The sequence below is a fragment of the Streptomyces sp. NPDC048277 genome (genome assembly GCF_040652235.1).
Lineage (GTDB): Bacteria > Actinomycetota > Actinomycetes > Streptomycetales > Streptomycetaceae > Streptomyces.
This window is the reverse complement of the sequence record NZ_JBEZLQ010000044.1, coordinates 1-55,907: the sequence shown is the minus strand read 5'-3', so window position 1 is coordinate 55,907 and position 55,907 is coordinate 1. Positions and strand designations below refer to the sequence as shown.

Below are 55,907 nucleotides of genomic sequence, written 5' to 3'. Positions count from 1 at the left end.
ATGACCTTCCGTCTCTCCCTCGACGTGCTCGATCCCGGCGGGCAGGCCGGTCCCGCACCCTGACGGACGCCTCACCGGTACGACATCCGTCCCGAATCCGGTGCGAGGGCCTGGAGAACGGGCTCAGCGACCGGCGTCCATCGTTGCTCCGCCGTCGACCATGAGTGTGTGCCCCGTCATGTAGGAGGAGGCGTCACTGGCCAGGAACACCGCCACGGAAGCCACCTCGTCACCGCCCCCGAAACGGGCGAGTGGGATCTGGGCCGTCATGGCAGCGGTCTGCTCGTCGTCCGCGTTCGACAGGAACCGCTTCATGGCGGGTGTGTCGTAGGCGGCGGGGCAGATGGTGTTGACCCGGATGCCCTCGGGCCCCCATTCCCGGGCGACCACCCGTGTCGTGGCGCGGATGGCCTCCTTGGTGGCGGCGTACGAGAAGTGCTCCTGGCGGCCGGAGACACCCGCACCCGAACCGAGGTTGACGACCCGGCCCCCGCGCGCCTTCAGGTGCTCGTAGGACTCCTGGAGGAAGTAGTAGGTGCCGAAGAGGCCGCTGTTCAGGTGCCGCAGCAGGTGCTCGTCGTCGGTGTCCATGAAACGGGCCTGAACGACGCGGAGGTTGTGGGCGTTGTTGACGAGAATGTCGATGCCGCCCCACTCGGACACCGTGCGCTCCACCGCCGCCCGGACCTGGTCCCGCCGACTGACGTCACACGTGATCGCGATGCCCGCCTTCCCGTTCTCGCCGAGTTCGGCGGCGACCCTCTGCGCCGTCTCCGGGTTCAGATCCACGACGGCCACCTGCGCGCCCGCCCGTGCCATGGCGAGCGCGATGTCCCGGCCGAGCCCTTGCCCCGCCCCTGTCACGATCGCGACCTTGCCCGCAAGGGACAGGCCCGCGTTGATGTCTGCCATCCCGGCTCGCTCCTTGATGGAATTCTATGTCAAACATGAGACGTTGTATCAACGTTGGGACTTGAGTATCAGGCATGGACTCGGGGACACAAGGGACCCGAGTGCCACCGTGCGAGGCCCGACGGGCAGTCGGTGCCGTCATCGGGGGCATGGGCCGACGCCCGGAACCGCGAGCTGAGCCACGTCTCCTCGGAGACGGTGACCGACGACGAGCCGACAGCACCCGCGACGGCATCCCCACCGCACCGGCTGTCAGCGGAATGTCGGGCAGGGCTCTCGACGTCCTCGGCGCCGTCGCTCAGCGGCGGCTGTCCTGCCGGGGCGTTCCCGTGGTCGAGCGGCGCACCACCAGTTCCGGTTGCAGAACCGTGTGCGTGTGCTCGTGCTGTGCCCCGTGCGCCGTCTCCTCGATCAGCAGCCGACCGGCACGCAGCCCCATCACGGCTGCGGGCCGGCGTACCGAGGTGAGCGGTACGACGGCGGAGGCCGCGAATTCGATGTCGTCGTAACCCACGATCGCGATGTCCTCGGGAACGCGCAGTCCGGCCTCGTACAGCGCCTGCATCACCCCGAGGGCGAGCAGGTCGTTGGCGCAGAAGACGGCCGTGGGCCGCTGCCGCAGACCCAGGATGCGGTCCCCGGCGTCCCTGCCGGCCGAGACGGTCAGGTCGTGACAGGGCAGTTCCCGCAGACTCGCTGCTGGGAGCGCGGCTCGGTCGACGGCGCTGACCACTCCCCGGCGCCGGTCCCGCACCTGCTGAAGACGGTCGGGACCGCTGACGTACGCGATGGAGCGGTGGCCCTGTTGGAGCAGGTGTCGTACGGCTGCCCGGCTTCCGGAGATGTCGTCGATTCCGACGGAACATGCGGAGGGTTGTGGGGCGTTCTGGTCGGCGATGACGAAGGGAATGGCGTTCCGGCGGAACGCCGATACGGTCTTTCCGATCCCTTCGCCGGAGGACAGTACGGCTCCGCGAATCTGGTGTGAGGACATCAGCGCCATGTGGCGTGCGGCCTCTGCGGGGTCCCGGGCGCCGGTGCACACCGTGACGCCGAGGCCGGCTTCGTGAGCGGCCTGCTCGACGCCGGAGGCGAGAGCCGCGCAGAAGGGGTTGGCGAGGTCGAGGACCATGACGGCGAGCACGCGGGACGCCCAGCCGCGCAGTTTGCTGGCTCCTTCGGCCCGTACGTATCCCAAGGTGTCGATGACGGTCAGGACCCGCGTCCGGGTCGTCTCCGAGACGATCTCCGGACGGTTGAGCACGTTGGAGACGGTGCCGAGCGAGACACCGGCTTCACGCGCCACGTCCGTGATGCCTATCCGGTGGTGTGCGCTCCCGCCGTGGCCTCTGGAAGTGCTCGGTATGGTCATGATTCCTTCCTCGGCTCGACGGATTCGGGGTGATGCCGGGCGTTCGGCAGGGACGGGCGTCAGCGGACGGACTTGACGCGCCGCATCACAACGAGGCCCCCGGCGAGGGTGAACGCGGCGGCGACGAGATAGAGGAGCGTGTAGTCCTTGTCTCCGTCGTCAGCGCCGAGGGAGAGGATCAGCGGCGCGATCAGAGGTGCAGTTGCCTGCGGGACCATGGTGGCGAAGTTGTAGATGCCGGTGTAGCGGCCGGCGTCGGTGTCCCGGTCGGGTAGGACGTCGAGGGCCAGTGCCTGGTCGACGGCCGAGAACAGGCCGACGCCGAGGTTGCTGAGCAGCGCTCCGGCGAAGATGACCGGAACACTCGGCGCCAGCGCCATTACCAACGAACCCGCGGCGAAGGCGCAGGCACCGACCAGTGTGAAGATGCGCCGCTTGCGCAGACGGTCAGAGAGAAGGCCGCCGACGGCCGCGCCCGCTATCGCGCACACGATGCTGCCGCCGGAGAGGGCGGCGACCGTGCGGGCGACGTCGTGCACGCTCACGTGCTGCCGGTCCGCCAGGAAGAAGGCCGTGAACGTCGAGGTCAGGCTGAGGCCGAACATGACCAGGAACTTGCCGAGCCAGTTCCACGCGAAGTCGGGATTCTCCCGCGGGCTGAACATGTAGGCGGCGACCAGTGATTTCCGGGAGAGTCGCTCGCCCACCGGCCGCGTCGCGTGGTGGTCCGGCTCACGCAGACAGCCGACGAAGAGAGCCATGCCCAGCACGCCGAGCACTCCGGGTGCGAGGAACAGCAGGAGGTTGTTGTCCGGCAGGCTGCCGGCGATCAGGACACCGAGGACGGGGGCGAGTTGGATGACCACGCCTACCAGGCCCGACACCTTGCCCCGCTGATCCGTCGGCAGCCGGTCCGCCTGGGAGGCCAGCAGCAGCACCACTACGGTGCCCCAGCCGAGCTGGGCCATGGCCCAGCCGAGGCCGAGGACCAAGAGGTCGGGGGCCTCGGCCAGCACGACGAGGGCGGCGCCCCCCACGACCGTCGCCGCGGCCAGATAGGGACGGCGGCGGCCGAGCCGGCTACGGGTACGGTCGCTGAGGCGACCGACCACCGGCGGGACCACGACGGCCACGAGGCCCCCCACGCCCGTCACGTAGCCGAGATATTCCTCGTGATGGGGTGCCAGGCGTGACACCTGGATCGACAGGGACAGCCCGAGTGGGGTGACCAGGGCCATGTACACGCCCAACTGGGCGATGGTCAGCAGCCAGACATAGGCGGTGCCGGCCGGGGCGTGCGGTTCGTCGGACGCGTGCGCCTGGGCGGCCGATGATTCGTAGGGGGCCCCGGCGGGTGCCGGGCCGGGGATGACGGCCACGGTGACCTCTTGATCTGACGAAGGCGGATGCCCGCGCTGTCGGGCATGGGGAGTGGCACACGGGCCGTGTGGGCGTGACCGCGCGTCGCGGTCACGCACCGCCGTTGGCGGCTGCGAGTAGGTCGGCGAGAGCTTGCGGGGACACGTCGGGCATACCGAGGGCCAGCATCCGGCGCAGCGGCATGGAACCCATCAGCAGGAGCCCAGTCTCGTCGTTGTCGAAGTCGCGGGCGCCAGGACGGGAGACGGCGGCGAGGACACGCCGCAGTGCCGCGCGAGCCTGCGGACGGTTGATCCACTCCTCCACCGCCGAGTCGAGCGTCAGAGGGAGTTCCGGGGGTGCCACGGAGAGATCGACGACGGCGGTGAGCCTCAGGTCGCGGGAGGAGGCACCCGCCGAAATGCGGAAGGTCCCAGGCTCGACCGTCCAGGCGCGGCGCCGCTCGTCCCAGAACGCGAAGTCCCGCTCGTCGAGGGACAGTTCGACCCGGCGGCTCTCGCCGGGAGCGAGGCGGACTTTCCGGAACGCCTTGAGTTCCCGCTCGGGCCGGTCAACGGACGCCTCGACATCGGTGACGTAGACCTGGGCGACCTCGCTGCCGGTCCGTTGCCCGGTGTTGGTCAGCGTGAACGCGACGACGGCCGCGTTGCGGCGGGGGTCGGGCACCCGCACGGCCAAGTCCGTGTACGCGAAGGTCGTGTAGGAGAGGCCGTGGCCGAAGGGATGGCCGACGTCGCGGGCCGTCTTGTCGTACCAGCGGTACCCGACGTAGAGGCGCTCGCCGTACAGCACCCGCTCGGGTGTGCCAGGGAAGTTGATGTGCGCGGGGGTGTGGGACAACGCCAGCGGGATCGTCTCGGCCAGGCGGCCGCCCGGTTCGGCCCGGCCGAGCAGCACATCGGCCGCTGCGCCGCCGGACGCCTGTCCGCCGAGCCACAACTCCAGGACGGAACGGGCGAGTTCCTCGATCTCATGGGTGACGACGACGCCTCCGTTGCTGAGCACGACGGCGATGCGCGGGTTGACGGCGGCGACGGCGCGCAGCAGGTCGAGCTGGACGTCGGGCAGGTCGAGGCACGTACGGTCGAAGCCCTCGGACTCCGCCGCCTCCGGTAGGCCGAGGAAGACGACGACGTCGTCGGCGTTCTGGGCGGCGGCCACGGCCTCGTCGATCAGCTCCGGGGACGGGGAGCTGTCGAGGCGGAACCCCGGGGCGAATGTGATGTCACGTCGGCCGTCGACCGCCCGGGTCAGCTCCTCCAGCGCTGTTTCCAGTCGGGTCGGTTGTACGTGTGAGCTGCCGCCGCCCTGGAAGCGCGGGGTGCGGGCGAACTCGCCGAGCACCGCGAGTCCGCCGCCTCGCGAGGCGTCCAGGGGCAGGAACGCCTCCTCGTTGGTGAGCAGGACGGCCGATTCCGCGGCCGCGCGGCGGGTCAGCTGACGGTGGTGCTCGTGGTCCACCGCGGGCACGCCGGTGGTGCGCCGTGCGTAGAGGTCGGCGGCGACTCGCAGGATCCGTTCGGCGGCCCGGTCGAGGTCGGCTTCGTCGAGCGTTCCCTCCTTGACCAGGGCAGCGAGCTCCGCCGCGCCGCGGTCACCGGTGCCCGGCATCCTCAGATCGAGCCCTGCCGGGATCGCGGCCGCAGGGTCGGCGACGGCACCCCAGTCCGAGACGACGAAGCCGTCGAAGCCCCATTCCTCTCGCAGCACCTCGGTGAGCAGCCAGCGGTTCTGGGCGGCGGGCACGCCGTTGAGGGCGTTGTAGGCGGCCATCACGGTGGCTGGTGCGGAGTTCCGAACGGCGTACTCGAACGCCGGCAGGTAGATCTCCCGCAGGGTGCGCTCGTCGACCTCGGCGTTGACCCGCATCCGATTGGTCTCCTGGTTGTTGGCCGCGAAGTGCTTGAGTGAGGCGCCCACTCCGCTCTGTTGCAGTCCGCGTACCCAGGCGGCGGCCAAGTGGCCGGACAACACCGGATCCTCGGAGAAGTACTCGAAGTTGCGTCCGCACAACGGAGTGCGCTTGATGTTGAGGCCGGGGCCGAGCAGCACGTCGACTCCCAGCGCGCGGCTCTCGGCAGCCAGGGCCTCGCCGATCTCCTCCAACAACTCGGTGTCCCAGGACGACCCCATGGCCGCCGCCGTCGGGAAGGCCGTAGCAGGGCGGCAGTTGTAGAGATCGCCGGGGTCGGCGTCCTCCGCCAGCCGGCGCACACCGTGCGGTCCGTCGGTCAGGACGAGAGCGGGGACTTCCAACCGTTCCACGGCGGCCGTCGTCCAGACCGTGTCGCCGGCGACTAGGGCGGCCTTCTCGTCCAGGGTCAGGAGAGCGGCCACGGCTTGAGGGTCGAACATGAGCCACACCACCAAAAGTTAAAAGCATTTAGGTATTGAACGGTGGCAGAGTAACCCGAATCCCGAAGACTGTTAAGGTTTTCGACATGAACGGGAACGCGAGTGGACGTGCGAGTACGAGCGGTACGGCGGCCAGGCGCGGCCCGTACGCGAAGACGGCCGGGCGCGTCGAGCACATCCTCGACGTGGCCCTGCAGCTCTTCGCCGCCAACGGCTACCGGGCCACGACGATGAAAGAGATCGCCGAAGGCGTGGGCATCAGCCAGCCGGGGCTGATGCACCACTTCCCGGGGAAGCAGGACATCCTGATCGCGGTGTTGCGCCGCTGGGATGACCGGTCCCCGGCCCGGAGCTCCGACTACGATGAACTTCCGCTGCTCGAACGCCTGTTGCAGACGGTCGACTACATCCTGCAGAACCGGACATCCGCCGCCCTGCACTGCGTCCTGTCCGCCGAGGCCACCGACCCGCGGCACCCGGCGCACGCCTACTTCAAGGAGCGCTACGGGCGCAGCGTCGCCCGGGCGACCGCGTCGTTCGAGGGCCTGCGGCGCCGGGGCGTACTGCGCCCCGGCGCCGATCCGGCTGCCCTCGCCCGCATGCTCATCGCGCTGCTCGACGGGCTTCAGCTGCAGTGGCTGCTCGGTGCGACGCCCGTGGACTTCCGCGCCGAACTACGACAGTTCGTCGATGCCTGGACGGTGTGAAGACGCGCTCAGGCGGTGTCCTCCTCCAGTGCCCTCAGCCGTACCGCCAGGTAGGGGCGGCCGGGCAGCGTCACCGTGACGGTGCCCTCGTACGAGCCCGGTACCTCGGTGATCGTCATGTTCCAGGTGTCGATGACCTCGACGCTCCAACGCTGCCCCGCGGGCAGGAAGAAGGTGCGCACGCCCGGCTGTCCCAGGCCGAAGTACGTGAGGAGGTAGCGGCCCGCGACACCACCGGTGGGGAAGTCGAAGTCCGACGGGAGCGGATCGATGCCGCCGGCGTCGGCCGGCGTCTGCTCCATCACCGTGCGCAGGAATGCGAGCCGCGGGCTGCTCTCACCCCTCAGTAGACCGCCCTTGGACCACCAAAGCACGTCGTTCTCGCCGTCGAGGAAGCACTCGCCGTGCGTGACGTAACCGCCGCGCACCACACCTTCCCAGCAGCGCCGCACCATCTCCTGGGGCGTGAGATTGCCCCAGCCCCACTCGACGTCGCCCTCGTAACCCATCTCGTCCAGGGTGACCGGCTTGGCCCACTCCTCACGCCACTGCGCGGTGCGCTCCGGGGGCCGCTGGATGCTGGAGTGGGTGACCCACTCCGCCGAATTGTCGTACAGGTCGACGCAGTTGTGGTTGCCGATCAGGTGCGCGTGCGGGTCGGTCTCGCGGATCACGGCCGCCGCGCGGTGCCAGTGGTCGGCGTCCTTGGACCACACCAGGTCGTACTCGTTCGCCAGCGACCACCACACATTGCGGTGCGCGGCGAGACGTGCGACCACGTACCGCAGATAGCGCTCGTCGGCGGCTGGGCCCATGTCGGAGAAGCCCCAGCGGTCGTACGGGTGGAACAGGATGAGGTCGGCCTCGATGCCCAGCTGCCCCAACCGCTCGATCCGGTCCTCCAGGTGACGGAAGAAGCCGGGGTCGAAGCGCGAGAAGTCCCAGCCGTCCTCGGGCGAGCCCGTGTACGGGTAGCGCTCGGGCTCCTCGGTGTTGTGGATGTACGACTTCGGGAAGACGCACATCCGGATCTTGTTGAACGGGCCGTCGGCGAGCGACTGCAGCGTCTGCTTCTCCAGCGCCTCGCTCTGGTGCGTCCACGCGTACGAGGTCGTGCCCAGCGGCAGGTACCGGGTACCGTCGGCGTACCGGAAGTGGAAACGGTCGTGGACGCGGACCGGTCCGTGGTCCGCCGGGGCGGCGGGCGCGCAGTGGAAGGTGCCCGAAATCCCGGAGAGCGAACGGGCGTTGCTGCCGGTACGGAACGACCAGGTGCCCTCCTCGTCCGGCATCAGCCGGACACGGTAGACGCCGTCACCGTCGTAGAAGCCGTGGGCCGTCACCGTCCGCTCCCCGCAACGGAATTCGGCACTCAGGTCCACGTCGGTGAAGGGGTTGCCGTGTGAAGGCCCGTGCAACTCCAGCTCGAAGACGCGCCACTTGGGCACGCTCTCCTCGAACACCGTGTGAGCGCTGCCCGCTGCCACGTTCGTGGCCTCATAGCCCGAGGACGGGGTGGGAACCTGCTCCTCCGGAACCGGCTCGACGGCCGGGGCCACCGGCACGGACGCCAACTCCGCGAACAGTGCCTCGCACGCCGCGGGATCGATGCGGGTGGGCAGCGCGAAACCTGTCACCTGGCGCAGGGTGCCGCGCAGGAACTGGACGCGCGACCAGTCCTCCTCGATGCCGGGCAGATACTTGTGGACCACAGCTGCGGCCTGGTCATTGCGCAGCACATCGCGCAGTACGGAATCGGGGCCGTAGGACTTCAAGGTCAGTCTCCTGCTGAAGGAAGGACGAAGTGCTGGGCAGGCGGAGCCCCGAGCGGGGAGGCCGAGCGGCTCCGCCCGCCCTGCACCGGTGAGACGGCGCTGAGCGCGGCCGTCGGTCAGAGGGTCAGTGCACGACGACGCGTACGCGACCCAGGTTCTGCACCCGTGCGAACGGGGTCTTCGCATCACCCTCGCGCTGCACGGTGGCGCGCAGGACCGCGAAGTAGGTGCCGGGTTCGGAGTACGCGTGGGTACGGTGCAGCTCCACGTCGTCGCGCCCCGCACCGAACGGCACCGGCACGAACGCACCCGTACCTCGCGCGTCCCACTCGACGGACACCAGCTCGCCCGCACCCCGCGGCACCTGGACCGTGGCGCGGAAGACGACCCGCTGCCCCGTACCGACCTCGACGCGGTCCCCGTCACCCACGCTCAGGTGGACCACCGGCTGCACACCATGGCGGACCGACGCGCGCGCGGGAACGCTCACCTGGCCGTCGGAAACGGTGTAGTTGGTGGACCGGGGCGGCTTGTTGCCGTGCTCCACCCAGGCGCTCACGTCACGCAGCGCCTGCTGCACGATCAGCGGAAAGTCGATGAAGTGCGTCTGACGCGCGGGCGTCATGGGGGCGTCTTCCTGGTGGTCCGCGTAGTCGTTGTACCAGAGGCGGAAGGCGTCGTCGTAGGCGTCCCCGAGCTGGGTCCGCACCTGCTGGTCGTACCAGTCGGCGTGCCAGGGGAAGGCGTCGGAGTCCATCAGGTTGGCGACGACGATGGTCTTCGCGTTCAGCAGCCCGGTCCAACCGCCCCCGCCGGCGGCGCCCTTCGAGATGAGCGGGGCGATCTCGACGGAGCGCTGCGGGTAGCGCGGCTTGCCGTCCGCGTTCAGGAACTGGTCCCAAACGTGGAACCCGGCGCGGCTCGGGATCTGATGCCGGTAGTAGGAGCACAGGGCGAGGAACCAGCGATTGTCGATCCGTAGCCGGGCACCCTCGGCGATGCCGGCGAGGACTGTGCCGTAGTTGCCGCTCGCCACGGTGACGGTGCGGGTGTCGGCGTCCAGGGAGCCCTGCAGCGCGCCGATCTTCGTACCGTCGGCGGCGTACAGAGTGAGGTCCGCGCCGGTCACGTCCTTCGACGGGGCCGCGGCGAGGGTGAGGCTCGTCGGGGCCTTGTCGGAGTCGAGGACGACCTTGGTGATCGCGACGGTGTCGTCGACAAGTCCCTCGCGGAACCGCTCGCCCAGCGCCGACTTCTCGGTGCCGAGGTAACCGGGGGCGCTCCAGAAGTCGTCCGCGTACGTCGGGTCGAACATCTTGGCCATGTAGTTGAAGTTGGTGAGGATGACCCGGTTGTCCAGGCCCATGACATGGCCGGAATCGTCCCAGGCGCGCGCGGGGACGCCCATGCGCGTCACCTCTTCGAGGGCGACACGCTCGGCCGCGTCGAGTGCCGCGTACGGGTCGCCGCTGCCGCCGGGCCGCAACGCGTCGGCGATGTGATCTGCCTTCGCCCGCAGCACGTAATAGGCCATCATCCGTACGTGGAAGTTGTTCGGGATCGCCGTCGGCGCACCCACGATGAACGGCACACCGCCGTCCCACACACCTGTCGTGTTCTCCAGCGCGCCCATCGTCTGGTAGGAGCCGCCGCTGCCGCCGTAGATGTAGCCGTGGATACGACGGGTGGTCCCGTAGTAGGCAGCGGCCACCTTCCGGGAGAAGACGGCGGCCGCCGCGTCGGCGGCGAACCCGCCGCCACCCGCACACTGCACCGTGTAGGCGCCACTGTCGGCGCCGAACGCGACCGCGGTGTCGGAGGGGGTCTCGCTGATCGACGGGTAGACCTTGTGGAAGAACCGGCCGCGCCACTGGCGCTTGGGCGGGAAGCAGAAGGTGAACTTCTTGTCGGTGCCCTCGAAGTGACCGGTCACCCTTCGATGGGGGACTGGTGAGGTGAGGTCGTCAGTGGTGTCGATCACGGGGTTGGCGTACGCCGGGTCGATCTCGTACGCCGTGGCGTTGGAGGAGGCCGAGGAGGCGGCCGGTGCGCCCGCGGACGCGACTTGCGTGCCGAGCGCCGAGGCGCCGACCACGGCGGCGGAGCCCACCGCGGTGTTCCGTACGAAGTGACGCCGGGACCACGCCGGAGCCCGGTTCGGGACGCCGAACGAATCAGGTCTGAGCATGATATTTCTCCCTTGTACGGACGGCGCCGGGGTGCTCGTCGGCAGCCGCTCGGCTGCCCTGTGGCGTGTGCGGATGCGGGGTGGTGTGAGTTCGTCGCGCTGTCCTGCGCCCAGGGGTGTGCACAGTCGTGCAGGCGGGCGAGAGGAGCAGGATATGCAACGTTCTACGCCGGGAACGTATGGAGTCGCCCGGTGGAGCGTCAAGAGTCGTGGGGCACCTCGAATGGTTACGATTCTGTAACGTGACTGACTCTTGGGCTTCATCAAGAGACTGCGGTGCATGCGCTGTTCGAGGCACGAATCCGGGCTGGTAGAACGTTCGCCATAACTGTCTTAAGATGCGCCGCATGAACACTGCGGGGGACGAACGCACCATCGCGCGGGCGCAGTCACCGGTCCGCACTCGGCGGGCCACCATGCAGGATGTGGCGCGGGAAGCGGGTGTCTCCGTATCGGCCGTCTCCAAGGTTGTTCGCGATGCCTACGGCGTCAGCCCGGACATGCGTGACCGTGTCAACGCGGCGATCGAGCGCCTGGGCTACCGTCCGCACGCCGGGGCGCGGGCGATGCGCGGCAGCACCTTCACGGTGGGTGTGGTCCTTCCCGACCTGTCCTCGCCGTTCCCCACCGAGGTCGCCCACGGAGTGAGTCAGGAACTGGGCGACACGGCCTTCCAGGAGATCATCGCGTTGGGCGGCGTCGAGCCCAAGGCGCAGCGCAGGGCCATCGAGGCATTGGTGGACCGCCATGTCGACGGGCTCGTCCTGGTCGCGCCCTGGATCGAGGTGGCCTGGGTCGAGGAACTGGCTGTCCGCGTCCCGGTCGTGGCCGTCGCGCTGCATGGCGCTCCGGAGAACTTCGACACGGTGACCAGTGACGACCGGCTGGGCGCCGCGCTGCTCGTCGATCACCTGGCCGCTCTCGGCCACCGCCGGATCGCTCACACCGCCATGCCCGACGGCCCGTTCCGGGAGCCTTTCGTGCTGTCCCACACGGCGCGCCGGCACGGCTACGAGGCGGCTGTGCGTCGTCGTGGCCTGGAGCCGGACGTCGTTGTCACCTCCTACAGCGAGGAAGGCGGATACGCGGCCGCCCGAGAACTGTTCTCCCGCGCCGAACCGCCGACGGCGATCCTGGCCGGTGCCGACGTCGCGGCCCTGGGTGTCCTGCGAGCGGCCGAGGAGTGGGGTCTGTCCGTCCCCGGCGATGTGTCGATCGTGGGTTACGACAACATCATGCCCAGCCGGATCGGGAGGATCTCGCTGACCACCGTCGACCAGTCGGGGCCGCTGACGGGATCGGTGAGCGCCCGACTGCTGCTGGAGCGCATCCAGGGCCGTGAGAGGCCCGTGCACTACGTCATCGCGCCACGACTCGTCCCGCGCTCCACCGCTGCGGCCCCGCCGTCCGTCGAGCCCTGAGAGGGCGGCGTGGTCGCAGCGGACAGCGGAGAGGCCTTTCAGGGAACCGCCTCCCGAGTGCCGCAGCTTTCGTTGACACGGGTACTGGGGCTCTCTAGCGTTCATGTGTAACGTTATACGAACTGTGCTCACACCATGAAGGAAGCCGTGACTCACGCGCCGCACAGCAACCGGCACCACAGTGCACCGCGCTGGACCGCCCAATGGATCGCCAGGCCCGTACCGTCCGGGCAGCGCGTCCTGCGCGCCGTCGACGGTGACCACATCGCCTGGGCCGAACCGGGACACACCCTGTCGCAGTCCTTCACCGCTCCAGGGCCGGTCACCGCCGTCAATGTGGACGCGGTGCGGCCGGACGCGGAGAGCCCGGTGGCCGAGATCGAACTGTGCGACGAGGCCGGCAAGCCGCTCCCTTCCACCACCGTCGGCACCGACCACATCGCCGTGTGGGACCGCTTCACCAACTTCCTCGCCTTCGACCCGCCGCTTCCGCCCGGCACGTACACGCTGCGCCTGCGGGCGGTCTCGGGCCGGATCGGCTGGCGCGGGTTCGCGCAGGTCCCGGCGGGTGCCGCGGACGACGGCGTGTCGCCGACCCCCCTGACGGGCGCCGCCTGCCGTGACGGGTTGCCCGAGGGTGGACTCCGGTGTGTCGGCGTCGAGACCGTTCCCGCACCCGACCCGGCCTTCCGCCGTCGCTTCACCCTCGACACGGAACCCTCCGCAGCACGCCTGTACGCGGTCGGCCTGGGCTACGGCCACTTCACCGTCAACGGACACCCCGTCACCGATGCTGTACTGGAGCCGGCGCCGACGGCGTACGACAAGACGGTGCTCTACCGGGAGTACGACGTCACCGCACTGCTGAGGAAGGGCCGGAACGAGATTCGCGCCGCCCTCGGCCGCGGCTTCTTCGCGGCACGCGGCGGCAGCACCTGGGGCTGGAACCTGGCCCCCGCACACCGCGAGCCGATGATGCTCGCCCAGCTCGAATGGTCGGACAGCGAGGGCGCAAGCGGACGACTGGTCTCGGACGGCAGCTGGGAGACCGCCGCCGGCGAGGTGGTCAGTGACGTCCTCTACACGGGCGTCACCCACGACCCGGCAGCCGCGGCCCGCGCGCCCTGGACGGCGGCCGCAGTGGTCACCGGGCCGGGCGGACGCCTTGTCCCCGCCGAACTGCCGCCGATCCGCCGCTTCGCCCCGCTGGCGCCGGTATCAGCGACCCCGCATCCGACCGACGGCACGGTGTACGACTTCGGGGTGACGATCGCCGGGCGGGCGGCGCTCACCCTGACCTCGGACCTTCCGGGCGCGGAGGTAGTGGTCCGGTACGGGGAGACCCTGGACGCGGACGGCGCCGTGTTCTGCGACAACATCCTCGCGGCGGGTGAGGCCCAGACCGACCGCTACGTGACCACCGGTACCGAGCGACAAGCCCTCTGGGAGCCGGAGTTCACCTACAAGGGCTTCCGGTATGCCAGTGTCCGGGTCGTCGGCGCGGAGGCGCACGTGGAGAGGGTCAGTGCCGTGCCCCTGCACACCGATGTCCAGCGGATCGGCTCCTTCGACTGTGACGAACCCACCCTCGCCTGGATCGACGCCGCCACCGCCCGCACCTTCCTGAACAACCTGCACGGCATCCCCACCGACACCCCCGTGTACGAGAAGAACGGCTGGACCGCCGACACCCATCTGGCCACGGAAGCCCTCCTGCACCACTTCGATCTCCGCACCACCTTCGCCAAGTGGGTGGACGACCATGTCGACGCCCAGGACGCCGATGGCACCGTGCCCACGATCGTCCCCACGCCGGGTTGGGGCCGTGGCCTCGACCCGGCCTGGAGCGCCTCGATCGTTCTCGTTCCGTGGAACCTGTACTGGGAGTACGGCGACCGGCAGCTGCTGAGCCGACAGTTTCCCGCTCTGCGCGCATACGCCGACCATGTCCTCGCGATCGCCGAGGGTGCCGGCTGGCTGTGGCCCCTGCACAGCTGGACCGACTGGCTGGCGCCGGGCCATGCCTTCGCCCCCGAGGGGGCGGCGCCGACCGGCACCATGATGGTCAAGCTCCTCGCCGACCGAATGGCCCTGATCTGCGCCGAACTCGGCGAGGAGGAGGCCCGGTCGAGGTACGAGTCCGCCTCCCGCGCCCTGGGCTCGGCCTACCACGCGGCCTACTTCGACCCCGCGAGCGGCTGTTACACAGCGCCGGTGTCCGGTGTGGGATACCGGCAGACCATGAACATCCTGCCGCTCGCCTTCGACGCCGTACCCGCCGAGCACGTCGCGGCGGTGTTCCGATCTCTCGCCGACGACCTGGAGCAGCGCACCGACGGGCACCTCGACTGCGGGGCCATCGGCGTCAAGTACCTTCCGCAGGTTCTCGGTTCCCACGGACGTCTCGATCTCGCGGTCACCGTCCTCACCCGGCCGACCCGGCCCGGCTGGGACGTGTGGCGACAGGCGGGCAGCGACACCCTGTGGGAGGCGTGGGGCCTCGATGCCCGCTCCCGCAACCACTTCTTCCTGGGATCGGTCTCCGCCTGGATCCAGCAGCGCGTCGGAGGCCTGTCCGCCACCGCCCCGGGCTGGCGGACCTTCGACGTGAGCCCGCCGCACGACGACCGCGTCACCCGCGCCGACACCACCCACCGCACCCCGTACGGCGAGATCCGTGCCGCCTGGCAGCGGGCGGGGGAGCGGAGGACGGTCCACGTCACCGTCCCCGAGGGCACCCTCGCCACCGTACGGCTGCCCGGGCACGGGCCGGTCGAACTCGGGCGCGGCACGCATGAGCTGACGCGATAGCCGGCCGTGGAACGCTTCGGGGCCCGTGCACGCGATGTGCACGGGCCCCGAAGCGTTCCGGCTCCAGCGAGGATCAGCCCGTCGTCACCGCCGTCGACCCCGTCTCGGACAGGAACGCCCGCTCCGCACTGCGCAGCGTCCGCACCGGTCCCGCCAGGGTGAACTCCCCGGTGAGCCGCTTGTCGTCCGAGTCGAGCCCGAGGAACAGCTCCCCCGCGCTCGGCCGCACCGAGAACGCTCCGTCGGTCCCGGTGCACCCCAGCTGGGAGGCGTCCACCGTGAACGTGACCCGCCGTCGCTCGCCCGGCGCCAGCTCGACGCGCTCGAACCCGGTGAGTTGCTGGGCCGGCCGGGTCAGTCCCGCCGTGCGCAGTCCCACGTACAGCTGGACCACCGTCGCGCCGGAGCGGGCACCGGAGTTGGCGGCGACGGCCGAGACGGTGAGCCGTCCGTCCGTGGCCACCTCGGCGTCGTAGGACAGCTCGCTCAGCTCGAAGGTGGTGTAGCTGAGGCCGTGCCCGAACGGGTACAGGGGAGCGGCGGTCATGTCCAGGTAGTGGTGGGGGTTGTGCGGGGCGACCGGCTTGCGGTACCCGGTGCCGGCGGGCTGATGGTGGTACACCGGGATCTGGCCGGTGTGGCGGGGGACGCTGTACGGCAGCTTGCCGCTCGGGTCGACCGCGCCGAACAGCACCTCGGCCACCGCGCTCGTCCCGAACGGACCGCCGAACGGGGCGATCACCAGGGCCTGCGCCGAGCGCACCACGTCGGGCAGGGTGTACGGGCGGCCCTGGAAGAGGACGACGACGAGCGGCTTCCCGGTCGCCGCGACCGCCTCCGCGAGCCGTGTCTGCACGGCGGGCAGGCTGATGTCCGCGGTGTCGGAGTCCTCGCCCTCCGTCCGGTCACCGGTGAACCACAGGCTGGCCCCGCCCAGCGCGAGGACCACCACATCGCAGTCCTCGGCGGCACGCACCGCGGCCGCGACCGCCGCCGACTCGTCGTCCAGCTCGCGGATCAGTCCGCACCCCGGCTCGACCGTCACCGACCGTGCGAACTCGCCGATCTCCTCGCCCAGGGGCTTGGCTCCGTAGCGGGTTCGGGCGAGTTGCTCGGGGTCGGCGGCCTCCAGGACGGTGGTGAACCAGGAGGCCTCCGGGGTCTGGGCCCCGGCCATGGTGCCGGCGGCCCCCTCCATGACGCCGTTGACCGCCTCCCGCCAGGCCGGGAAGGTGTAGGCGGGGAACTGGCGCAGCACCGTGTCCGCGTGCGGGCCGATCAGGGCCACGTTCAGGGACCGGTCCGCGGGCAGCGGCAGCAGGCGGGTGTCGTTGGCCGCGAGGACGACGGCTCTGCGGGCGAGTTCACGGGACACCTCGCGCCCCTCGGTGGCGGTCGCCCGCACGTCGATCGTCTCGTGGGGGTACGGGTTCTCGAACAGGCCGAGCGCGAACTTCGCCCGCAGCACCCGCAGGACCGAGGTGTCGACGACACTCTCGTCCAGCTCCTTGTTCCGCACCAGCTCCGCGAGTCCCTCCCCGTAGCCGTACGGGGCGGGGAACTCGACGTCGAGGCCCGCGGTGAGGGCGAGCCGCGCCGCCTCGGCCGGTGTGGCGGCGGCCTTCTGGACGTCCACCGCAAGCGGCAGGGAGTCGTAGTCGGAGGAGACGAAGCCGTCGAAGCCCAGGACGTCCCGGAGCAGGGTGGTGAGGACGGAGCGGTCGAGACTCACGGGTACGCCGTCCATGGCGGCGTAGGAGTTCATCACCGAGCCGAGTCCGGCCAGGTGGATGGCCGCCTCGAAGGGATAGGCGTAGAGGTCGCGCAGGCGGCGCGGACCGAGATCCACCGACGCCTGGTTACGGCCGCCGAGCGAGGCCGCGTATCCGAGGAAGTGCTTCGCCGTGGCGATGACACCCTCACGCAGGTCGTCGCCCTGCATGCCCTGGGTGTAGGCGACGGAGAGCGCGGCGGCGAGGTAGGGGTCCTCGCCGTACGTCTCGTGGACGCGGCCCCAGCGGGGGTCGAGGGCGATGTCCATCACGGGGGAGAGGACGTGCGCGATACCGGCGCGGCGCAGCTGCCGGCGGGTCAGGTCGCTCATCGCCCGGACGAGGTCGGGGCTGAAGGTGGCGCCGAGGCCGATCGCCGTCGGGTACACCATGTGACCGCCGGCCAGCGGACCGTTGAGGGCCTCGGCGTGGAACAGGGCCGGGATGCCGAGACGGGTGCGGGTCAGGAACTGTCGTTGTACCGCGCCGACAAGGCGTGCCAGCTGTGCGGGGTCGTCGGTGATCAGCTGGGCGATGTGTCCGGGCGGGCAGCTTGCGAGCAGCTCCTGCGCGGATCCGGGGAGCACGGAGCCGTCAGGGTTGACGAAGGCCCAGGGCAGGAAGGAGCTGAGTTGCCCGCACTTCTCCTCCAGGGTCATCTGCCGCAGCAGTAGCTCGGCCCGCTCGGGCGCGGACAGGGAGGCGTCGAGGTGGGGCAGGGGCGTGGTGCCGGGGGCAGTGGGAGAAGGGGGCACGGGCATGGTCCTCGTTCCAGGAGGCAGGCGCTGGGCGGGCGAGGAGCGGAGGTCTGTCCGGGACGCGGGTCGGCTCTTGACGGCCATGGGACCTCGCGTCTAACGTCCGCCTGTCGCATGGTCGTAGAACGTTACACAGCAGGAGTCGTGATGTACAAGTCCTTCCGCCCGGGCCAGACCTGGCTCGACACCAAGGGAGAGCGCATCCAGGCCCACGGCGGTTCGGTCCTGTACGAGGGCGGCGTCTACTACTGGTACGGCGAGAACAAGGAGCACACCAGGCCGGGCAGCGGCGTGTGGACCTCGGGCATCCGCTGCTACTCCTCCACCGACCTCTACAACTGGGAGGACCGCGGCCTGATCGTCCCGCCCGTCCTCGACGACCGGGACCACCCCCTGCACCCCGCCCAGAAGGTCGACCGCCCGCACATCCTGCGCAACCCCCGCACGGGCAAGTACGTCTGCTGGATCAAGATCATGGGAGCGGACGGGGTCCAGCGCTCCACCGTCCTCACCGCCGACTCGATCCTCGGCCCCTACGGCGTGGTCCGCACCGGGCTGCAGCCGCTCGGGATGAGTGCCGGTGACTTCGACCTGGCCGTGGACCCGTGGGACGGCAAGGGCTACTACTACTTCGAGCGCGTCCACTCCGAGCTGATCTGCGCCGACCTGACGGACGACTACACCGGCGTGACCGGCTACTACTCCACCCACTTCCCGCTCCGCCGGCCCCCGTTCGTCCGTGAGGCCCCCGCCCACTTCCAGCGCGACGGGCGGCACTACCTCATCACGTCGGGAACCACCAGCTACTACCCGAACCGCTCCCAGGTCGCCGTGGCCGACACCTGGCACGGTCCGTGGACCGTCCTCGGTGATCCGCACCCGGGCGACCCCACCGGGACCTCCTACCGCACCCAGGTCAGCTCGGTCTTCCGGCATCCGGAGCGCCCCGACCTCTACATCGCGCTCGCCGACCGCTGGCTTCCGCACCTGTCTCCCGAGGAGTCGGACCGGAACCAGATCTTCGACGAGATGTTCTCCGCGCAGGAAAGGGGCCTGCCCGGACCGGACTTCACCGAGCCCGAGGCGGACACCTCGGTGGCCGACTACGTGTGGCTCCCGATCCGTTTCCGGGCGGAGGACGGGTTGCCGGTGATCGACTGGCACGACGAGTGGACACTCGACGGCGACCTCCAGTGACGACCGACGGGCCGGGGGGCCGGCGCCGGAAACCGGCTCCAGGGCACCGGCCTGGTGACCCGGCCCCTTCCGTGTAACGATGCATGAGGCCGGCGGCGGCCCTGCCCGAGAGCTTCCCGCCCGGGCGGAATCCCGGCCCCGTCCGGCAGTTCACCGATCTGATCCGGTCGGCCCCTCCCTTCCGAGCAGGTCGGCCTCGACACCCCATGGAGTACCCCGCATGGCGATGGCCGCCGCCCCTGACCAGCCGCGGTTCGAGCACCGCACCGAGTCCGGCCCGGTGCTGGGCCTCGGGAACTCGTCCCCGCGCCTCAGCTGGACGCTCCCCTCGGCCGCCGCCGATTTCAGACAGACCGCGTACGAGGTGGAGGTGCGCCGGAAGACCGGCGTCACCTCCTACCGGGTGGAGAACGGGGAGCAGGTGCTCGTACCGTGGCCGGCCACCCCCCTCGGCTCGCGGGAAGCCGCCGCGGTGCGGGTCCGGGTCGCCCACGGGGACGACTGGAGTCCGTGGAGCGAACCGGCCGTCGCCGAGTGCGGCCTGCTCGAACCGGGGGACTGGAGCGCACGGTTCATCACCCCGGCCGCCGCGGACGGCCTCGGCGGACAGGGCGACCCCGCCCCGGTGCTCACCGGACGGTTCACCCTGCCCGGCCGGATCCGCACCGCACGCCTGTACATCACCGCGCACGGCCTGTACGTGCCGGTCCTCAACGGGACGCGGGTCGGCGACGAGTTCCTCGCGCCCGGCTGGACCGCGTACCAGCACCGGCTGCGCTACCAGACCCACGACGTCACCGGCCTGGTGACGGAAGGGGAGAACATCCTCGAAGTGCCGCTCGGCAACGGCTGGTTCCGCGGCCGTATCGGATTCTTCGAGCAGCGGGGCTTCTACGGGGACCGGCTCGCCCTGCTCGCCCAGCTGGAGGTCACGACCGACGACGGGAGCATGCATCGGTTCACGACCGGCGCGGACGGCTCTTGGACGGCACGGGAGAGCGAGATCCTCGCCGACGACCTCTACGACGGCCAGATCACCGATCTGCGCCGCGCGGGCCCCGCCTTCCCGCACCGCACCGGTTCGGTCGAGGTGGTCGACGCGGATCTGGGCGGCCTGGTCGCCCCCGACGGGCCGCCGATCCGTGTCACCGAGACCGTTCCCGCTCAGAAGGTGTGGACCTCGCCGACGGGCCGGACCTTGGTCGACTTCGGCCAGAACCTGGTCGGCTGGGTCCGGCTTCGGGTGCGTGGGGCCGCCGGTGCCGAGGTGACGGTCCGTCACGCCGAGGTCCTGGAGAACGGCGAGCCGGCGACCGCTCCGCTGCGCGGCGCGAAGGCGGCCGACACCTACTACCTCGCCGACGACGTGGCCGAGCAGACCCTCGAACCCACCTTCACCTTCCACGGCTTCCGATACGCCGAGGTGCAGGGCGTGGCGGGACTCGACGCGGCTGACCTCGACGCCGTGGTGCTCGGCTCCGACCTGCCCCGCTCCGGTTGGTTCTCCTCCTCGGACCCGCTGCTCGACCGCCTGCACGAGAACGTCGTCTGGGGCATGCGCGGCAACTTCCTCGACGTCCCCACCGACTGCCCGCAGCGCGACGAGCGCCTCGGCTGGACCGGTGACATCCAGGTCTTCGCCCCGACCGCCACCTACCTCCACGACGCGGCCGGCTTCCTCACGTCCTGGCTGGCCGACCTGGCCGCGGAACAGTATCCGGACGGCTCCGTCCCCTTCGTCATCCCCGATGTCCTGCGCACCCCCACCTGCGCCACGGCCGCCTGGGCCGACGCCGCCGTCCTCGTCCCCTGGGCCCTGTACGAGCGCACCGGCGACCGCGGCATCCTGCGCCGCCAACTGCGGAGCATGTGCGCCTGGGTGGACAAGGTGACCGAACTGGCCGGTCCCGACCGGGTGTGGGGCGGTGGATTCCAGTTCGGTGACTGGCTGGACCCGACCGCCCCCGAGGCCAATCCGTACGAGGCGCGGACCGACCCCGACCTCGTGGCCACGGCGTATTTCGCGCGCTCGGCCCAGATCCTCGCCGAGGCCGCCGCGCTGCTGGACGAGCCGGGCGTCGCCGAGAAGTACCGGGCGTTGGCCCAGGAGGTGCGGGCCGCCTTCGCCCGCACCTTCGTGACGGGCGCGGGCATCGTGCACTCCGACACCCAGACCGCCTACGCGCTGGCCATCGCCTGGGACCTGCTGCCCGAGGAACACCAGCGCAGGCTCGCCGGCCGACGGCTCGCGGACCTGGTGCGCACCGGCGGGTTCCGGATCGGCACCGGGTTCGTCGGCACGCCGATCGTATGCGACGCGCTGACCGCGACCGGTCACACCGAGGTGGCGTACCGGCTGCTCCTGCAGACCGGCTGCCCGTCCTGGCTGTACCCGCTGACCATGGGCGCGACCACCATCTGGGAGCGCTGGGACTCGATGCTGCCGGACGGGCGGGTCAACGGCAGCGGCATGACCTCCTTCAACCACTACGCCCTCGGCGCGGTCGCCGACTGGCTGCACCGCACCGTGGCCGGGCTCGCACCGGCGGCGCCCGGCTACCGGACCGTCACCGTCCGACCGCTGCCGACTGCGGCGCTCACGCATGCCGCCACCCGTCACGTCACGCCGTACGGACCGGCCGCCGTGTCCTGGACGCGTCGGGACGGGCGATTCCGGCTCGATGTGGAGGTGCCGGTCGGGGCCAGTGCCGAGATCCATCTGCCGGGCGGGGACGAACCCATCGTGGTCGGGCACGGCGCGTACCACTGGGAGTCGGCCGACCCCGTCGTATCCGCCGGCCGGCCAGAACCGGTCACCGTCCGTGACCTGTTGGACGACGCCCAGCGCTGGCCGGCGATCGTCGAAGCGGCCGCGGCCACCGGGGTCGCGCCGCGGGGCGAGGCCGAGGCGGCGGGCATGGTCAAGCCGTACCTCGATGCCCCGGCCGCGTTCATCGCCAAGGCGCTCGTCCCGCCGGAGAGCTTCCGGCCGGGCGGTGCCCTGGAGGAGCGGATCGCGGACATCCTCGGCGGCTGACAGCCGCCCCTACCTTCGCCCCTTCGCCCCTTCGCCTCTTCACCTCCTCATCGAGCACCATCCCCGCATCACCCGGCCCGTTCCGACGGGCCGGGCCACTGCCAACAACGACGTTGGATCCGGGAGACCACGTGTGCGACGACCGCACCCCTGACAGGGACCCGCCCTCCGTACCCGTCCGTGCGAGCCCCGCCGGGGCCGGAGGCGTTCTGAAGCCGGCCGGCAGGTCACTGCCCCACCTTGCCCTTCCCGGAGCCCCGCGGCGCGGGCTTCGACAGCGGAGGCCACACCGATGCCGAGGCAGGCCGGACTTCTGAGTATCCGGCCGGGGGCGCCACGCCTTCTGGCGCTCCATCGTCCTCACCGAACCGGCAAGGTATCCAATCCAGTCGGTGTTCGTGTCACCACCCGCACCTGGGACGCGGACCCGCTCTCAAGGCTGCCCGGAAGTGGAACATCGACCGGCCCCGCACGGCCGTCCGCAGCGGCCGGTGCACGCACGCACGAAAGCCCCGCCCACGCATCCTCGTGCCCGAACCGTGACTTCTCCGAACGACACAGTCTATTGACGCTCGGGAGGCCCGGAGTTACGGTCCCGTTCGTAAAACGTTACACACGCTGCGAAGGTGACGTCTTCCCTCTCGCGGTTCTCCCTCTCGCGTCACTTCCTTCTAAGGAGTCATGATGAGACGCGCACTTCCCCTGGCGGCCAAGGCCGTCGCCCCGCTGTCCGCGGCGGCCCTCCTGCTCACCGCCTGCACGGGCCAGGGCGCCGATGGCTCGGGTGCCGGCGCGGCGGGCGGCTCCACCAAGGACAAGCTGGTCCTCGGCATGACCGCCGACATCACCGGCTGGGACCCCTCCGCTCAGCCCGCCTACCAGGCATGGGGTTTCGAGGCGGCCTATGACACCTTGGTGAGCTGCAACAAGGACTGGAGCCTTGCTCCGGCCGCCGCCAAGAGCTGGGAGATCAGCGCCGACAAGAAGTCCTTCACCGCCCATCTGCGCTCGGGCATGAAGTTCTCCGACGGCACCCCGGTGACCGCCCAGACCGTGAAGGAGACCTTCGCGCCGCTGGCCAAGACGGCCTCGGACCGCTACGGCGGCATCAAGTTCGACATCCCCGACGCGCACACCGTCACCATCACCTGGCCCGACCCGCAGCCGCTGATGAACAGCCGGGTCTGCAACCCCAAGCTCGCCTCCGCCAAGTACCTCGCCTCCAAGGACAAGAACACCGCCCCGGTCGGCTCGGGCCCGTACACCTACGACGCCAAGGCGTCCACCGCCGGCTCGGTGTACGTCCTCAAGAAGAACCCCGACTTCTACGACGCCAAGAAGTACCCGTACAAGACCCTTGAACTGCGCGTCCTGAGCAGCGCCACCGCTGCTCTCAGCGCACTGAAGACGGGGCAGATCGACGGCACGGTCGTCACCGCCGACACCTACAACGAGGCCAAGCAGTCGGCGAACGTCAACGTCATGGCGATCGAGTCCGGCGTCACCGCGATGATGCTCACCGACCACGAAGGCAAGAAGATCCCCGCCCTCAAGGACGTCCGCGTCCGCAAGGCCATGAACATGGTCTTCGACCGTGACCTCATCGCCAAGAATCTCTACAAGGGCCTCGCGTCACCGACGTACCAGTTCTTCAACAAGAAGGGCGCGGCCTACGTCAAGGATGCGGGCGACGCCTACCCGTACAACGTTGCCCAAGCCAAGAAGCTGATGAAGCAGGCCGGTTACGAGAAGGGCTTCACCCTCACCCTGCCCACCATGGAGGGCCAGGCGTGGACGGTGCTGCTGCCGTACGTCACCCAGCAGCTCGCCGAGCTGAACATCACGGTGAAGAGCAAGACCCTGACCGGCGCCGACGCCATCAGCAAGCTCCTCAGCGGTGACTACCCGGCCCCGCTGTGGACCGTCGGCGCCAGCGCGGACTCCATCCAGGACATCTCGATCGGTGTGATCCCGGCCGGCTACTGGAACGTCTCCCACCAGTCCGACGCCACCGTCGAGAAGAACTGGAAGACCATCCTCACGGGCAGCGACAGCGAGTCCAGGACGGCTCAGCAGGCCATCGGCAAGTACGTCCTCGACAACGCATGGTACGTCCCGCTGGTCAACCCGCAGGTCTTCTACGCGTACAGCGACAGCGTCAAGATCTCCAAGTCCACCGACCCGAACGACGCGCACCCGCTCCTGCGCGACTTCCAGTAGACGTCGGCTTTCCGTACCCGACGAGCTGCGCCCATCCGAAGCGGCCGAACAGAACCCGAAGAAGACGAGGAACGGACCCTGTCATGCCCGCACTGCTCCTGAGACACCTGACGCGCGCCGCCGGGATCTTCCTGCTGGTGACCTTCTCCACCTTCTGCCTGATGTACGGCAATGGCGAAGGCGTCGCGAGAACCACGCTCGGCATGAGCGCGTCCGCCTCGGACGTGCGCCACCGGATGGTTGAACTCGGCCTGGACCGACCGCTGTTGGTCCAGTTCGGTGACTGGCTCCACGGGGTCTTCACCGGAGACCTCGGACACTCCTACCTCTCCGGCCAGTCCGTGGCCGGGGCGCTGGAGGTCCGAGTCCCGGTGACTCTCGCGCTGACCCTGCTCACCCTCGTCCTCACCGCCGTCCTCAGCGTCGTCCTCGGCGTCACGGCGGCGGTGCGCGGTGGCTGGGTGGACCGGGTGGTGCAGTTCCTCTCCGTGCTCGGCACCGCGGTCCCCTCCTTCATCGTCGCGATCGCCCTGGTCTTCGCCTTCGCTGTGCACTTCAGGGCTTTCCCGGCCACCGGATACACCTCACCCGAGGTCGGCCTGGGCGCCTGGATCTCCTCCGTGACCCTGCCGGTGCTGGCGCTGCTCATCGGCTCCGTGGCCGGTGCCGCCGTCCAGTTCCGGGCGGCGGTGCTCGACAACCTGGGGCGGGACTACGTCCGTACGCTGCGCTCCCGTGGTATCCCCGAGCGGCAGGTGATCTTCCGGCACGTCCTGCGCAACGCGGGCGGTCCCGGCCTCACCGTGCTCAATCTGCAACTCATCGGCACGCTGGGCGGCGCCGTCTTCGTCGAGCAGATCTTCGCCCTGCCGGGCATGGGCCAGCTCGGCAACCTCTCCGCCCAGTCCGGAGACGTGCCCATGGTGATGGGAACGGTCCTCGTCACCATCGTGATCGTGATCGTCGTGAACATCCTCGGCGACCTGGCCACCATGTTCCTCAACCCGAAGGCGAGAATCCGATGACCGCGCCCGATCCGGAGCCGGCAGCCGCGGCAGCTTCGGCTTCCTCGACCGAACGACCCCTGCTCGTGAGGCTGTTGCACAACCCGCAAGCCGCGATCTGTCTGGTGTTCGTGGCCTTCGTCGGGCTCGTCGCGGTCTTCGCGCCGCTCCTCGCCCCGTACAGCGCCACCTTCACGGACCTCAAGGCCGTGGACGCCCCCGTGTTCTCCTCCGGGCACCTCCTCGGCGGTGACGCCTCCGGCCGCGATGTGCTCTCCCGCCTCATCTGGGGAACCCGGCAGAGTGCGCTCGCCAGTCTCATCGTCCTCGGTGTCTCCCTGGCCGTCGGTGCCGTCAGCGGCCTGGTGGCGGGCTTCTACCGGGGCCGCTTCGAGGCCGTCTCCGGCTTCGCCACCGATGTCGTGATGTCGCTGCCCGGCGTCGTCCTCCTCATCGCCCTCTATTCCCTGACCGGTCCCGACATCCCGGTCGCCATGAGCGTGTTCGGCCTCCTGGTGGCCCCTGGCTACTACCGCCTCGTGCGCGGCGTCGTGGTCGGAGTGCGCGGCGAGCTGTACGTGGACGCGGCTCGCGTCGTGGGCCTCTCCGACCTGCGCATCGTCGGGCGCCATGTGCTGTGGGCGGTACGCGTCCCGGTCGTCATCCAGAGCTCCTTCGTCCTCGCCGCCGGTATCGGCATCGAGGCCGGTGTCACCTTCCTCGGCCTCGGCGACGCCAACGCCGGTTCCTGGGGTGTGGTGCTGCAGCAGGCCTTCGAGAACGTCTACAACAATCCGGTGGGGATCGTCTGGCCGGCCCTGGTGATCAGCCTCACCATCCTGTCGCTGATCCTGCTCGGCAATGCCCTCAGCGATGTCCTGCAGGCATCCGCCCGCAGCAAGCCGGTGACCGCCAGGCAGCGCAGGGCGGCGCTCGCCCGCGTGGCCGCCGAGGGGAAGCAGCCGGCCCCCGCCGCACAGGAGGCCATCCTCTCCCTGCGGGGGCTGCGCATTGCCTACCCCCAGGGCGAGGAGATGCGTGAGGTGGTCCACGGAGTCGACCTGGACGTGCGACGCGGAGAGATCCACGGCCTGGTCGGCGAGTCCGGGTCGGGTAAGTCCCAGATCGTCTTCTCGGTCCTCGGCATCCTGCCCCGTGAGGCCCTCACCCTGGCGGGCAGCGTGCACCTCGACGGAGCCGACCTGCTCGCCGACGAGCGCCTGATGCGCGCCGCCCGAGGGCGCCGTATCGCGTATGTCCCCCAGGAGCCGATGTCCAACCTCGACCCCTGCTTCACCATCGGCCGCCAACTCCTGTACGGGCTGCGGGCCACCACGGACCTCGGGTCCGACGAGGCCAGGGAGCGCATCGTCGCCCTGCTCACCCGGGTCGGCATCAGGGACCCCGAGCGCGTCATGGACCTCTACCCGCACCAGATATCCGGCGGTATGGCGCAGCGTGTCCTGATCTGCGGCGCGGTCGCCTCCGACCCCGACGTGATCGTCGCCGACGAGCCGACCACCGCCCTCGACGTCACCGTGCAGGCCGAAGTCCTGGAACTGATGCGTGAACTGGCCCGGGAACGCGGCCTCGCCATGATCATCGTCACCCACAATCTGGGCGTGGTCGCCGACCTGTGCGACACCGTCAGCGTCATGAAGGACGGCTGGATCGTCGAGCGGGCCTCGGTGGACGACCTGTTCGATGCACCCCGCGAGCCGTACACCAAGGAACTCCTTTCCGCCTCCCGCCGCGTCGAGCTGATGGAGATCGAGACCCCATGACCGAGCCCGTGTCCGTCGCCGCCCCGCTGCTCAGGGTCGAGGACCTGGTGGTCCGCTTCGCCGAACGCCGGGGCCGCGGTAAGACCGTCATCGACGGCGTCAGCTTCGACCTCGCCCCCGGTGAGACGCTCGGCCTGGTCGGCGAGTCCGGCTCCGGCAAAACCACCATCGGCCGCGCGATCCTGGGCCTGGCCCCGGTCAGCGGCGGCGCGATCACCTTCCGTGGCGAGACCATCAGCAATGTCTCCCGCGCCCACCGGCGGAAGATCGCCAGCGACATCCAGGTCGTCTTCCAGGACCCCTACTCGTCGCTCAACCCCTCCATGACCGTGGGCAGCATCCTGGTCGAACCCCTCGACGCGGCCGGCGTCGAGGGCGCCGCCGCCCGCATCCGCGAGCTCCTCGACGCGGTCGGCCTCCCCGCGGACGCCGCCCGACGCCACCCGCGCGAGTTCTCCGGCGGACAGCGCCAGCGCGTCGCCATCGCCCGCGCCCTGGCCCTGTCCCCGGCGGTCATCGTCTGCGACGAGCCGACCAGCGCCCTGGACGTCACCACCCAGGCCAAGGTGCTCACCCTGCTCAAGGACATCCAGCGCGAGACCGGCGTCGCGTATGTCTTCATCAGCCACGACCTCGGCGTCGTCAACGACATCAGCGACCGCACAGCCGTCCTGAACGAGGGCAGGATCGTCGAGCTCGGGGACGCCGCCCAGGTCGCCACGGCGCCGGTCCATCCGTACACCCGCCGTCTCCAGATGGCGGCCCCCGTCGCCGACCCGAAGAGGCAGCGCGAACGTCGCGCTCAGCGGGTCGCGGTCCTGCGGGCACCTTGAGAAGCGCCGGTCCTCAAATATTGAGTGGCACTTGATTTTGGACCCAATTATTTCGCTCGGGATCTTCAAAGTGATGCGCCAAATCCATATGATGCTCGAACTTCGCTGAGTTTCGCCGGTGTCGCTCGCCGGTCTTCACGGCGTGACAAGGAGGTCACCGTGAAAGCGTCGCTCCTGGCGCCCGCTCCCGACAGGGAGGACATCGGGGTGCCGTCCCCGAGGGTCGGCCTCGTCCGCAACGGGATCGGTCTCACCGGCGCCAACCTGGGCACTTTCGTCCTCATCAACGCGATGGGCAGTGTGCTCCTGCCGACGATCATCGCCGACAGCGCGGGGGAGTCGGGCAAGGAGAGCTGGTACGGCGTCGTCACCTCGGCAGCGGCCGTGGTCGCCCTCTTCGTGAGCATGGCCACCGGAATCCTCTCCGACCGGACCCGCAGCCGCCTCGGCCGCCGCGCACCGTGGGTCCTCGGCGGCGCCCTCGGAGTCGCCGCGGCGATGACCCTGCTCGGCCTGGCCACCGGGCCCTGGTCGATCCTGGTCGTCTGGTGCCTCGTGCAGGCCTGTGTCGCCGCGCTCCAGGCCGCGCTCGGCCCGGTCATCGCCGAGCGCGTCCCGTTGCACCGGCGCGGCCTGCTGTCCGCCGTCTCCGCGCTGGTCACGAGCTCCGCCGCGATAGGCGCTGGCTTCCTCGGCGCGATGTACGTGCATCACCCGGCGTCCGGCTTCCTGGTTCTCGCCGCGTTCGTGCTGACCGGCGCCGTGCTGTTCGTGGTGGTCGCACCCGACCACCCCAGCAGGGGCGCGGCCGCGGCGGCCACGGCAGCCCGGGAGCCCGGCCCGTCGGTGTGGCGCGGGCTGCTCACCGTCTTCCGGGTGCCGAACCTGCGCTGGACGTGGCTCGGCCGGTTCCTCGTGACGCTCGCCTACCAGCTCATCCAGACCCGGATGCTGTACCTCCTGCAGGACCGCTTCGGACTCGGGCTCGACGACGCGGCCACGGCGGTGGCCACGATCACCGCGAGTGCGGGGCTGTTCACCGTGGTCGGCCTTGTCGTCTCCGGCACGCTCTCGGACCGCTTCGGGCGCAGGCCCTTCGTATATTTCGGCGGGGTGGGCTGCGCCGTCGGCTTCGCCCTGGCGGTGTTCACCGGCACGCAGGGGCAGTTCACGATCGCCTGGGCCGTGGTCTCGCTCTCCTTCGGCGCGTTCATGGGCGTCGACGCCGCGCTCGCCGCCGACGTCCTGCCGGACGTGCAGGACGCCGCCCGCGACCTGAGCCTCATCAACACCGCCAACACCCTGCCGCAGACCTTCGCCCCGGTACTCGGCTCGGTGATCCTCGGCGCGGCGGGTGGCGCGTACACCGTGCTCCTCGTCATCGCGGTCGTCGCCTCGTTCCTCGCCGTCCCGGTCACGGCCCGGCTGAAGGGCGTGCGATGAGGCATGCGCCGAACGGTCTGCGGCGGCCTGGGCGCCGTGACCTCCCCGATAGCGTGACCGGATGACGCCGACGCAGCAGACACCGCCACCGGCGGGGACACAGACGACGAACAAGCGCGGTCCGTACGCCCGCTCGCGCAGGCGGCGGGAGGAGATCGCCTCGGCCGTCCTGGAACTGGTCGACGAGGTGGGGCACGAAGGTGTCACCACGGCGCTCGTGGCCAGCCGTTCGGGCACACCCGAAGCGACCGTGCTCTACCACTTCCCCTCCAAGGACCAGTTGCTGATCGCCGCGCTGCGCCGGGCCGACGACCTCGCGGCCACCGGGATCGACCCGGACGCCGAGGACTTCGGCCTCGACCTGGAGGAACTCTCCCAGCATGTCGACGCTGCCATGGACGCCCAGCCGCGTCGGCAGCGCCTGACGGAGATGATGCGCGGGCGGGCGGCCACCGAGGGGCATCCCGCGGCGGAGTACTTCCGTGAACTGCACGAGCGGGCCGTCACCGTGCACGCTCGGATCATCAGCAACCGGCAGCGGGCCGGACTCGCGCATCCCGGCCTCGACCCACGGACGGTGGCCCGTCAGGTCATCGCCCTGTGGGGCGGACTCGGCGCCATGCGCATCGTCGACCCGGCCCTCCGGATCGGCCCCCTGCTCGGTGACGGAATCCGGCGCCTGAGCGGAGAGAACGTCATGCAGATACGCGCCCTCCTGGACGACCCGGGCGTGGGCCTGTGACCAGCGCGCCGCGCTGAACCGGAAAGTGAACGACCCAGGGAAACACGGAGAAGACAGCAGTGGACAACGGAGACTTCGGCCGGCCGTACACCGACATCGACGAATGGCGCACCGAACCCGTGCCGCACCGCTACATCCACGGCGGCTTCGACAACCATGCCACCCGCTTCTCCTTCTACTTCCCGCCGGCCGGGCAGTATGAGGGCCGCTTCTTCCAGCACATCACTCCTGTCCCGGAGAGCGAGCACCTGGCGCGGACGGCACGCGGCCAGGAGGACCGCATCTCCTTCGCCGCCGCGAGCGGCGCCTACTTCGTCGAGACGAACGGCGGCGGCGACCAGTACGGCGAACCCGGCTCCGACACCGACCCGACCATCGCCGCGTACCGGGCGAACGCGGCGGCCGCGGCCTACTCGCGGGAAGTCGCGCGACGGGTCTACGACAAGGGCCACGACCAGTACGGCGATGCCGGTCGTGCCGGTCGTGCCGGTCATGCCGGTGCCCCGGGGCACCGCCCGTACGGCTACGCGTACGGCGGCAGCGGCGGCGGGTTCCGCACCATCGGGGCCGCGGAGAACACCGAGGGCGTCTGGGACGGCTTCGTGCCGTACGTGATCGGCAGCCCCATGGCCATCCCCAACGTGTTCAGTGTGCGCATGCACGCCCAACGCGTGCTGCGCGACCGCCTCGACGGCATCGTCGACGCGCTCGAACCGGGCGGCAGCGGTGACCCGTACGCGGATCTGACACAGGAGGAGGCGGACGCGCTGCGGGAAGTGACCCGGATGGGTTTCCCCCTCGCGTCCTGGTACGGGCACCGCACCATGGGCACCCAGGCCTTCGCCGTCCTCTACCCGCATGTCAAGCAGGCGGACCCCGGCTACTTCACGGACTTCTGGACCGTGCCCGGGTATCTGGGCGCGGACCCCGACTCGTCCGTGCACCGGGACCGGCTGCGGCTGCGGGCCGAGGTGGCGGAAGCGCTCTACGCGGGCGACACCGTGTCGGCGCGTAGGGGTGTCGACAACTCCTTCGCGGGGGCGGCCGATCAGCGGGCCGTCACCGCCGTACGTCTCACGGCGCCCGCCCCGATCGACTGCGAGGGCGCGGAACTGGCGGTGGCCACCGGCGCCGCGGCCGACGAACGGTTCAGCGTCAAGCACGTCCGCGGCGACCTGGTGACCCTCGACATCCAGGACCGCGGCCACAGCCTGCGCGGCATCCTCCCCGGCGACGCGATCGACCTCGACAACAGCGGCTTCCTCGCCGCGCAAACCTACCACCGCCATCAGGTGCCGTCGGCGGACTTCACGGTGTGGGACCAGTTCCGGGACGCGCACGGAAACCCGATCCCTCCCCAACGGCCCATGATCATAGGTCCGTTGTTCGCGCAGGCCGCGGCCGGTACGGTGCAGAGCGGCCGGATCGGGGGCAAGATGATCGTCGTCGCCTGCCTCGGCGACCGGGAGGCGTTCCCCTGGCAGGCCGACTGGTACCGCGGCAAGGTCCGCGCACACCTGGGCGACACCGAGACCGACCGCTTCCGGCTCTGGTACGTGGAGGCCGCCCTGCACGGCGACGAGGAACGGCAGGAGCACCCCACCCGCACCGTCTCCTACCTCGGCGCCCTGCACCACGCGCTGCGCGACCTCGCCGCCTGGGTCGAGAAGGACGAGGCGCCGCCGGCGTCCACCCGCTACACCGTCGAGGACGGGCAGATCCGTGTGCCGGCCACCGCCGGCGAACGCGGCGGGGTGCAGCCCGTGGTGCGCCTCACCGTCAATGGTGGTGCGTACGCCGAGACCGCGGTGGGTGAGGAAGTGCTGCTGCGCGCCGAGGCGGAGGTCCCCCGGGGCGCGGGACAGCTGGTCGCGCTCCAGTGGGACTTCGGAGGCGAGGAGGCCTTCCCCGTCAGACAGACGGGGGGCCGGGCGGCGGCCGAGCGGATCCACGCGTTCGGCGCGCCCGGCACGCACATCGTCACCGTGCGGGCCCGGGCCCAGCGCGAGGGGGACGCGTCGACGCCGTTCGCCCGGACCGACAACCTGGCGCGGGTGCGCGTGGTGGTCCGCTGACCCGCTGATCACCGCCCACGGTCCGCCGACGGGCTGAAATAGGATGCCCCGCATGACTGACGCGCATCCGAGACGCAAGCAGACCCAGCCCCGCGCCACCATCAAGGACGTGGCGCGGGAAGCAGGCGTCTCGGTCTCGGCCGTGTCCAAAGTCCTGCGCGACGCGTACGGCATCAGCCCCGAGATGCGCCACAAGGTCACCGCCGTGATCGAGCGCCTCGGCTACCGGCCGCATGCCGGAGCCCGGGCCATGCGGGGCAAGTCCTTCACCGTGGGCATCGTGCTGACCGACCTGTCCTCACCGTTCCAGACCGAGGTCGCCCAGGCCATTAGTTCCACCCTGCGCGCGGGCCCCTTCCAGGAGATCATCGCGATCGGCGGAGCCGAGACGGCTCGTCAGCGCCACTGTGTGGAAGCGCTCGTGGACCGTCAGGTCGACGGCCTCATCCTGCTCGCGCCCTGGGTGGAGATGGACTGGCTGGAGCAGCTCGCCGCCCGCATCCCGACCGTGGCGGTCGCCCTGCACGGAGCGCCCGACCACATGGACACCGTGACCAACGACGACCGGCTGGGCGCCGCGCTCATGGTGGACCGCCTCGTGGAACTCGGCCACCGCCATATCGCCCACACCGGCATGCCCGACGGTCCCTTCCAGGAGCCGTACGTGCTCTCGCACACCGCCCGTCGGCGCGGCTACGAGGAGGCCATGCGGCGCCATGGCCTGGAGCCGGACGTCGTCGTCACCTCGTACACGGAGGCCGGCGGGTACGACGCGGCGACCGAGTTGCTGGCGCGGCGGCAGCCCCCGACCGCGATCTTCGCCGGCGCCGACATCGCCGCCCTCGGGGTGCTGCGGGCCGCGGAGGAGAAGGGGCTCGCCGTGCCGGAGGACCTGACGGTCGTCGGCTACGACGACATCCTCGCCGCCCGCATCAGCCGCGTCTCGCTGACCACGGTCGACCAGTCCGGCGAACTCACCGGCTCGGTCAGTACCCGGCTGCTCCTGGAGCGCATCGAGGGGCGCGGCAAGTCCGTCCACTACGTCATCGTGCCCCGCGTGGTGAACCGGAACACGGCCATGGCCCCGGCCGGCTCCTGAGGGGTGCCGGAGTCTTGACGCAGGTTGACATGGGTTCTTAACCTTCTCAGGGTGTAGAACGTTACACGCCCCTGTTGCGGCCGGCCCGGACCGGTCACCAAGTCCTTGAGAACCTGGAGACTCGCATGGTCGTGGCAGCAGCCCCCGGCATCCCCCGCTTCGAGCACCACCCGGCGGGCGCCGCACTGCTCGGCGTGGACACCCCACGACCCCGGCTCAGCTGGCTGGTCCCGTACGCCGACGCGGGATACGAGCAGACCGCCTACGAGATCGAGATCGTCCGGGACGGCGGCGCCGCCGAGCGCCACCGCGGGGACGGCGTCGACCAGGTCCTCGTCCCCTGGCCGGCCGCACCGCTCGCTTCCCGCGAGTCGGCCGCGGTACGCGTACGGGTCGCGCACAAGGGCGAGCACGGCGAGGACTGGAGCGCGTGGAGTGAACAGGCCGTCGTGGAGGCGGGCTTGCTCGATCCCGCCGACTGGAGCGCGGCCTTCACCGCCCCCGTCGGTATCGGTGGCCCCCACCAGCCCGCACCGCTCCTCACCGGCACCCTCGACGTCCCCGGCCGAGTCGTCCGCGCCCGCCTCTACGTCACCGCCCACGGCCTCTACGTCGCCACGCTCAACGGGCACCGGGTCGGAGACCTCCACCTGACCCCCGGCTGGACCTCCTACCAGCACCGGCTCGCCTACCAGACGTACGACGTCACCGACCTGGTCCGCGCCGGCCGCAACGAACTGGACGTCCTCCTCGGCAACGGCTGGTACCGCGGCCGGGTCGGCTTCCACCACGCGCGGGCCTTCTACGGCGACCGCTTGGCGGTGCTCGCCCAGCTGGAGGTCACCACCGCCGACGGCACCGTGCACCGGCTCGCCTCGGACGGCACCTGGACCGCCCGCGAGAGCGAGATCCTCGCCGACGACCTGTACGACGGCCAGCGCACCGACCTGCGCAGGCGCGGCGCCGCGGGGACGGCGGCGACGGGCACGACCGAGGCCGTCGACACCGACCTCTCCGTCCTCGTCGCTCCGTCGAGCCCACCCGTCAGGCAGACCTCGGTTGTGCCGGCCGAGCGGGTGTGGACCGCACCGTCCGGCCGGACTCTCGTCGACTTCGGCCAGGTCGCGGTCGGCTGGGTACGGCTGCGCGTGCGCGACCTCGCGCCCGGCACCGAGGTGGTCGTCCGCCACGCCGAGGTCCTGGAGGACGACGAGCTGGGCACCCGCCCGCTGCGCTCGGCCGAGGCGAGGGACAGCTACCTCGTCGCGGGCACCGGCGAGGAGGTCCTCGAACCCACCCTGACCTTCCACGGTTTCCGGTACGCGGAGGTCACCGGCGTTCCGGACCTGGCTGCCAAGGACGTCGAACTGGTCGTGATCGGATCCGACCTGACCCGGACCGGATGGTTCGACTCCTCGCACGAACTGCTCAACCGGTTCCACGTGAACGTGGTGTGGTCGATGCGCGGCAACTTCGTCGAGGTGCCCACCGACTGCCCGCAGCGCGATGAACGCCTCGGCTGGACCGGCGACATCCAGGTCTTCGCGCCGACCGCGTCCTTCCTGTTCGACTCCGCCGGCTTCCTCGACTCCTGGCTCGCCGACCTCGCCGCCGAGCAGGAGCCGGACGGCGCGGTGCCGTTCGTCGTGCCGGACGTGCTGCGGACCTCGTCCCCGACCGCGGCGGCCTGGGGCGACGCCGTGACCATGGTGCCCTGGGTCCTCTACCAGCGCTACGCCGACCGCGGCCTGCTCGGGCGTCAGCTGCCCGGCATGCGCCGCTGGGTCGACCGGCTGGCCGAGCTCGCCGGTCCCGACCGACTGTGGACGGGCAGCTTCCAGTTCGGCGACTGGCTGGACCCGACCGCCCCGCCCGAGTACCCGGCCCGGGCCAAGGCCGACCCCGACGTGATCGCCACCGCGCACTTCGCCCGCTCGGCCGAGATCGTCGCCGAGGCGTCCCGTCTGCTCGGCCTCGACAAGGACGCCGAGCGCTACGGCTCCCTGGCTGCGGAGGTCCGCGCGGCCTTCGCCCACGCCTATGTCACCCCCGCGGGCCGGGTCCACTCCGACGCCCAGACCGTGTATGCCCTGGCGATCGAGTGGGCCCTGCTGCCGGAAGAGGAACAGCGGCAGGAGGCGGGCCGGCGCCTGGCCGACCTCGTCCGCACGTCCGGATTCCGCATCGCCACCGGCTTCGTCGGCACCCCGCTGGTGACCGACGCACTCACCTCCACCGGACACGCCGACGTGGCTCACCGTCTGCTGCTGCAGACCGCGTGTCCGTCCTGGCTGTACCCGGTGACCATGGGGGCGACCACGATCTGGGAGCGCTGGGACAGCATGCTGCCGGACGGCAGCATCAACTCGGGCGAGATGACCTCGTTCAACCACTACGCGCTCGGCGCCGTCGCCGACTGGCTGCACCGCAAGGTCGCGGGGCTTGCCCCGGCCGCCCCCGGCTACCGCGAGATCGCCATCGCCCCCGAACCGCCCACCGCGCTCACCTCCGCCTCGGCCCGCCACCTCACCCCGTACGGGGAGGCCCAGGTGGCCTGGGAACGCGTGGACGGCACGATGCGAGTGAACGTCGTCGTACCCGTCGGAACCACGGCCCACGTCCGGCTGCCGGGCGTCGACGGGACCGAGACGGTGGGCCACGGCGAGCATGTCTTCGAGATCCCCGACCCAGTCGCGGCGGGCACCAGCGCACGGCCCGTGGCCACGGTGCGCGACCTGTTCGACAACCCGGAGCTCTGGACCGCCATCGTCGACGCGGCTGTCGAGACAGGCATTGCCCCGGGTGGTGAGGAACAGGTCGCCGTCCTCTGCGCCAGTCGTCTCGACGACGAGGTGTCCGGCCTCGCGCACGCCGTCGCGCCGCCCGAGTTCCCCTCGCCGGCTGCCGTCGCGTTCCGGAAGCGGTTCGCCGAGATCCTGGCCGGCCATGTCCGCTGAACCGCGCCCAGACCTACAGACGGAGAGCACGGGCCAGACCATGTCTACAACGCAGCCTCACCGCCACCGCGACGTCCGCCTGCCTGCCGACACCCGCGTTGCGCTGCTCCTGGAGGAGATGACCATTGAGGAGAAGTGCGCCCAGCTCACCGCCGTTTGGCCCTGGAAACTGATCGATGCCGACGGCGTCGAGGCCCCCGGAGCAGAGGAGATCCTGAAGGCACCACCAGGGCACATCCCCGCGCTGTCGGCCGACGACCCGAACCACATCGCCCGCATGACGGGCGCGATCCAGCGCCAGTACGTCACGCGCACCCGCCTCGGTATCCCCGCGCTCATCCACCAGGAGGCGCTCAACGGCCTCATGGTCGGCGGCCACATGGTGTTCCCGACCGCCATCGGCCTTGCTGCCGGCTTCAGCCCCGAGCTCGTCCGCGACATGGCCGACCTGATCCGTCGCCAGATGCGCCGCCTCGGCTACGGCCAGGCACTCTCCCCGGTCATGGACGTCGCGCTGGACCCGCGCTGGGGCCGGGTACACGAGACCTATGGCGAGGACCCCTACCTGTGCGCGGCGTTCTCCGTCGCGTACACGCTGGGACTGCAGGGCGAGAGCCTGGGGGACGGCGTTATCGCCACGGCCAAGCACTTCCTCGGCTACGGGATGGCCTCCGGAGGCGTCAACCTCTCCGCCTACGAGGGCGGCGACCGGCGCACCCGCGATTTGTTCGCCTACCCCTTCGAAGCCGCCATCCAGCTCGCCGGCCTCAGGTCCGTGATGAACTCCTACGGCGATGTCGACGGCGTCCCGGCCGGTATCTCCCGGGAGGTCCTCACCGACCTGCTGCGCGACACCCTCGGCTTCGAGGGCTTCGTCTCCTCCGACTACGACACGGTGAAGCAGGTCGTCACTCGCCAGCGCGCCGCGACCACACCCGGCGAGGCGGCGCGCCTGGCGATCGCCGCAGGCCTGGACGTCGAACTGCCGGTCCCGTTCGCGTACGGCGAGGCCCTCGTTGACGAGGTGCGCTCCGGCCGCCTCGACGAGGGCGCGGTCGATGCCTGCGTGCGGCGGGTGCTGCGCGCCAAGTTCGACCTCGGCCTGTTCGAGAACCCGTACCCGCAGGAGCACATCGACGTGGCCGCGATCGCCGGGGAAGGCAGGGAGCTCTCCGCCGAACTCGCCCGTCGTGCGGTCGTGCTCGTCGAGAACGACGGCATCCTGCCGCTGGGCCGGCAGGGCCTGACGGTCGGTGTGATCGGGCCGCACGCGGACGCGGCCTGGCTGCAGTTCCCGACGTACGCCTATCCGTCGTGGCGGGACGCGGTCAAGGCCGTCGATCTCGGCGAGGCCATGAACATGGTCGGCGGCGAGACGCCCCAGACCGCCTGGAACAAGGCCATCTTCACGTCCGAAGACTCCGACACCTTCGCCCGCGAGCGCTATGGGGCACGCCCGCTGCACGAGGAGATCGCCGAGTTCGCCGGCACCGTGCTGACCGAGCCAGGGAGCACACTCACCCGTGAACTGGGCGAGAGCGCGGCAGAACGCGTCGCCGACATCGCCGCGCGCAGTGACGTGGTCGTCCTCGCGCTCGGCGGGGCGAGCCTCTGGTTCAACGGCGAACGCACCGAGGGCGAGGGCAGCGACAGCGCCGACATCGCCCTGCCCGAGGCGCAGTCCCGGCTCGCCGAGGCGGTCGCGGCCACCGGAAAGCCGTATGTCGTCGTGCTCTTCCAGGGGCGCGCCTACACCCTGCCCGAGGTGGTCCGGGGCGCCGCGGCGATCGTCGTGGCGCCGTACGGCGGCCCGTTCGGCCTGAAGGCGGTCGCCGAGGTCCTCTTCGGCGCCGTCAACCCGAGCGGCAGACTGCCGTACAGCATCCCCCGGCACACCGGGCAGATCCCGGTGTACCACCACCAGAAGTCCGGCACCGGCTACCGCAACCCGATCCCACCGGGTACCTCCGAGCTCTACCTGGACATGCCGGGCACGCCTCTCTACACGTTCGGACACGGCCTGAGCTACACCGACTTCACCCTCGGCGACCTCGCCTGCGACCCCGAGACCGGCACCCAGGGGTCGGTCCGCATCGCTACGACCGTCACCAACACGGGTGCGTCCGGAGGCGCGACCGTCGTCCAGCTCTACGTACGGGTCAACACCTCGGGAGTCACCCGGCCCGCCCAGCAGTTGGCCGGCTTCTGCCGGGTAGCGCTGGCGGCGGGAGAGGTCCGCCGAGTCACGTTTGAACTCGCCGCTGCGCAACTCGGATACACCGACCTGGCACGGGAGTTCACCGTCGAACCCGCGAAGGTCGACTTCTTCCTGGGCTTCGACGCCGACGACCGACGCGTCAAGGGGTCCTTCGAACTCGTCGGCGAGAAGCGGGTGCTGGCGAGTGCGCAGCGTTCTTTCCTCTCCGAGGCAGTGGCCGAGCATGTCTGACCGGCTTGTCCCCAACCGGGCCGCGGGTACGTGACCGTGTCCGGGACCACCTATCGAAAGCTGCTGCGCACGCCCTCGGTCTCCTGGCTGCTCGCCACCTCGGTCATCGGCCGCTTTCACCAGGGCATGACGGGGCTGGCGCTGATGATGCTCACGACCCGCCACTCGTCGTACGCGGTGTACAGCGTGGTCTCGGCCGCCGCCGTGATCGGTACCTTCGTCGCCGGGCCGCTGCTCAGCAGGCTGGCCGACACCCATGGCCGGCGCCCGGTACTCGCGGTCACCGCCGTGCTCTACGCCCTGGTCATGGGGGCGCTGACCGTCGTGCCCCCGCGCCCCGTGCTGCTGGTCGCCCTGGCCCTGCTCAGCGGACTGTGCACCCCTCCGCTGACCGCGGCGGTCCGAGCCGCGCTGCCGACACTCGTCCGACCCGAGCAGCGGCGGACCTTCTTCGCACTCGAAGCGACCGCGCAGGAAGTGATCTTCATCGCCGGGCCGGTGATGGTGTCGACGTGCGCCGTGTTCGGCGGACCGCGCCTCGCCATGGGTGCGTGCGCGGGGTTCGTGCTCGCCGGAACCCTCGCCTACACCTACGACGGCAATGTGGAAGCCGGCCGTGCCCCCGAAGCCCGCTCCACGAGTGGCCGGCTGCTTCAGGCACCGGGTGTCCTGCGTCTGCTGGTGACCGGGGTCCTGCTGACCGTGGCGCTCGCCGGGCAGGTCATCGGTGTGGTCGCCATGGTCAGCGGGCGGCACGCGTCGTCGGAGTCGGGATTCGTGCTCGCGGTCGGCAGTCTCGGGTCCCTCGTCGGCGGGTTGGTCCACGGCGCGAGCAGCCGCCGCCCTGCCCGCCTCAGACATCTGATGCTGTTTCTGGCCGCAGGACTCGCCGTACTTCCGCTGGCACCCGGACCCGGCGTGCTGACCGTTCTTCTCTTCTTCTGGGGGACGACCGTCGCTCCCGTGATGTCCGCGCTCTTCGCCCGGCTGTCGGCGCGGGCACCAGCCGGCTCAGCCGCCGAGGCCTTCGGCTGGATGGGCAGCATGTTCGCCGTCGGCAACGTGCTCGGATCCGCGCTCGGCGGAGTGCTGATCTCGGTCCTTGGCGCCCGTGCCCCCGTCGTGATGGCGTGCGGGCTCGCCGTGCTCGCGGCTCTGGTCTGCGAGCGTCGGCCGGGTCTCCGCGGGCGGCCCGACGCGCCGTCGGGCGACGAGAAGCACGGCGAAGCAACCTGTGGAAAGGCCGGGCCGCCGCAGACCGAACCCCATGACCGCCACCGCGCCGCCGACTGCTGAATCGAGGGACACCACGCATGACACCACCGAACGAGTCCACCGCACTCCCCAACCCCCTGATCCCGGGCTTCAATCCCGACCCGAGCTGCGTCCTCGTCGACGACACCTACTACGCGGTCACCTCGTCGTTCGAGTACCTGCCGGGCCTCCCGGTCTACCGCAGCACCGACTTCGTCACCTGGGAACACATCGGGAACGTCATCACCCGCGAAGCACAGGCCGGCCTCGCCGAAACACCCTCGGGAGCGGGTGTCTGGGCGCCGACCCTGCGCCATCACGACGGCCGTTTCCACGTCATCGTCACCATCACGTCCAGTCCGCGCGGCTGCGTCGTGTTCACAGCGGACGACCCCACCGGTCCCTGGAGCGACGGCGTCTCGATCGACGGCGTCGTCGGTATCGACCCGGATCTCGCCTGGGACGAGGACGGTACGGCGTACGTCACCTACAGCAATCTGCAGATGTCGGACACGGAGCCCTGGGTCCACGACCGGATCCTCCAGGCCCGGGCGGATCTCGCGACGGGGAAACTCCTGGAGGAACCGCGCTCCCTCTGGTCCGGCACCGGGCTGATCGCACCCGAGGGCCCGCACCTGTACCACCGCGACAGCCACTGGTACCTGGTCATCGCGGAGGGCGGCACCGGGCACGGCCATGCCGTGAGCGTGGCACGGGGCCCTTCGATCGAGGGGCCGTTTGAGGGCGCACCGGGGAATCCCCTCCTGCGTGTCGCGGGCACGAGCGGCCCGGTCCAACGCACCGGACATGCCGACCTGGTCCGCGGCCCGGACGGACGGGACGTACTGGTGCTCCTCGGGACCCGGACCGCTGGCGGCTTCACCCCACTCGGGCGGGAAACGTTCGTCACCCCCGTGGAGTGGGTCGACGGCTGGCCCCAGCCGGCTCCCGTCGAGCTCAACCCGCGTCCGGAGTCGCTGGACGAACACTTCGACTTCGCGGACGCCGGTGCCCTGGCGGACCCTGGCTGGCTCGCGGTGGGGCGCACCCCCACCGAGGTGGCGACGGTCGGCGAACGATCGGGACACCTGACGATCCGAGCCGTCCACGGTGGCCTGGAGACGTTCCGGCCCGACTTCGTCGGCCGGCGCCAGCGCCATCTGAAGAGCCGCTTCGAGACCCGGATCGACCCTTCCGACGGCAGGGGCGGTCTCGGCCTGCGATACGACGAGCGGTTCACCGTCGCCCTCGTCGCGGAGAGGGTGTCGCCCGGAGGCGGTACCCGGGTCACGGCGCGGGCCACCATGCCGTCGATCGACCGTTCGTGGAGCGTCGAGGTGGGGAGCGGGGAGGTCGTTCTCCGGATCGAGACGGATTTTCCGCCGCCGGCCGGCGGAACACCGTGGGCCGGGGGCGGCGACAGTATCCGGCTCGTGGTCGTGGACGACGCAGGCGCGGAGACGCGGCTCGCCGAACTCGACGGCCGCTTCTGGTCCGTCGAGGCGGCGGTGCCTTTCACCGGTCGCGTCACGGGTATCTTCGCCGAGGAAGGCGTTGTCCGCTTCGCGGATTTCCGCTATCACGGTGATGGCGGTTCCTGACGCCTGTCACGGCATGTCCCGGACGGACACACTCCACGGCCACCAGGGGAAAGCACCGCTGCTGTCGGCGTCGGTGCGGCCGACACCGGCGAGGTTCTCAACCACTCAGCGCCGCAGGTGAGAACCATCCCATCGCACGCCCTCGCTCGGAGCAGGCCCCACACGGACCGTCCCGGCGGATGCGTTGTCCGCGTTCCGGTGGATCGGTGGGGCGCGTCGGCCTTGGTGCCGGACAGCCGCTCGCCCCCGCAGCAGCGCCGAGTGATCCAGGCCGCTATACCTGTGCGCCTGGCACGATGCAAGGAGTTGGGTGACCAGGGCGCCGGTCGGGAGGACCGCACCGATGTCACGGGCTGTGTCGGTGACGATGCCCAGGCCCTTGTGATACAAGTCGATACGGAAACCAGGAGTGAACTCCCGGTTCAGCATGCTGTCCATCTTGCGGCTCAGGACGGTCGAACCGGGAAGGCCTCCGCGAAGGCCCTCCAGGGCGGCCGGGAGGTCCACTACCGCCTTCTCCAGGAAGACCACGGCCTCGACCAAGGCCTGGATGTTGACGGCGACGACGAGTATCCGCAAGCCTCAGGATCCCCCGAAGACAGTGCCCGTGAGTGGGAAGCCCCCGACGGCGCAGTGGCCACCTCCCGGCGGTGGCTCGGTGACCCTGGACATCGACGGGATGCGGGTGATCGCGAGCTCCAACAAGGCGGACGCGGCACCGACCTGCACGGCGCCGCGAGAGCCTCGAATCCGGCCGAAGGGACAGGTTCACCGGAAGAGTCGGGCCTGTCACCGCGCCGGTCAGTTCTCCCGTGCCCGAAGGAGGACGGCGATGCACGGCTGGCCGGGCAGGGGCAGCGTGAAGTCCCCCTCGTAGGTCCGGACCCTGTTGAAGGGGCTCCGCTCCAGAGTCCGCAGGGTCTGCTCCTCCAACTCGTCGCCCTGGTGCGTCCACGCGTAAGCGGTGGTGCCCACGGGGAAATGGCGGGCGCCGTCGGCGTGCTGGAAGTGGAACTCTGTGTGTGGACGTGTACCGGCCCGTGGTCGTCCTAGCCCGCCGGGCCCTACCGGAAGGTACCGGTGACCGCGTCCAGGGATCGGGTGTTGTTCGTCGTGCGGAAGGTCCGGGTACCCTCATCGTCGGGCATGAGCCGGATGCGCCGGGTACCTTCCCCGCCGTAAGAGCCGTACGCGGTCAGCGTCCGGTCTCCACGGCGGAACTCGGCCCGGAGCATAATGTCGGCCGTGGTCGGGTCCGTGCACTTCCAACTCGAACGTACGCCACCACGTGGCGGTTTCCTGCCGTAACAACAGGCGCTGCCGATCGGCACGTCCGCGGATTCGTAGTCGAGGGCCGGGGCAAGCTGTGCCTCGGCAGTGGCAAGGGTTCGGAAGCCGTCCGGGAGGGGCGGTTGCTGGCTCCGCGAAGAGAGCGGCCTGGGCCTCGGGATCGGTTCGCGGCTCCTCGATGCAGCCCGCCACCTGCCCCAGTTTGCAATGCTTGAACTGGACGAGCATCAACTCGTCGTCGAGCCGGGGCAGATGCCTGCGCACTACGGCTTCGACCTGCTTGTCGCGCAGGATCTCACCAAGGACGGTTTCAGGGCCGTAGGGCGTGACGGATGACTGGGGAACGCGGAAGTGTACTGAAGGCCCAGGGGGTGAACCCACCGGGCCGGGTGGTACGAGGATTTCAGCCGAGCAATGCCGTGCGCACGATGCGCTGTACAGCCATGGCGTCGTGGGCGGCCTGCGCCGCACGCAGTTCCTCCAGAGGAAGCAGGGCCGCCTTGTCCTCCAGGGCCCGCAGGGTCGCGACGGATTCCCGGACGGCGTCGCCCGGGTCCTCGCGGTAGGGAAAGAGGTCCAGCTTCAGCGGGTCCTGCCAGCCGATCTGCCGGACGACGTGCAGGAACTCCAGGGTTTCCACGAGGTGGAGGGCGCCGGCGGTCAGGTCGTCGTCCCATTCGCGGTAGTTGTCGTCGAGTTCGATGTCGACGAGCCGGCCCATCGAGTGGGCGAGCGTGAGGGCTTCGGCGGGGTTCTCCTTGGCGAACAGGGAGTGCCCGAAGTCCACGACCAGGCCGACGTTGTCCACGCCCATCTGCTCGATGGCGAGCAGGCTGGCGGCCGCCGTCGACCAGAAGAGGCGGTTACGGGGCTCCTTGAGCTTGTACTCGATGGCGAACGTGACGTCGGGGAAGTTCTGGGCGACGTCACGGATGCCCTCGATCGCGTGGCGGCGCAGCTCGGCGTAGTCGACCTGGAAGGGGTAGTCGTAGCCGTCCTGGCCGGGCCAGAACTTCACGTAGCGGGCATCGAGGCGGCCGGCCACCTCGACCGACTCGTGGGCGAGTTCGACGGCGCGGCGGCGGACGGCGGGGTCGGCACTGGTGAACGAGCCGCTGCGGAAGCCACGGTCGTAGATCACCGGTGTGATGTTGACGGCGGTCAGTCCGTGCGCCGTGAGTGACTTCGCCACCTCCTCCACCGTGACGCCCTCGTCGAAGGGGTAGTTCAGGTCCAGGCCGACCAGCTGTCCCGAGGCCGCGGCCAGCTCGATGGTCCGCAGGGTGGACACGGTGGGCCCGTATCCGTCGGTGGCATAGCGGTCGATGATCCGGCCGAACGTCCACATGCCGCCGGTGAAGGTGCGGCCCGCCGGGGCCGAGTGTGAAGTCATTGACAACCTCCTGGATATTTATTCAGATGCTGATTTTTTCCACCGATGGACGCTAGGCCGGGTCGTGGCTGGTGTCAAGGGTTCCATATTTGAGGGTTGACGACATGGCGGCGGCGCTTCAGTATCTGGCTCTAGATAAATATCGACGACTGAATGGATATTCGTATGTTGACCGCTGATCTCGCCGCTGCGGCGGGTTATCGCGAGCTACGGCGCTCCGTCCACTCCGAACCTCCCGAGAAGGCACTTGAGCGACTCCGTGCCATGTCGACGGACATCCGCCTCAAGGTCCTCGAAATGATCGACCGGGCCGGCATGGGACACATCGGCGGCGACTTCTCTGTCACCGACATCCTCGTCACACTCTTCGGCGCCGTCCTCGACGTCGATCCGGAGCAGCCGGACGCCCTCAGACGTGACCGCTTCATCCTCAGCAAAGGCCATTCCGCGGCCGCCCTCTACGCCACACTCGCCCACTGCGGCTACTTCCCGCAGTCGGAGCTCGCCACGTTCACGGCCGAGTTGTCCGCCCTGAACGGCCACCCCAACCGCCGCAAGGTGCCCGGCGTGGAGACCAACACCGGGCCCCTCGGCCATGGCCTCCCCGTGGCGGTGGGCTGCGCTCTCGGCGCCCGGCTGCGTGATGACGGCAGCCGAACCGTGGTCGTCCTCGGGGACGGGGAGCTGCAGGAGGGCAGCAACTGGGAGGCGGCGATGACCGCCGGACACCAGCGGCTGGTCCGGCTGTACGCCGTCGTCGACCGCAACCGGCTGCAGCAGGGCGCCCGCACCGAGGAGACCGTCGGCCTCGACCCGTTGGCCGACAAGTGGGCCGCTTTCGGCTGGGAGGTGCGTGAGGCGGACGGCCACGACCATGCCGCCCTGCTCGCCGCCTTCGAACCGTCCACGACCGGGCGGCCCGTCGCCGTCATCGCCCACACGGTGAAGGGCAAGGGCGTGTCGTTCATCGAGGACCGCGCCGAATGGCACCACAAGGTGCCGGATCCGGACCAGGTACGAGCCGCCGTCGAGGAGCTGACCCGATGACCGAGACCATCACGAACCCCCTGGCCCAGGCTACGACGTACGACTGCCGGCAGGTGTTCGCGGAGGAGCTCATCGCGCTCGCCCGCGAGGACGACCGCGTCGTCGTCGTGTGCAACGACTCCGTGGGCTCCAGCAACCTCGGCGCCTTCCGGGCCGAGTTCCCCGACCGGCTGATCAACGTCGGCATCGCCGAGCAGAACATGGTGGGCGTCGGAGCCGGTCTCGCCAACGCGGGCCTCGTCCCGTTCGTCTCGGCGGCCGGCCCCTTCCTGACCGGCCGTGCCCTGGAGCAGATCAAGGCCGACTGTGCCTACAGCGGGCACAAGGTGGTCCTCTGTGGCCAGAGCCCCGGCATGGCCTACGGCGAACTCGGCCCGACGCACCACTCCGTGGAGGACCTGTCCTGGCTGCGCGCCATCGCGGAGCTGCCCGTGGTCGTTCCCACCGACCGCGCCCAGACCCGTGCCGCCATCCGCTGGGCCCACTCCCACGACGGCCCCAGCTATCTGCGCATCCCCCGCTTCAAGGTGCCCGACGTCGTCCCCGCCGACGCCCCCTTCTCCCCGGGGCACGCGGTGACCCTGAGGGAGGGGCACGACGTCACTGTGGTGGCCGTCGGCACCATGGTCCCGCGCGCCCTGATCGCCGCCGACCGGCTGGCCGCCGATGGCATCTCCGCCCGCGTCCTGAACACGCCGTTCGTCGACCCGCTCGACGAGACCGCGATCCTGCGGGCGGCCGCCGAGACCCGGGCCGTCGTCACCGTGGAGGAGGCCACCGTCAGCGGCGGCCTGGGCGCGGCCGTCGCCTCGCTCACCGGTCGGCACTGTCCCGTCCCGTTGCGCCTGCTCGGTGTGACCGGTTTCGCGCCGACCGGCAGCGCCGAGGGACTGCTGGAGCACTTCGGACTGACCGCCGACGGCATCCACAGCGCGGCACGCGAACTGGCTCGTCTGCCATCCTCGGCATCATGACGGCCGCCCCTCTGCTCCTCGCCGTCGACCAGGGCACCTCCGCGACCAAGGCCCTGCTGATCGACGATGCCGGCTCCGTCGTGGGCTCAGCCTCCGCGCCGCTCTCCACCGCACACCCGCGCCCCGGCTGGGTGGAGCAGTCCGCCGAAGAGATCTGGCAGAGCGTGACACGGGCCATCGAGACATGTCTGATCGGCCACGACCCTCGTCGGGTGGCCGCCGTCGGCGTGTCCAGTCAACGGGAGTCGTGCCTGCTCTGGGAACGATCCGGCGGGCAACCGCTCGGCCCGGTCCTCGGCTGGCAGGACCGGCGCACCGCCTCCGCCTGCGCCGAACTGCTCGCCGAAGGGCTGGGACCGGCCGTGCGCACGATCACCGGCCTGCCCCTGGACCCGATGTTCAGTGCCCTCAAGGCGCAGTGGCTCCTGGACACCTACGACCCGGACCGCACCCGGGCCCGACGCGGCGAGCTCTGTCTCGGCACCGTCGACTCCTGGCTGCTGTGGCGACTGAGCGGCCAGGCCGCGCACGTCATCGAGGTGGGCAACGCCTCCCGCACCCAGCTTCTCGACGTACGCACCCGGGACTGGGACGGAGGGCTCCTCGGCGTCTTCGGCGTACCGAGTGAGACCCTGCCCCGGATCATCCCCTCGACCGGGCCCTTTCCCGCCCTGCGGGGTCTGTCGGCGCTGCCGGACGGCACCCCGGTCGGCGCCGTGCTCGGCGACTCGCATGCCGCGCTGTTCGGCCATGGCGTCCTCGCACCGGGCAGCGTCAAGGTCACGTACGGAACAGGCTCCTCCGTCATGGGCCTGATCACCTCTCCGGCCGCGGCCGCGCAGTCGCCGCTCTGTCTGACCGTCGCCTGGGACGACGGCTCACCGGCCTACGCCCTGGAGGGCAACATCCGTTCCTCCGGTGCCACCCTGCGCTGGCTCGCCGGACTGCTCGGCACCGGCGAGGCCGAACTCGCCGCACGGGCCGCCCCGGACTCCGGAGGCGTCCACCTCGTTCCGGCGTTCGGCGGCCTCGGAGCGCCCTGGTGGGACAACGAGGCCACCGGCCTCATCTCCGGACTCACCTTCGCGGCAGGCCTGCCCGAACTCGCCAGGGCCGCCCTGGAATCGATCGCCTTCCAGGTGGAGGACGTCGTGGCCGGGCTCGACGCTCCGGGCGCGCCCATCACCACCCTGCTCGCCGACGGCGGCCCCAGCGACAACCGGACCCTCATGCAACTGCAGGCGGACGTCTCGGGCCGGGTACTGCGCCGCCCGCGTGCCCGCGACATGTCCGCGCTGGGCGCGGCGCATCTCGCCGGATGCTCCCTCGGGATGTTCACGAAGGAGCACCTGAGCGAACTGGCGAGGAAGGAGGACGTCTACCGCCCCGAGTGGTCGTCGGACGAGCGCGCCCACCGTCTGGACGCCTGGCACGAAGCCGTGGCACGGACCCGGACGGCCACGGCGGCTCCCCAGGGAACGGCGAGACCGTCATGAGCACTGCACCGCGGCCGTCGGGGATCAGTAGGGTTCGTGGTGTGTCCCAACGTTCTGACCTCACCAGCAGCGAATCCGTCGACAGGCTGCGGCTGATTGTGCGAGTGGCCCGCATGTACCACGAGCGGGGTATGCGGCAGTCCGAGATCGCCGGCGTGCTGGGCTTGTCCCAGGCCGGCGTCTCCCGGCTGCTCCGCTCCGCGACGGACCTGGGCGTGATCCGGACCATCGTGGTCGCGCCGCCGGGCATCCACAGCGACCTGGAGGACGCCCTCGCGGAGCGCTACCAGCTGACGGATGTCGTCGTCCTGGACGGGGACGAGGTGCCGGAGCATCCACGCACGCTGCTGCGCGCGCTCGGCTCGGCGGCCGCGAGCTATCTGGAGACCGCGTTCCGACCCGGCGACCTGATCGGCGTGTCGACCTGGAGCGAGACACTGCTCGCCGCCGTCGAGGCGATGCAGCCCGCCAGGGCACCGGGCGCCGCCCAGGTCGTCCAGCTCATGGGTGGCATCGGCGATCCGCACAGTCAGGTGCAGGCGACACGACTCACCGCCCGGCTCGCCGAGCTCACCGGCGGTACCCCTCTCTTCGTCCGCGCGCCGGGGCTCGTCGGGTCCGCGGAAGCCCGGCTCTCCCTGCTGCGCGATCCGGCGGTGCTGGAAGTCAGCCAGGCCTGGCAGCAACTCAGCGCAGTGCTGGTCGGCATCGGCAGCCTTCAGCCGTCACCCCTGCTCCAGCTGAGCGGCAACGCGGTGGCCGACGAGGAGATCGCCCGGCTGCGGGCCCTGGGCGCGGTGGGGGACATCTGCCAGCGGTTCTTCGACGAGAACGGCGTCCACGTCGACGCCGGGCTCGGCGAGCGGACGATCGGCATCTCCGTCGACCAACTGCGTATGGTCCCGCGACGCATCGCCGTCGCCGGCGGTGAGCGCAAGTACACGGCCGTACGTGCGGCGATACGCGGGCGTTGGATCACCGCGCTCGTCACCGACATCACGACGGCCCGGCGCCTGGTCGACGAGCCGGTCCGCTCCGCCCCCGGCGGCTGAGTGATCGGCCCACGGTCCGCTCCGCGCGGCTCGTCACTCGGACCGACGCACAGCGCCAGGTGGGGTGGCATGTCGGGTGAGGACCGCCCCGGGCAGCCGTGTCACTCCGTGGGCAGCCGCAGTTCCGACTCGGCGCCCTTGCGGGTGGTTGCGGAAGGCCAGACGGGCGTGCAGCAGTCGGGCCTGCCCGGCGGCAATGCTCAGGCCCAGGCCGGTGCCGCCGGTGAGCGAGGTCGTGCGGAACCGCTGAGGGCCGGAGGTGTGCAGCAGGGCGAGCAGGTCGGCTGGGTAACTGGGGCCATGGTCGCGGACCCGGACGACCGGTCCGTCCACCTCCAGCTCCACGGGCGGGGCGCCGCGCCGCACTGCGTTGGCGACCGGGTTGTTCAGGATGCGTTCCACGCGGCGGGGGTCGGTCGTCACGACTGCGTCCGCGACGACCTGGACTTCGACGCCGTCGAGCCCGGCGACCGCCCGCCGTGCCATCGCGCTCACTTCACGCTCCTCGGTGTCCACCACCGCCACCTGGGCGTCCATCCGGGCCACTTCCAGCACGTCCTCCACCAGCCCGCGCATTTTGTGGTTGCTGCCCGTCACCAGGTCCGAGGCCTGGCCCGGTGGCAGCAGTCCGACCGCGGTCACCATGCCCGCGACCGGGGTGCGCAGTTCGTGGGCGATGCCGGCGGTCACCCGGTGCTCGGCCTCCAACCGGGCGCCGAGGGCGTCCGCCATTGCGTTGATGGAGGTGGCGAGCCGGGCGATCTCGTCCCTGCCGTGCGGGCGGACCCGGGCATCGAGGTCACCGTCGGCGATGCGTTTCGCCGTACGCCCGGTGACCGTGGCCCGGCGGCCCATCCGTACTCCCAGCAGCAGTCCTCCCAGGGACACACCGTGGTGGTGGCCGCGCCGGTGGTAAGCAGGGTCCCGTCGAGCGTGGTGAGGGACTGTTCCTCGGGGGCGTACGAACGGGAGATCACGAGTACTTTCCGGCCTGAGACCTGGGTCGCCGCCCACAGCACCGCCTGCGTACCGTCGACTGCAAGTACGTCACGCGGACTCCGCCCCGCACCGCCCGTGCCACCGGAGCGGGCAGATCGGGTGGGTCGACGCGGGCCGGCGTCCTGCGTCCGGCGGCGTGGTCGTCGGCGGCACCGAGCAACTGCTGGTCCAGGCCGTCGCGGGCGGTGGCCGGCTGGTCGGCGGCGGTGATCCGGTGCACCAGTACACCGATCGCGCCCGCAACGCACAGGGTGGCCGCTGCGACGGCCAGCGCGGCCTTCGCTCCCACGTTCAAGGCGGGTGTCCTCATGCGCGCAGCTTGTAGCCGAAGCCGCGTACCGTCTCGATCCGCGCCCGGCCGATCTTGGCGCGCAGTCGCTGCACGTGGACGTCTACCACTCGGGTGTCGCCGGACCAGGCGTAGTCCCGCATTCGCTCCAGGAGCAGGTGGCGGGAGGGCACGGTCCCTGGTGCGGCGGCGAACTCGCTCAGTAGCTTCAGCTCGGTCGTGGTCAGCCCGAGCGGCTTCCCACCCCGTTCCACGGTCAGTGACGCCGGGCAGAAGACCAGGTCTCCGAAGTGCAGGCGCGGGCCTTCCGCCCGTGCTTCGGCAGGTGCCGTGCGACGCAGCAGGGAGCTGATTGAGCGGCGCTTCCGGCGGCATATTGTTCGTGCTCTACACCGGCATCCCCTGGCGCTACCTCCCGCAGGAACTTGGCTTCGGCTCCGGGATGACCTGCTGGAGGCGACTGCGGGAGTGGAACGAGGCCGGGGTCTGACAGCGCCTGCACGAGATGCTGCTGGCCGAATTGCGGGCGGCCGGCACACAAGCACCTCTACGCAGACCGCGGCTACGACCACGAGATCTACCGTGACCAGGTCCGACGGTTCGAAATCACCCCGCATGTCGCCCGGCGCGGCACCGAACACGGCTCCGGACTCGGCGCACACCGCTGGGTTGTGGAGAGCGCCATCGCACCACTGCACTGGTTCCGCCGCCTACGCATCCGCTGGGAGATCCGCGACGACAACCACCAGGCTTTCATCACACTCGGTTGTGCCGTCATCTGCTGGCGACGGCTGAGGACGCTGCTTTGATTCCGGGCCAACGTAGGGTGGGATCCATCCCATGTCGCGGACTCGCGCCAAGCTAAAGGAGGAGGAATGCTCGCTAACTCGTCGGCGCTGGCGGCCGGAAGGCGTCATTCGGTCGGGCGGCGCTGGGATGGAACCGTTCTCGCCGTGGGCGATACCGCAGCCGCTGAATGTCGTGTCGAGCGATGGGACGACGTCGTCGCGGTGGCAGCTGGCAACGTCCATACCGCGAGGAACACGGGCAGGTCTCATACGGTGGGACTCCGGTCGGACGGCACGGTGCTGGCAACGGGGTGGAATGGGGATGGGCAATGTGATGTCGCCGGGTGGCGAGGCGTCACGGCCGTGGCTGCGGGCTGGCGCCGCACGCTCGGGCTGCTCGTGAATGGTCGCGTGCTAGCAGTTGGCCGGAGTTCAGAAGGACAGTGCGACGTGCAGTCCTGGCGCGAGGTGATCGTCGTCTCGTGTGGTGACTGGCACTCGGTCGGCATCGGGTCGGACCGTTCCGCACTGGCCGCGGGGAACAGCCGGCGAGGGCAGTGTGCCGTTGAAGGGTGGCGTGACCTTGCCGCCATTTCGGCCGGGTATCTGCATACTGTCGGTCTCAGAGCCGATGGGAAGGCAGTAGCGACAGGGCACCGGGCAACCGGGGCGTGCGCGGTCGATGAGTGGGAGGACGTGGTGGCGCTCGACGCGGGCAGCTACCACACCGTCGGAGTCACAGCGTCCGGGCGGGTCCTCGCCGCTGGAGACAACAGCTATGGACAGTGCGAAGTCAGCGATTGGCGCGACATTGTTGCTGTGGCGGCCGGTTCTACGCACACCCTTGGCCTGCGTGCCAACGGCACAGTCGTGACCGCAGGGAACAATGCCGACAGACAGTGCGAAGTCGATGCTTGGTCCGGAGTCCAGCTTCCATAGGCCCTGGGCCGCGCCACCACGAACTGACATGCCGTCATTCGAGTCCTTTAGTCGTACCAGCCGACGCGCTCATGAGCGCCGGCTTCGTAAAGCGGACGCCGTTTCACGGCCGTGCCGAACTTACCGACTTCCTGACGGCGCTCCTGTCCCGCAAGGTTGTCACGATGATGCACTTCCACTACCTCAAGGATGTGCGCCGGAGCCAAGGTCGACGCGAGAGATCGTGGGCGCCAGCCTCTGGACGCCCACGATCGGATCCGCGAGTATGTGTATCGTTCTACGGTAAGTGCTCGACGGTCAAGCCACCTGCGGCGAGGAGTGTTGTGTACTACGGCGGCGACTACAACCCGGAACAGTGGCCTGAAGAAGTCTGGTCTGACGACATCAAGCTCATGCAGCGTGCCGGGGTCAACTTGGTCAGCCTCGGCGTCTTCTCGTGGTCCCGAATACAGCCCGACGAGGGCGTGTTCGACTTCGGCTGGCTGGACCGGATCATCGACATGCTCGGCGACGGCGGAATCGGCGTGAATCTGGCCACGGCCACCGCCTCACCTCCGCCGTGGGCGATCGAACGGTACCCGGACATCCTCCCCGTCACCGCGGACGGCGTGGTACTGCACCAAGGCGGCCGACAGCACTACTCGCCGACCTCACCGCAGTACCGGCGCCTCGCGAAGGATCTCGCCCAGCGCCTCGCCGAACGGTACGGGCAGCATGCCGCGGTTCAGATGTGGCATGTCAACAACGAATACGCCTGCCATGTCCCCTACGACTACTCCGACCACGCCGAGCGGGCGTTCCGGGAGTGGCTGGAACGCCGCTACGGATCCATAGACTGTCTCAACCACGCCTGGAACACGGCATTCTGGTCGCAGATATACCGTTCGTTCGAGCAGGTTCGGGTGCCGCGGCGAGCGCCCAATAGCCAGAACCCGGCCTCCGTCCTGGACTTTCGACGGTTCACCTCGGACGCGGTGCTTGCTCTGTTCATGATGGAACGTGACACCATTCGTGCGACCGGCGCGCTGCAGCCGATCACGACGAACTTCATGGGCACCTTCCCGCCCATGGACTACTGGCGGTGGGCCCGCGAGGTGGACCTTGTCGCCGACGATAGCTATCCGGACCCGCGTGACCCGGAAGCGTTCCGCGAAGCGGCTTTCGCCCGGGACCTGATGCGCTCCCTGAAGCCGCGCACGCCGTGGATCCTGATGGAACAGGCAACCAACGCCGTCCAATGGAGGCCGAGCAACAAGCAGAAGGCTCCGAGGCAGATGGCCGCGCTTAGTGAACAGGCGGTCGCACGAGGGGCAGGCGGAATCATGTTCTTTCAGTGGCGGCAATCCACGTCCGGGTCTGAAAAGTTTCACTCCGCGATGCTCCCGCACGCGGGATGCGATACACGGACATGGAAGGAGATCGAGCTGCTCGGTCAGCGGTTGACGGCCCTTCCCGAAGTGGGCCAGCCGCCCGTGGCGGATGCCGCCCTCGTTCTCGACTGGGAGAACTGGTGGGCAATCGAGCTTCCCGACCACCCCGCCCGTATCGACTACATGAACACCATGCGGACCTGGTACGAGGCGCTGCATCGCGCCCACGTTCAGACCGACATCGTGCATCCCGCCCATGATCTGAGCGTCTACCGGCTCGTCGTTGCCCCCTCTCTCTACTTGCTCACCGACGAATCCGCCGCGAACCTACGGCAGTTCGTAGAAGGAGGCGGGGTGCTCTTGACGACGGCCTTCACGGACATCGTCGACCAGAACGACAGATTCCTCCCGGGTGGCTTCGCCACCCGCATGCGGGACGTGTTCGGCGGCCATCCTGTGGACTTCGACGGGGTACTCGCCGAGGACGGCATCGGCGCGACGCTCGACGCGACCCGCTTTTCGATCGACACGCTGCGCGAAGAGTTCGTCATATCGACGGGCACCGTTTTGTCCTCCACGTCCCAGGGCGATCCCGCACTTGTGGAGAACCACTTCGGTGCCGGGGCCTCCCTCCATTCCACGGTCTTCCCGGATCGCACGGGGGCTGACCTCATGCTCGCCCATGCGCTCGCGCTGGCCAGCGTCGAGCCGGTGTTGCCCGGCCTGCCGGACGTGGTCGAAGCGATCCGCACCGCCGACGGAGCCACCCTCATCAACCAGAGCCCGACCGCGACCGACGTCCTGGTCGCAGGCAAATCAATTCCACTCGGGCCCTTCGAAGTTGTGCCGATCGCCCCAGCTGATGCAGACGAGCGAAGCTGACATCAAGCAGCCTTGCGGGGAAGGCGACATCGCCAACCAGCTGGTAGTCAGCCTGGTGACCGCACGCAGCCACAACCAGCGCGCCATGACCAAACTGCACATCCGAGACCGAGCCCAGCTGGTCGTTATCGCCTACCGGTGCGGACTCGTCCAACCACGCCCACCCCAGGGCAACTGATCCCAGCGCCGCGCGTGCGCCAAGCGCATCCCGCTGCCGTTCTCCACCACCACGAAACCAAGGAGTTCTCATGTCGTTCCGCTGGGGCATCGCAGGCACGGGCACCATCGCCAAAGGGTTCGCCGACGCCCTGGGCCGTCTGCGGGACGCACACCTGGTCGCTGTCGGCTCCCGCAGTCGGAAGACGGCTGACGAGTTCGGCGAGAAGTACGGTATCGCACCGGCTCACCGGCATGCCTCCTACGAGGATCTGGCCGTCGACGACAGCGTCGACATCGTCTACGTCGCCTCACCCCACTCGCACCATCACGAGCACACCTTGCTGTTCCTGAACGCCGGGCGCCCTGTGCTGTGCGAGAAGGCGTTCGCACTGGATGCCGTGCAAGCCGCCGAGATGATCGCGGTGGCCAGGGAACGCAGGTTGTTCCTGATGGAGGCGATGTGGAGCCGCTTCCTCCCGGCCTACGTCAAGGTCAGAGAGCTGCTCGCCGAGAGCGCCATCGGCGAGGTCCAGTCCGTGGAAGCCGATTTCGGCTTCCGGCTCCCCGCGAACCCGACACACCGCCTATTCAACCGCGCCCTCGGCGGGGGCGCCCTGCTCGACCTGGGGGTCTACCCCATATCGCTGGCCAGCATGGTGCTCGGCACGCCCGAGAGGATCACGGCGTACAGCAAGCTAGGCGCGACCGGCGTCGACGAACACACCGCTATCCTCTCCGGAAACGGCAACGGCGCGGTCGCACTCGCCCAGTGTTCCTTGCGGGCGACGCTGGGCTGCACGGCCCGGATCACCGGCACCGAGGGCCACATCGAGCTGCCGTTTATGATGCACTGCCCGGACGAGCTGACCATTCAGGTGCGTAGTACGACCGAGCGCCTGAGCCTGCCCGCCGCTCGCGACGACGACAACAGCACGGCCGGCGGCGGCCTGCACCACCAGGCACGGCATGTGCAGGAGCGGCTGCTGGCCGGGAAGACGGAGAGCGACATCATGCCGCTGGACGAAACCCTTGCGATCATGCGCACGCTCGACACCGCACGGGACCAGATTGGGCTCAGGTATGCCGACCACTGACGTCAAGGGAACGGTAAGCGGAATCTGAGGCGTCCCCCGTGTGGTGTTTGGGGATGGATTGTTAGGCGGGTGTGGGTGAGGAAGGACCACGGGAGTTGTTCGTTGGAGCAGACTCGGTGGATGCCGCGTTCGGCTGCGTCGGCGACGTCGGCGAGGTGGTCTTTGGCAAGGTTGGCGAGCTCGCGTGTTTTGATGGCCGACCACAGCACTTCCACGGGGTTGAGTTCGGGTGCATAGGCCGGCAGCCGCTCCAGCTCTAGCCAGTCCTGTTCGCCCGCCCAGGCCTGCATGCCCCGGTTCCAGGGGCGGACAGTCCGTCCTAGACCAGTACCACTGGCTCACCGGCGTAGAAGTTCTTGATCTGTTCGAGCACTTCGATCAGGGAAGTGGTGTCGTAGCTGCCCGGTTTGAGGTGGAAGCACAGCCGCGGTCCGCGTTCACGGTCGGCGGCGTGGTAGCCCAGTGCGGCGGCCATCCCGGCTCGTTTCCAGTTCAGCCGGTGCCGCAGGGTGGGAGTGCGGCCGTGGGGCGCGTAGGTGCGGCGTATCTGGGGCAGCAGGGACACGCCCGATTCGTCGAAGAGGACGATCCAGGCACGTTTCTTCACCGCCCCTTTTTGATGCGGGGCCACTCGTGGGCGATCCACCGGGCGATCTCGGCGTCGTCCCGCTCGACGGCCCGGCGCTGGGGGCGTTGCAGGCTCCAGCCCAGCCGCCCGGTCAGCAGCCGCCACACCGACGCCCGCGCCAGCTGCACCCTGGTCAGCCGCTCCACCACCACACCCACCCGTTCCAGGGTCCACAGATCGGCCTCGAACCCGTGCGCCCCGCACCAACGCCGCTTCCACGGCCGCGACCTGGGCATCGTCGAGTGGGCGGCGATCGCGTCCCACGAAGTGCAACGCCAGTGCGTTAAGGATGTGTGCGCCCTGTCAAGAGGGCGGGACCTCTGGTAGTTCGCATGGTGTCGAAGCCATTGCGAGTGTCCCG

The 55,907-nt window shown here is 70.0% G+C and carries 40 protein-coding genes and 4 pseudogenes; 27 read left to right on the top strand and 17 right to left on the bottom strand.

The window, feature by feature from the left end:
• Positions 1–123 precede the first annotated feature (123 nt).
• From AB0D85_RS49365 to AB0D85_RS49350, 4 genes are all read right to left on the bottom strand, one after another.
• Positions 124–912 (bottom strand): glucose 1-dehydrogenase, encoded by a 789-nt coding sequence (locus AB0D85_RS49365; RefSeq protein ID WP_362337259.1) that lies wholly within the window; start codon positions 910–912, stop codon positions 124–126.
• 298 nt (positions 913–1,210) lie between these two features.
• Complete coding sequence (locus tag AB0D85_RS49360; protein ID WP_362337256.1) at positions 1,211–2,284, bottom strand: LacI family DNA-binding transcriptional regulator; 1,074 nt, start codon at positions 2,282–2,284, stop codon at positions 1,211–1,213.
• A gap of 59 nt (positions 2,285–2,343) precedes the next feature.
• Positions 2,344–3,663, bottom strand: coding sequence for an MFS transporter (locus AB0D85_RS49355; RefSeq protein ID WP_362337253.1), 1,320 nt, complete (start codon positions 3,661–3,663; stop codon positions 2,344–2,346).
• Between the two features lie 91 nt (positions 3,664–3,754).
• Entirely contained in the window at positions 3,755–6,019 is a 2,265-nt protein-coding gene (locus AB0D85_RS49350) for a glycoside hydrolase family 3 N-terminal domain-containing protein (protein WP_362337250.1), read from the bottom strand.
• Positions 6,020–6,105: 86 nt separating this feature from the next.
• Here AB0D85_RS49350 and AB0D85_RS49345 point away from each other — a divergent pair, with 86 nt between their 5' ends.
• A complete protein-coding gene (locus tag AB0D85_RS49345; RefSeq protein WP_362337247.1) occupies positions 6,106–6,726 on the top strand; it encodes a TetR/AcrR family transcriptional regulator in 621 nt (206 codons plus the stop codon).
• 8 nt (positions 6,727–6,734) lie between these two features.
• Here AB0D85_RS49345 and AB0D85_RS49340 read toward each other — a convergent pair whose 3' ends face one another.
• The gene (locus AB0D85_RS49340; RefSeq protein ID WP_362337244.1) at positions 6,735–8,501 is read right to left on the bottom strand and encodes a DUF5605 domain-containing protein; all 1,767 of its coding nucleotides are present in this window, start codon (positions 8,499–8,501) and stop codon (positions 6,735–6,737) included.
• A 124-nt stretch (positions 8,502–8,625) separates the two neighbouring features.
• Complete coding sequence (locus AB0D85_RS49335) at positions 8,626–10,689, bottom strand: Tat pathway signal sequence domain protein (protein WP_362337241.1); 2,064 nt, start codon at positions 10,687–10,689, stop codon at positions 8,626–8,628.
• Positions 10,690–11,036: 347 nt separating this feature from the next.
• Here AB0D85_RS49335 and AB0D85_RS49330 point away from each other — a divergent pair, with 347 nt between their 5' ends.
• Positions 11,037–12,110, top strand: coding sequence for a LacI family DNA-binding transcriptional regulator (locus AB0D85_RS49330; protein WP_362337238.1), 1,074 nt, complete (start codon positions 11,037–11,039; stop codon positions 12,108–12,110).
• A gap of 135 nt (positions 12,111–12,245) precedes the next feature.
• Positions 12,246–14,921, top strand: a complete 2,676-nt coding sequence (locus AB0D85_RS49325; protein WP_362337236.1) for a family 78 glycoside hydrolase catalytic domain — start codon at positions 12,246–12,248, stop codon at positions 14,919–14,921.
• A 73-nt stretch (positions 14,922–14,994) separates the two neighbouring features.
• Here AB0D85_RS49325 and AB0D85_RS49320 read toward each other — a convergent pair whose 3' ends face one another.
• Positions 14,995–17,448 carry a glycoside hydrolase family 3 N-terminal domain-containing protein gene (locus AB0D85_RS49320; RefSeq protein ID WP_362337233.1) on the bottom strand — a complete coding sequence of 818 codons (2,454 nt, stop codon included), beginning with the start codon at positions 17,446–17,448 and terminating at the stop codon, positions 14,995–14,997.
• Between the two features lie 150 nt (positions 17,449–17,598).
• Here AB0D85_RS49320 and AB0D85_RS49315 point away from each other — a divergent pair, with 150 nt between their 5' ends.
• The 14 genes from AB0D85_RS49315 to AB0D85_RS49250 all read left to right on the top strand — a co-directional run bounded on the left by AB0D85_RS49315 (position 17,599) and on the right by AB0D85_RS49250 (position 41,146).
• Positions 17,599–18,648 (top strand): family 43 glycosylhydrolase, encoded by a 1,050-nt coding sequence (locus tag AB0D85_RS49315; RefSeq protein WP_362337230.1) that lies wholly within the window; start codon positions 17,599–17,601, stop codon positions 18,646–18,648.
• Positions 18,649–18,868: 220 nt separating this feature from the next.
• Positions 18,869–21,685, top strand: a complete 2,817-nt coding sequence (locus tag AB0D85_RS49310) for a family 78 glycoside hydrolase catalytic domain (RefSeq protein ID WP_362337227.1) — start codon at positions 18,869–18,871, stop codon at positions 21,683–21,685.
• 684 nt (positions 21,686–22,369) lie between these two features.
• Positions 22,370–23,905, top strand: a complete 1,536-nt coding sequence (locus tag AB0D85_RS49305) for an ABC transporter substrate-binding protein (protein ID WP_362337225.1) — start codon at positions 22,370–22,372, stop codon at positions 23,903–23,905.
• A gap of 83 nt (positions 23,906–23,988) precedes the next feature.
• Positions 23,989–24,930, top strand: a complete 942-nt coding sequence (locus tag AB0D85_RS49300) for an ABC transporter permease (RefSeq protein ID WP_362337222.1) — start codon at positions 23,989–23,991, stop codon at positions 24,928–24,930.
• A 65-nt stretch (positions 24,931–24,995) separates the two neighbouring features.
• Positions 24,996–26,693 (top strand): dipeptide/oligopeptide/nickel ABC transporter permease/ATP-binding protein, encoded by a 1,698-nt coding sequence (locus AB0D85_RS49295; protein WP_362337220.1) that lies wholly within the window; start codon positions 24,996–24,998, stop codon positions 26,691–26,693.
• On the top strand, positions 26,690–27,526 hold the full coding sequence (locus AB0D85_RS49290) for an ATP-binding cassette domain-containing protein (protein ID WP_362337217.1): 837 nt from the start codon (positions 26,690–26,692) through the stop codon (positions 27,524–27,526). The genes AB0D85_RS49295 and AB0D85_RS49290 overlap by 4 nt, the downstream gene beginning before the upstream one ends.
• A 159-nt stretch (positions 27,527–27,685) precedes the next feature.
• Positions 27,686–28,969 (top strand): MFS transporter, encoded by a 1,284-nt coding sequence (locus AB0D85_RS49285; protein WP_362337214.1) that lies wholly within the window; start codon positions 27,686–27,688, stop codon positions 28,967–28,969.
• Positions 28,970–29,030: 61 nt separating this feature from the next.
• A complete protein-coding gene (locus AB0D85_RS49280; protein WP_362337211.1) occupies positions 29,031–29,711 on the top strand; it encodes a TetR/AcrR family transcriptional regulator in 681 nt (226 codons plus the stop codon).
• 59 nt (positions 29,712–29,770) lie between these two features.
• On the top strand, positions 29,771–31,786 hold the full coding sequence (locus tag AB0D85_RS49275) for a Tat pathway signal sequence domain protein (protein ID WP_362337208.1): 2,016 nt from the start codon (positions 29,771–29,773) through the stop codon (positions 31,784–31,786).
• 52 nt (positions 31,787–31,838) lie between these two features.
• Positions 31,839–32,885 (top strand): LacI family DNA-binding transcriptional regulator, encoded by a 1,047-nt coding sequence (locus AB0D85_RS49270; RefSeq protein WP_362337205.1) that lies wholly within the window; start codon positions 31,839–31,841, stop codon positions 32,883–32,885.
• Between the two features lie 125 nt (positions 32,886–33,010).
• Positions 33,011–35,842: a family 78 glycoside hydrolase catalytic domain gene (locus tag AB0D85_RS49265; protein WP_362337202.1), complete on the top strand. Its 2,832-nt coding sequence runs from the start codon at positions 33,011–33,013 to the stop codon at positions 35,840–35,842.
• A 40-nt stretch (positions 35,843–35,882) separates the two neighbouring features.
• Positions 35,883–38,291, top strand: a complete 2,409-nt coding sequence (locus AB0D85_RS49260; protein WP_362337199.1) for a glycoside hydrolase family 3 N-terminal domain-containing protein — start codon at positions 35,883–35,885, stop codon at positions 38,289–38,291.
• A gap of 36 nt (positions 38,292–38,327) precedes the next feature.
• A complete protein-coding gene (locus AB0D85_RS49255) occupies positions 38,328–39,587 on the top strand; it encodes an MFS transporter (protein WP_362337196.1) in 1,260 nt (419 codons plus the stop codon).
• 17 nt (positions 39,588–39,604) lie between these two features.
• On the top strand, positions 39,605–41,146 hold the full coding sequence (locus AB0D85_RS49250) for a family 43 glycosylhydrolase (protein ID WP_362337193.1): 1,542 nt from the start codon (positions 39,605–39,607) through the stop codon (positions 41,144–41,146).
• A gap of 249 nt (positions 41,147–41,395) precedes the next feature.
• On the opposite strand, the pseudogene AB0D85_RS49245 reads toward AB0D85_RS49250, so the two are convergent.
• The 3 genes and pseudogenes from AB0D85_RS49245 to AB0D85_RS49235 all read right to left on the bottom strand — a co-directional run.
• Positions 41,396–41,716, bottom strand: a pseudogene (locus AB0D85_RS49245) (NAD-binding protein); the annotation flags it as partial.
• A gap of 231 nt (positions 41,717–41,947) precedes the next feature.
• A complete protein-coding gene (locus AB0D85_RS49240; protein WP_362337190.1) occupies positions 41,948–42,121 on the bottom strand; it encodes a hypothetical protein in 174 nt (57 codons plus the stop codon).
• 89 nt (positions 42,122–42,210) lie between these two features.
• Complete coding sequence (locus AB0D85_RS49235) at positions 42,211–42,381, bottom strand: DUF5060 domain-containing protein (protein ID WP_362337187.1); 171 nt, start codon at positions 42,379–42,381, stop codon at positions 42,211–42,213.
• Between the two features lie 262 nt (positions 42,382–42,643).
• On the opposite strand from AB0D85_RS49235, the gene AB0D85_RS49230 reads away from it, so the two are divergent.
• On the top strand, positions 42,644–42,772 hold the full coding sequence (locus AB0D85_RS49230) for a hypothetical protein (protein WP_362337184.1): 129 nt from the start codon (positions 42,644–42,646) through the stop codon (positions 42,770–42,772).
• A gap of 67 nt (positions 42,773–42,839) precedes the next feature.
• Here the strand turns inward: AB0D85_RS49230 and AB0D85_RS49225 are convergent, their stop codons facing one another.
• Entirely contained in the window at positions 42,840–43,829 is a 990-nt protein-coding gene (locus AB0D85_RS49225) for a TIM barrel protein (protein ID WP_362337181.1), read from the bottom strand.
• Between the two features lie 153 nt (positions 43,830–43,982).
• Between AB0D85_RS49225 and AB0D85_RS49220 the strand changes: the two genes are divergently transcribed.
• From AB0D85_RS49220 to AB0D85_RS49205, 4 genes are read left to right on the top strand one after another with little or no spacing between them, the layout of a single operon-like run.
• Positions 43,983–44,876: a transketolase gene (locus AB0D85_RS49220; protein ID WP_362337178.1), complete on the top strand. Its 894-nt coding sequence runs from the start codon at positions 43,983–43,985 to the stop codon at positions 44,874–44,876.
• Positions 44,873–45,850, top strand: coding sequence for a transketolase C-terminal domain-containing protein (locus AB0D85_RS49215; protein WP_362337175.1), 978 nt, complete (start codon positions 44,873–44,875; stop codon positions 45,848–45,850). Before AB0D85_RS49220 ends, AB0D85_RS49215 begins: the two co-directional genes overlap by 4 nt.
• Entirely contained in the window at positions 45,847–47,346 is a 1,500-nt protein-coding gene (locus AB0D85_RS49210; protein ID WP_362337172.1) for an FGGY family carbohydrate kinase, read from the top strand. Before AB0D85_RS49215 ends, AB0D85_RS49210 begins: the two co-directional genes overlap by 4 nt.
• A gap of 41 nt (positions 47,347–47,387) precedes the next feature.
• Positions 47,388–48,398, top strand: coding sequence for a sugar-binding transcriptional regulator (locus AB0D85_RS49205; RefSeq protein ID WP_362337169.1), 1,011 nt, complete (start codon positions 47,388–47,390; stop codon positions 48,396–48,398).
• A 33-nt stretch (positions 48,399–48,431) separates the two neighbouring features.
• On the opposite strand, the gene AB0D85_RS49200 is transcribed toward AB0D85_RS49205, so the two are convergent.
• The 3 genes and pseudogenes from AB0D85_RS49200 to AB0D85_RS49190 all read right to left on the bottom strand — a co-directional run.
• Positions 48,432–49,286, bottom strand: a complete 855-nt coding sequence (locus AB0D85_RS49200; RefSeq protein WP_362337166.1) for a HAMP domain-containing sensor histidine kinase — start codon at positions 49,284–49,286, stop codon at positions 48,432–48,434.
• Between the two features lie 85 nt (positions 49,287–49,371).
• The gene (locus tag AB0D85_RS49195) at positions 49,372–49,707 is read right to left on the bottom strand and encodes a hypothetical protein (protein ID WP_362337163.1); all 336 of its coding nucleotides are present in this window, start codon (positions 49,705–49,707) and stop codon (positions 49,372–49,374) included.
• Positions 49,704–49,946: pseudogene (locus AB0D85_RS49190) on the bottom strand (winged helix-turn-helix domain-containing protein); the annotation flags it as partial. The gene AB0D85_RS49195 and the pseudogene AB0D85_RS49190, both read right to left, overlap by 4 nt.
• Positions 49,947–50,056: 110 nt before the next feature.
• On the opposite strand from AB0D85_RS49190, the pseudogene AB0D85_RS49185 reads away from it, so the two are divergent.
• From AB0D85_RS49185 to AB0D85_RS49165, 5 genes and pseudogenes are all read left to right on the top strand, one after another.
• Positions 50,057–50,495, top strand: a pseudogene (locus tag AB0D85_RS49185) (transposase); the annotation flags it as partial.
• 66 nt (positions 50,496–50,561) lie between these two features.
• Positions 50,562–51,413 (top strand): chromosome condensation regulator, encoded by an 852-nt coding sequence (locus AB0D85_RS49180; RefSeq protein WP_362337161.1) that lies wholly within the window; start codon positions 50,562–50,564, stop codon positions 51,411–51,413.
• A gap of 323 nt (positions 51,414–51,736) precedes the next feature.
• The gene (locus AB0D85_RS49175; RefSeq protein ID WP_362337159.1) at positions 51,737–53,665 is read left to right on the top strand and encodes a beta-galactosidase; all 1,929 of its coding nucleotides are present in this window, start codon (positions 51,737–51,739) and stop codon (positions 53,663–53,665) included.
• Positions 53,666–53,690: 25 nt separating this feature from the next.
• Positions 53,691–53,843, top strand: a pseudogene (locus AB0D85_RS49170) (LuxR C-terminal-related transcriptional regulator); the annotation flags it as partial.
• Between the two features lie 70 nt (positions 53,844–53,913).
• Complete coding sequence (locus AB0D85_RS49165; protein WP_362337156.1) at positions 53,914–54,918, top strand: Gfo/Idh/MocA family oxidoreductase; 1,005 nt, start codon at positions 53,914–53,916, stop codon at positions 54,916–54,918.
• Positions 54,919–54,920: 2 nt separating this feature from the next.
• On the opposite strand, the gene AB0D85_RS49160 is transcribed toward AB0D85_RS49165, so the two are convergent.
• The 3 genes from AB0D85_RS49160 to AB0D85_RS49150 are packed head-to-tail and all read right to left on the bottom strand — an operon-like array spanning position 54,921 to position 55,782.
• Positions 54,921–55,208: a transposase gene (locus AB0D85_RS49160; RefSeq protein WP_362337153.1), complete on the bottom strand. Its 288-nt coding sequence runs from the start codon at positions 55,206–55,208 to the stop codon at positions 54,921–54,923.
• Between the two features lie 29 nt (positions 55,209–55,237).
• Entirely contained in the window at positions 55,238–55,525 is a 288-nt protein-coding gene (locus AB0D85_RS49155; protein ID WP_362337150.1) for a hypothetical protein, read from the bottom strand.
• Positions 55,522–55,782 (bottom strand): winged helix-turn-helix domain-containing protein, encoded by a 261-nt coding sequence (locus tag AB0D85_RS49150; RefSeq protein WP_362337147.1) that lies wholly within the window; start codon positions 55,780–55,782, stop codon positions 55,522–55,524. Before AB0D85_RS49150 ends, AB0D85_RS49155 begins: the two co-directional genes overlap by 4 nt.
• Positions 55,783–55,907: the final 125 nt, after the last annotated feature.

What these genes read in the sequence shown, in the direction of transcription:
- AB0D85_RS49365 (WP_362337259.1), bottom strand. Translation starts at nt 912, where the DNA reads ATGGCAGACATCAACGCGGGCCTGTCCCTTGCGGGCAAGGTCGCGATC.
- AB0D85_RS49360 (WP_362337256.1), bottom strand. Translation starts at nt 2,284, where the DNA reads ATGACCATACCGAGCACTTCCAGAGGCCACGGCGGGAGCGCACACCAC.
- AB0D85_RS49350 (WP_362337250.1), bottom strand. Translation starts at nt 6,019, where the DNA reads ATGTTCGACCCTCAAGCCGTGGCCGCTCTCCTGACCCTGGACGAGAAG.
- AB0D85_RS49345 (WP_362337247.1), top strand. Translation starts at nt 6,106, where the DNA reads ATGAACGGGAACGCGAGTGGACGTGCGAGTACGAGCGGTACGGCGGCC.
- AB0D85_RS49335 (WP_362337241.1), bottom strand. Translation starts at nt 10,689, where the DNA reads ATGCTCAGACCTGATTCGTTCGGCGTCCCGAACCGGGCTCCGGCGTGG.
- AB0D85_RS49330 (WP_362337238.1), top strand. Translation starts at nt 11,037, where the DNA reads ATGAACACTGCGGGGGACGAACGCACCATCGCGCGGGCGCAGTCACCG.
- AB0D85_RS49325 (WP_362337236.1), top strand. Translation starts at nt 12,246, where the DNA reads ATGAAGGAAGCCGTGACTCACGCGCCGCACAGCAACCGGCACCACAGT.
- AB0D85_RS49315 (WP_362337230.1), top strand. Translation starts at nt 17,599, where the DNA reads ATGTACAAGTCCTTCCGCCCGGGCCAGACCTGGCTCGACACCAAGGGA.
- AB0D85_RS49310 (WP_362337227.1), top strand. Translation starts at nt 18,869, where the DNA reads ATGGCGATGGCCGCCGCCCCTGACCAGCCGCGGTTCGAGCACCGCACC.
- AB0D85_RS49305 (WP_362337225.1), top strand. Translation starts at nt 22,370, where the DNA reads ATGAGACGCGCACTTCCCCTGGCGGCCAAGGCCGTCGCCCCGCTGTCC.
- AB0D85_RS49300 (WP_362337222.1), top strand. Translation starts at nt 23,989, where the DNA reads ATGCCCGCACTGCTCCTGAGACACCTGACGCGCGCCGCCGGGATCTTC.
- AB0D85_RS49290 (WP_362337217.1), top strand. Translation starts at nt 26,690, where the DNA reads ATGACCGAGCCCGTGTCCGTCGCCGCCCCGCTGCTCAGGGTCGAGGAC.
- AB0D85_RS49280 (WP_362337211.1), top strand. Translation starts at nt 29,031, where the DNA reads ATGACGCCGACGCAGCAGACACCGCCACCGGCGGGGACACAGACGACG.
- AB0D85_RS49270 (WP_362337205.1), top strand. Translation starts at nt 31,839, where the DNA reads ATGACTGACGCGCATCCGAGACGCAAGCAGACCCAGCCCCGCGCCACC.
- AB0D85_RS49265 (WP_362337202.1), top strand. Translation starts at nt 33,011, where the DNA reads ATGGTCGTGGCAGCAGCCCCCGGCATCCCCCGCTTCGAGCACCACCCG.
- AB0D85_RS49260 (WP_362337199.1), top strand. Translation starts at nt 35,883, where the DNA reads ATGTCTACAACGCAGCCTCACCGCCACCGCGACGTCCGCCTGCCTGCC.
- AB0D85_RS49250 (WP_362337193.1), top strand. Translation starts at nt 39,605, where the DNA reads ATGACACCACCGAACGAGTCCACCGCACTCCCCAACCCCCTGATCCCG.
- AB0D85_RS49235 (WP_362337187.1), bottom strand. Translation starts at nt 42,381, where the DNA reads ATGCTCCGGGCCGAGTTCCGCCGTGGAGACCGGACGCTGACCGCGTAC.
- AB0D85_RS49230 (WP_362337184.1), top strand. Translation starts at nt 42,644, where the DNA reads ATGCTTGAACTGGACGAGCATCAACTCGTCGTCGAGCCGGGGCAGATG.
- AB0D85_RS49225 (WP_362337181.1), bottom strand. Translation starts at nt 43,829, where the DNA reads ATGACTTCACACTCGGCCCCGGCGGGCCGCACCTTCACCGGCGGCATG.
- AB0D85_RS49220 (WP_362337178.1), top strand. Translation starts at nt 43,983, where the DNA reads ATGGATATTCGTATGTTGACCGCTGATCTCGCCGCTGCGGCGGGTTAT.
- AB0D85_RS49215 (WP_362337175.1), top strand. Translation starts at nt 44,873, where the DNA reads ATGACCGAGACCATCACGAACCCCCTGGCCCAGGCTACGACGTACGAC.
- AB0D85_RS49210 (WP_362337172.1), top strand. Translation starts at nt 45,847, where the DNA reads ATGACGGCCGCCCCTCTGCTCCTCGCCGTCGACCAGGGCACCTCCGCG.
- AB0D85_RS49195 (WP_362337163.1), bottom strand. Translation starts at nt 49,707, where the DNA reads ATGAGGACACCCGCCTTGAACGTGGGAGCGAAGGCCGCGCTGGCCGTC.
- AB0D85_RS49180 (WP_362337161.1), top strand. Translation starts at nt 50,562, where the DNA reads ATGCTCGCTAACTCGTCGGCGCTGGCGGCCGGAAGGCGTCATTCGGTC.
- AB0D85_RS49165 (WP_362337156.1), top strand. Translation starts at nt 53,914, where the DNA reads ATGTCGTTCCGCTGGGGCATCGCAGGCACGGGCACCATCGCCAAAGGG.
- AB0D85_RS49160 (WP_362337153.1), bottom strand. Translation starts at nt 55,208, where the DNA reads ATGCAGGCCTGGGCGGGCGAACAGGACTGGCTAGAGCTGGAGCGGCTG.
- AB0D85_RS49150 (WP_362337147.1), bottom strand. Translation starts at nt 55,782, where the DNA reads ATGCCCAGGTCGCGGCCGTGGAAGCGGCGTTGGTGCGGGGCGCACGGG.